The organism is Bradyrhizobium sp. NC92, from assembly GCF_025200865.1.
Classification (GTDB): Bacteria; Pseudomonadota; Alphaproteobacteria; order Rhizobiales; family Xanthobacteraceae; genus Bradyrhizobium.
On sequence record NZ_CP104171.1, the window covers coordinates 169,035 to 225,003 of the forward strand.

Annotated in this window: 54 protein-coding genes and 2 pseudogenes (1 of these 56 running past the window's edge); 24 read left to right on the forward strand and 32 right to left on the reverse strand. The window is 64.5% G+C overall.

All coding sequences use genetic code 11. The annotated features are described in order from the left end of the window. Positions 1-294, forward strand: partial view of a L,D-transpeptidase gene (locus N2602_RS00790; RefSeq protein ID WP_260381459.1) — the 3' portion only. 276 nt of this gene lie to the left of the window's left edge; 294 of the gene's 570 nt are visible here — the last part of the coding sequence; the start codon falls outside the window, past its left edge; it ends in the stop codon at positions 292-294. 139 nt (positions 295-433) lie between these two features. Here the strand turns inward: N2602_RS00790 and N2602_RS00795 are convergent, their stop codons facing one another. Continuing rightward, on the reverse strand, positions 434-1,123 hold the full coding sequence (locus tag N2602_RS00795) for a YggS family pyridoxal phosphate-dependent enzyme (protein WP_212257859.1): 690 nt from the start codon (positions 1,121-1,123) through the stop codon (positions 434-436). Positions 1,124-1,231: 108 nt separating this feature from the next. Between N2602_RS00795 and N2602_RS00800 the strand changes: the two genes are divergently transcribed. After that, entirely contained in the window at positions 1,232-2,935 is a 1,704-nt protein-coding gene (locus N2602_RS00800; protein ID WP_260381460.1) for a diguanylate cyclase domain-containing protein, read from the forward strand. Positions 2,936-3,019: 84 nt separating this feature from the next. Here the strand turns inward: N2602_RS00800 and N2602_RS00805 are convergent, their stop codons facing one another. Further along, positions 3,020-4,066, reverse strand: coding sequence for a GGDEF domain-containing protein (locus tag N2602_RS00805; protein WP_260381461.1), 1,047 nt, complete (start codon positions 4,064-4,066; stop codon positions 3,020-3,022). A 188-nt stretch (positions 4,067-4,254) separates the two neighbouring features. On the opposite strand from N2602_RS00805, the gene leuS reads away from it, so the two are divergent. The 3 genes from leuS (at position 4,255) to holA (ending at position 8,590) form a co-directional block, all read left to right on the forward strand. Beyond that, on the forward strand, positions 4,255-6,894 hold the full coding sequence (gene leuS / locus N2602_RS00810; RefSeq protein WP_172787833.1) for a leucine--tRNA ligase: 2,640 nt from the start codon (positions 4,255-4,257) through the stop codon (positions 6,892-6,894). Continuing rightward, entirely contained in the window at positions 6,881-7,432 is a 552-nt protein-coding gene (gene lptE / locus N2602_RS00815) for an LPS assembly lipoprotein LptE (RefSeq protein ID WP_172787832.1), read from the forward strand. The genes leuS and lptE overlap by 14 nt, the downstream gene beginning before the upstream one ends. A 129-nt stretch (positions 7,433-7,561) precedes the next feature. Then, complete coding sequence (gene holA, locus N2602_RS00820) at positions 7,562-8,590, forward strand: DNA polymerase III subunit delta (protein ID WP_260381462.1); 1,029 nt, start codon at positions 7,562-7,564, stop codon at positions 8,588-8,590. Between the two features lie 132 nt (positions 8,591-8,722). On the opposite strand, the gene N2602_RS00825 is transcribed toward holA, so the two are convergent. The 7 genes from N2602_RS00825 to hemJ all read right to left on the reverse strand — a co-directional run bounded on the left by N2602_RS00825 (position 8,723) and on the right by hemJ (position 17,391). Further along, complete coding sequence (locus N2602_RS00825) at positions 8,723-9,610, reverse strand: ParB/RepB/Spo0J family partition protein (protein WP_260381463.1); 888 nt, start codon at positions 9,608-9,610, stop codon at positions 8,723-8,725. Positions 9,611-9,745: 135 nt separating this feature from the next. Beyond that, positions 9,746-10,612, reverse strand: a complete 867-nt coding sequence (locus N2602_RS00830; RefSeq protein WP_260381464.1) for a ParA family protein — start codon at positions 10,610-10,612, stop codon at positions 9,746-9,748. Between the two features lie 20 nt (positions 10,613-10,632). Continuing rightward, complete coding sequence (gene rsmG / locus N2602_RS00835) at positions 10,633-11,406, reverse strand: 16S rRNA (guanine(527)-N(7))-methyltransferase RsmG (protein ID WP_260381465.1); 774 nt, start codon at positions 11,404-11,406, stop codon at positions 10,633-10,635. Between the two features lie 23 nt (positions 11,407-11,429). Next, the gene (gene mnmG, locus N2602_RS00840; protein ID WP_260381466.1) at positions 11,430-13,310 is read right to left on the reverse strand and encodes a tRNA uridine-5-carboxymethylaminomethyl(34) synthesis enzyme MnmG; all 1,881 of its coding nucleotides are present in this window, start codon (positions 13,308-13,310) and stop codon (positions 11,430-11,432) included. A 459-nt stretch (positions 13,311-13,769) separates the two neighbouring features. Then, positions 13,770-15,122 (reverse strand): tRNA uridine-5-carboxymethylaminomethyl(34) synthesis GTPase MnmE, encoded by a 1,353-nt coding sequence (mnmE, locus tag N2602_RS00845; RefSeq protein ID WP_260381467.1) that lies wholly within the window; start codon positions 15,120-15,122, stop codon positions 13,770-13,772. 310 nt (positions 15,123-15,432) lie between these two features. Continuing rightward, positions 15,433-16,698: a transcription termination factor Rho gene (gene rho / locus N2602_RS00850; RefSeq protein WP_011083462.1), complete on the reverse strand. Its 1,266-nt coding sequence runs from the start codon at positions 16,696-16,698 to the stop codon at positions 15,433-15,435. Positions 16,699-16,956: 258 nt separating this feature from the next. Beyond that, positions 16,957-17,391 carry a protoporphyrinogen oxidase HemJ gene (gene hemJ / locus N2602_RS00855; protein ID WP_172787825.1) on the reverse strand — a complete coding sequence of 145 codons (435 nt, stop codon included), beginning with the start codon at positions 17,389-17,391 and terminating at the stop codon, positions 16,957-16,959. A gap of 460 nt (positions 17,392-17,851) precedes the next feature. Between hemJ and N2602_RS00860 the strand changes: the two genes are divergently transcribed. Genes N2602_RS00860 through dnaQ form a run of 4 tightly spaced genes read left to right on the forward strand, consistent with a single transcriptional unit; the run spans position 17,852 to position 20,684 of the window. After that, positions 17,852-18,691, forward strand: coding sequence for a pyruvate, water dikinase regulatory protein (locus tag N2602_RS00860; RefSeq protein WP_100233242.1), 840 nt, complete (start codon positions 17,852-17,854; stop codon positions 18,689-18,691). Positions 18,692-18,700: 9 nt separating this feature from the next. Then, on the forward strand, positions 18,701-19,309 hold the full coding sequence (locus tag N2602_RS00865; protein WP_260381468.1) for a nucleoside triphosphate pyrophosphatase: 609 nt from the start codon (positions 18,701-18,703) through the stop codon (positions 19,307-19,309). Positions 19,310-19,332: 23 nt separating this feature from the next. Then, on the forward strand, positions 19,333-19,932 hold the full coding sequence (gene coaE / locus N2602_RS00870; RefSeq protein WP_260381469.1) for a dephospho-CoA kinase: 600 nt from the start codon (positions 19,333-19,335) through the stop codon (positions 19,930-19,932). 29 nt (positions 19,933-19,961) lie between these two features. Continuing rightward, positions 19,962-20,684, forward strand: a complete 723-nt coding sequence (gene dnaQ, locus N2602_RS00875; protein ID WP_260381470.1) for a DNA polymerase III subunit epsilon — start codon at positions 19,962-19,964, stop codon at positions 20,682-20,684. Here the strand turns inward: dnaQ and secB are convergent. Next, positions 20,675-21,160, reverse strand: a complete 486-nt coding sequence (secB, locus tag N2602_RS00880) for a protein-export chaperone SecB (protein ID WP_172787821.1) — start codon at positions 21,158-21,160, stop codon at positions 20,675-20,677. The two genes, dnaQ and secB, sit on opposite strands and share 10 nt — an antisense overlap. 396 nt (positions 21,161-21,556) lie before the next feature. Here secB and N2602_RS00885 point away from each other — a divergent pair, with 396 nt between their 5' ends. The 3 genes from N2602_RS00885 to N2602_RS00895 are packed head-to-tail and all read left to right on the forward strand — an operon-like array spanning position 21,557 to position 24,367. After that, positions 21,557-22,264 carry a Tim44/TimA family putative adaptor protein gene (locus tag N2602_RS00885; protein ID WP_172787820.1) on the forward strand — a complete coding sequence of 236 codons (708 nt, stop codon included), beginning with the start codon at positions 21,557-21,559 and terminating at the stop codon, positions 22,262-22,264. Continuing rightward, a complete protein-coding gene (locus N2602_RS00890; protein ID WP_172787819.1) occupies positions 22,242-23,783 on the forward strand; it encodes a murein transglycosylase A in 1,542 nt (513 codons plus the stop codon). Before N2602_RS00885 ends, N2602_RS00890 begins: the two co-directional genes overlap by 23 nt. Next, positions 23,780-24,367, forward strand: a complete 588-nt coding sequence (locus N2602_RS00895) for a Smr/MutS family protein (protein ID WP_260381471.1) — start codon at positions 23,780-23,782, stop codon at positions 24,365-24,367. Before N2602_RS00890 ends, N2602_RS00895 begins: the two co-directional genes overlap by 4 nt. 161 nt (positions 24,368-24,528) lie before the next feature. Here the strand turns inward: N2602_RS00895 and N2602_RS00900 are convergent, their stop codons facing one another. The 5 genes from N2602_RS00900 to hslV are packed head-to-tail and all read right to left on the reverse strand — an operon-like array spanning position 24,529 to position 28,699. After that, entirely contained in the window at positions 24,529-25,653 is a 1,125-nt protein-coding gene (locus N2602_RS00900) for a hypothetical protein (protein ID WP_260381472.1), read from the reverse strand. A 28-nt stretch (positions 25,654-25,681) separates the two neighbouring features. After that, positions 25,682-26,986, reverse strand: a complete 1,305-nt coding sequence (gene hslU, locus N2602_RS00905; protein WP_172787816.1) for an ATP-dependent protease ATPase subunit HslU — start codon at positions 26,984-26,986, stop codon at positions 25,682-25,684. A gap of 49 nt (positions 26,987-27,035) precedes the next feature. Beyond that, positions 27,036-27,647, reverse strand: coding sequence for a DUF2585 domain-containing protein (locus tag N2602_RS00910; protein ID WP_260383816.1), 612 nt, complete (start codon positions 27,645-27,647; stop codon positions 27,036-27,038). Between the two features lie 2 nt (positions 27,648-27,649). Further along, on the reverse strand, positions 27,650-28,135 hold the full coding sequence (locus tag N2602_RS00915; RefSeq protein WP_260381473.1) for a GNAT family N-acetyltransferase: 486 nt from the start codon (positions 28,133-28,135) through the stop codon (positions 27,650-27,652). A gap of 3 nt (positions 28,136-28,138) precedes the next feature. Continuing rightward, complete coding sequence (gene hslV, locus N2602_RS00920) at positions 28,139-28,699, reverse strand: ATP-dependent protease subunit HslV (RefSeq protein WP_018646043.1); 561 nt, start codon at positions 28,697-28,699, stop codon at positions 28,139-28,141. 193 nt (positions 28,700-28,892) lie between these two features. Between hslV and hisB the strand changes: the two genes are divergently transcribed. From hisB to N2602_RS00960, 8 genes are all read left to right on the forward strand, one after another. Continuing rightward, entirely contained in the window at positions 28,893-29,486 is a 594-nt protein-coding gene (gene hisB, locus N2602_RS00925) for an imidazoleglycerol-phosphate dehydratase HisB (RefSeq protein ID WP_212257841.1), read from the forward strand. 63 nt (positions 29,487-29,549) lie between these two features. Beyond that, complete coding sequence (locus tag N2602_RS00930; protein WP_212257840.1) at positions 29,550-30,077, forward strand: DUF2628 domain-containing protein; 528 nt, start codon at positions 29,550-29,552, stop codon at positions 30,075-30,077. After that, positions 30,074-30,724 (forward strand): imidazole glycerol phosphate synthase subunit HisH, encoded by a 651-nt coding sequence (gene hisH, locus N2602_RS00935; RefSeq protein ID WP_212257839.1) that lies wholly within the window; start codon positions 30,074-30,076, stop codon positions 30,722-30,724. The genes N2602_RS00930 and hisH overlap by 4 nt, the downstream gene beginning before the upstream one ends. A gap of 154 nt (positions 30,725-30,878) precedes the next feature. Beyond that, the gene (hisA, locus tag N2602_RS00940) at positions 30,879-31,616 is read left to right on the forward strand and encodes a 1-(5-phosphoribosyl)-5-[(5-phosphoribosylamino)methylideneamino]imidazole-4-carboxamide isomerase (protein ID WP_260381474.1); all 738 of its coding nucleotides are present in this window, start codon (positions 30,879-30,881) and stop codon (positions 31,614-31,616) included. A gap of 3 nt (positions 31,617-31,619) precedes the next feature. After that, entirely contained in the window at positions 31,620-32,393 is a 774-nt protein-coding gene (gene hisF, locus N2602_RS00945; protein WP_018646048.1) for an imidazole glycerol phosphate synthase subunit HisF, read from the forward strand. 89 nt (positions 32,394-32,482) lie between these two features. Beyond that, positions 32,483-32,806: a phosphoribosyl-ATP diphosphatase gene (locus tag N2602_RS00950; RefSeq protein ID WP_036044993.1), complete on the forward strand. Its 324-nt coding sequence runs from the start codon at positions 32,483-32,485 to the stop codon at positions 32,804-32,806. Positions 32,807-32,841: 35 nt separating this feature from the next. After that, on the forward strand, positions 32,842-33,798 hold the full coding sequence (gene coaA / locus N2602_RS00955; RefSeq protein WP_260381475.1) for a type I pantothenate kinase: 957 nt from the start codon (positions 32,842-32,844) through the stop codon (positions 33,796-33,798). A 101-nt stretch (positions 33,799-33,899) separates the two neighbouring features. Beyond that, the gene (locus N2602_RS00960) at positions 33,900-34,139 is read left to right on the forward strand and encodes a hypothetical protein (RefSeq protein ID WP_260381476.1); all 240 of its coding nucleotides are present in this window, start codon (positions 33,900-33,902) and stop codon (positions 34,137-34,139) included. A gap of 45 nt (positions 34,140-34,184) precedes the next feature. On the opposite strand, the gene N2602_RS00965 is transcribed toward N2602_RS00960, so the two are convergent. From N2602_RS00965 to N2602_RS00990, 6 genes and pseudogenes are all read right to left on the reverse strand, one after another. Continuing rightward, the gene (locus N2602_RS00965) at positions 34,185-35,243 is read right to left on the reverse strand and encodes an AI-2E family transporter (RefSeq protein ID WP_260381477.1); all 1,059 of its coding nucleotides are present in this window, start codon (positions 35,241-35,243) and stop codon (positions 34,185-34,187) included. An 88-nt stretch (positions 35,244-35,331) separates the two neighbouring features. After that, positions 35,332-35,961, reverse strand: a complete 630-nt coding sequence (locus N2602_RS00970) for a histidine phosphatase family protein (RefSeq protein WP_172787806.1) — start codon at positions 35,959-35,961, stop codon at positions 35,332-35,334. 84 nt (positions 35,962-36,045) lie between these two features. Continuing rightward, positions 36,046-38,289: a PAS domain-containing hybrid sensor histidine kinase/response regulator gene (locus tag N2602_RS00975; RefSeq protein ID WP_260381478.1), complete on the reverse strand. Its 2,244-nt coding sequence runs from the start codon at positions 38,287-38,289 to the stop codon at positions 36,046-36,048. A 243-nt stretch (positions 38,290-38,532) separates the two neighbouring features. Continuing rightward, a complete protein-coding gene (locus N2602_RS00980) occupies positions 38,533-39,000 on the reverse strand; it encodes a hypothetical protein (protein ID WP_260381479.1) in 468 nt (155 codons plus the stop codon). A gap of 110 nt (positions 39,001-39,110) precedes the next feature. Further along, positions 39,111-40,019 (reverse strand): annotated as a pseudogene (locus tag N2602_RS00985) (YifB family Mg chelatase-like AAA ATPase); the annotation flags it as partial. A gap of 192 nt (positions 40,020-40,211) precedes the next feature. Beyond that, positions 40,212-41,102 carry a hypothetical protein gene (locus tag N2602_RS00990; RefSeq protein ID WP_260381480.1) on the reverse strand — a complete coding sequence of 297 codons (891 nt, stop codon included), beginning with the start codon at positions 41,100-41,102 and terminating at the stop codon, positions 40,212-40,214. Positions 41,103-41,182: 80 nt separating this feature from the next. On the opposite strand from N2602_RS00990, the gene N2602_RS00995 reads away from it, so the two are divergent. Further along, a complete protein-coding gene (locus N2602_RS00995) occupies positions 41,183-42,079 on the forward strand; it encodes a hypothetical protein (protein ID WP_260381481.1) in 897 nt (298 codons plus the stop codon). Positions 42,080-42,416: 337 nt separating this feature from the next. On the opposite strand, the gene N2602_RS01000 is transcribed toward N2602_RS00995, so the two are convergent. From N2602_RS01000 to N2602_RS01015, 4 genes and pseudogenes are all read right to left on the reverse strand, one after another. Further along, the gene (locus tag N2602_RS01000) at positions 42,417-43,358 is read right to left on the reverse strand and encodes a hypothetical protein (RefSeq protein ID WP_260381482.1); all 942 of its coding nucleotides are present in this window, start codon (positions 43,356-43,358) and stop codon (positions 42,417-42,419) included. After that, positions 43,355-44,980, reverse strand: a complete 1,626-nt coding sequence (locus tag N2602_RS01005; protein ID WP_260381483.1) for a recombinase family protein — start codon at positions 44,978-44,980, stop codon at positions 43,355-43,357. Before N2602_RS01005 ends, N2602_RS01000 begins: the two co-directional genes overlap by 4 nt. A 10-nt stretch (positions 44,981-44,990) precedes the next feature. Then, entirely contained in the window at positions 44,991-45,188 is a 198-nt protein-coding gene (locus N2602_RS01010) for a hypothetical protein (protein WP_260381484.1), read from the reverse strand. Between the two features lie 40 nt (positions 45,189-45,228). Further along, a pseudogene (locus tag N2602_RS01015) lies at positions 45,229-45,873 on the reverse strand (magnesium chelatase domain-containing protein); the annotation flags it as partial. Between the two features lie 226 nt (positions 45,874-46,099). On the opposite strand from N2602_RS01015, the gene N2602_RS01020 reads away from it, so the two are divergent. Both N2602_RS01020 and N2602_RS01025 read left to right on the forward strand, forming a co-directional pair. Next, on the forward strand, positions 46,100-46,345 hold the full coding sequence (locus N2602_RS01020; RefSeq protein WP_018644993.1) for a PilZ domain-containing protein: 246 nt from the start codon (positions 46,100-46,102) through the stop codon (positions 46,343-46,345). Between the two features lie 80 nt (positions 46,346-46,425). After that, complete coding sequence (locus N2602_RS01025) at positions 46,426-47,223, forward strand: tetratricopeptide repeat protein (protein ID WP_260381485.1); 798 nt, start codon at positions 46,426-46,428, stop codon at positions 47,221-47,223. Positions 47,224-47,245: 22 nt separating this feature from the next. On the opposite strand, the gene N2602_RS01030 is transcribed toward N2602_RS01025, so the two are convergent. From N2602_RS01030 to rsmI, 7 genes are all read right to left on the reverse strand, one after another. Further along, positions 47,246-48,535: an AAA family ATPase gene (locus N2602_RS01030; RefSeq protein WP_260381486.1), complete on the reverse strand. Its 1,290-nt coding sequence runs from the start codon at positions 48,533-48,535 to the stop codon at positions 47,246-47,248. After that, the gene (locus N2602_RS01035; protein WP_172787800.1) at positions 48,532-49,263 is read right to left on the reverse strand and encodes a CpaD family pilus assembly protein; all 732 of its coding nucleotides are present in this window, start codon (positions 49,261-49,263) and stop codon (positions 48,532-48,534) included. Before N2602_RS01035 ends, N2602_RS01030 begins: the two co-directional genes overlap by 4 nt. Before the next feature lie 51 nt (positions 49,264-49,314). Continuing rightward, the gene (locus N2602_RS01040; protein WP_172787799.1) at positions 49,315-50,832 is read right to left on the reverse strand and encodes a type II and III secretion system protein family protein; all 1,518 of its coding nucleotides are present in this window, start codon (positions 50,830-50,832) and stop codon (positions 49,315-49,317) included. A 10-nt stretch (positions 50,833-50,842) separates the two neighbouring features. Further along, the gene (gene cpaB, locus N2602_RS01045) at positions 50,843-51,664 is read right to left on the reverse strand and encodes a Flp pilus assembly protein CpaB (RefSeq protein WP_172787798.1); all 822 of its coding nucleotides are present in this window, start codon (positions 51,662-51,664) and stop codon (positions 50,843-50,845) included. A gap of 362 nt (positions 51,665-52,026) precedes the next feature. Further along, entirely contained in the window at positions 52,027-52,971 is a 945-nt protein-coding gene (gene gshB / locus N2602_RS01050) for a glutathione synthase (protein ID WP_260381487.1), read from the reverse strand. Positions 52,972-52,981: 10 nt separating this feature from the next. Beyond that, positions 52,982-53,383: a YraN family protein gene (locus N2602_RS01055; protein ID WP_172787796.1), complete on the reverse strand. Its 402-nt coding sequence runs from the start codon at positions 53,381-53,383 to the stop codon at positions 52,982-52,984. Continuing rightward, positions 53,370-54,320 (reverse strand): 16S rRNA (cytidine(1402)-2'-O)-methyltransferase, encoded by a 951-nt coding sequence (gene rsmI, locus N2602_RS01060; RefSeq protein ID WP_260381488.1) that lies wholly within the window; start codon positions 54,318-54,320, stop codon positions 53,370-53,372. Before rsmI ends, N2602_RS01055 begins: the two co-directional genes overlap by 14 nt. Positions 54,321-54,661: 341 nt before the next feature. Between rsmI and N2602_RS01065 the strand changes: the two genes are divergently transcribed. Further along, a complete protein-coding gene (locus N2602_RS01065; protein ID WP_260381489.1) occupies positions 54,662-55,894 on the forward strand; it encodes a penicillin-binding protein activator in 1,233 nt (410 codons plus the stop codon). Positions 55,895-55,969 lie beyond the last annotated feature (75 nt).

Genomic DNA, 55,969 nt, shown 5'->3' on the forward strand with positions numbered 1-55,969 from the left:
ACCGGCGAGGACGCCTGGTGCGAGGATCCGCGGGATCGCCATTACAACCAGAGCATCCGGCTCGGCGAGGGGCAGGGCGGCGACCGCCTCGAGCGCGGCGATCATCTCTACGACTTCATCATCGAGATCGACCACAACACGCGCCCCCGCATCGCCGGCCGCGGCAGCGCGGTGTTCCTGCACCTCGCCCGCGACAATTTCGGCCCGACCGCCGGCTGCGTCTCCATGACGAAATCCGCGATGCTGCAATTGCTGCGGCGCCTGGGCCCGCGAACAAAGATCATCATCGGGTGAGGCACGCCGCCGTCATTGCGAGGAGCCCTTGCGACGAAGCAATCCAGAATCTTTCTGCGGAGGGACTCTGGATTGCTTCGCTTCGCTCGCAATGACGAAATCGAGGACGTGTATGGCTCCCTGACCCGGCTTACGGCTATCACCGATGCCCGAAGATCGCGCTCCCGACGCGCACATGGGTGGCGCCCAACATGATGGCGGTCGCGAAATCGGCGCTCATGCCCATCGAGAGATTCGTCAAGCCATTGCGCGCGGCGATCTTGGCGGTGAGCGCAAAGTGCGCGGCAGGGGGCTCGTCGACCGGCGGGATGCACATCAACCCGGAGATCGTCAGCCCGTAGGTGTCGCGGCAGCTCGCAATGAAGGCATCGGCCTCGCCAGGCGCGACGCCGGCCTTCTGCGGCTCCTCGCCGGTGTTGATCTGGACGAACAGCTGCGGGTGCTTGTTCTGGGATTCGATTTCCTTGGCTAACGCTTGGCAAATGCTCGGACGGTCGACCGAATGGATGGCGTCGAACAGCGCGACTGCCTCTTTCGCCTTGTTGGATTGCAGCGGCCCGATCAGATGCAGCGCGATACCGGGGTAAGCAGACGTTAATGCCGGCCACTTGGCTTTGGCTTCCTGCACCCGATTCTCGCCAAATACGCGCTGTCCGGCGGCGATAACCGGAGTAATTGCGTCCGCCGCGAAAGTCTTGGACACGGCGATCAGCGTGACCGAGGCGCGGTCACGCTGCGCGTCCCTGCAGGCGCGTGCAATTTCGGCTTCGACTGTGGCGAGCGCATTTGGTGAATCGCCGGTTACCGGCGCGGCGTTGGCTTCTGTCATGACGTCTCTTGGCTGTGACCGAACCCGCGTTAGGTCCAATTTTACCGAGTTCAAGAAACAGTTTTTGAACCCTTCGCTTTACCTTAGCCCGCGGGGTGGGTAGCGAAAATGGCAAGCGTCAGTCTCAACCGCAAGCGCGCGAAACTCAAGCAGGTTCTCGGAATCCGGGCGCGGCTTGCGTTGCTCGCGGTGATTCTCGTGACGCCCCTGATGATCGAGCGCATCCGGTCCCTCGAAGACACGCGCGCGCGGCAGATCGCGCAGGCTGCGGCTGAATTCACCATTGTGGCAAGGCACAGCGCCGATGCACAGCGCGAGGTGATCTCGTCGGTCGAGACTATCCTGAAATCGGAGGCCTTCATCCGCGCCTCCGCCGGCGGAATCACCAAGAGCTGCGACGTGCTGCGGGCGAGCCTGCCGTCGAGCCTCCCCTGGATCCGCACGCTTCTGATCGCCGGCCAGGACGGCCGCATCCAATGCGCCACCAACAACATGTATGTCGGCCTCGATCTCAGCGACCGGCCGTACTTCCAGCAGGCCCAGGAAACCGGCCGCTTCGTGCTGAGCGACTTCATCATGTCGCGGCCGGTGCCCTCGCCGACGGTGATGGCGGTTTATCCGGTCTCCGCCTTCAGCGGTGTGGCCGATGCCGTCGTGCTCGCCACCGTCAATCTCGACTGGATGTCGAAGGTCATGAACAATCTGGGCGGTCGCGCCGGCATCACCGCGGTGCTGGTCGACAGCGCGGGCACCGTGCTGGCGGCACCGGCCGATCAGCACAGCGCGGTCGGCCGTCCGCTCGACCACATGCCGCTGATGTCCGCGATCGCCGACAAGGCGCTGCGCTCCGATCAGGATGAGGGTTCGCTGTCCTTCCTCGCCGCCGACGGCTCCCGCCGCGCCGTCAGCTATATCCGCATCGCCGGCACCAATGCCCGTCTGATCGCCAGCATCGACGAGGACAAGGTGTCCGCAGCGGTCAGCCGCGACATCCGCACCGCCTATCTGCAGCTCGCCTTCGTGCTCATGTTCGTCCTGCTCGGCGCGCTGATCGCCGCCGAAAAGCTCGTGATCAAGCCGATCGAGATGCTCGCCGACATGGCCAAGCGTCTCGGCGAGGGCGATCTCTCGGCCCGCGCCGCGCGCAATCGCCTGCCCGCCGAGTTCGTGCCGCTGGCCCGCGCGTTCAACGCGATGGCCGCGCAGCTGAGCCAGCGCGAGCGCGAGCTGATCGCAAGCAACGACCGCCTGACGGTGATGGCTTCGATCGACATGCTGTCCGGCCTCGCCAATCGCCGCGGTTTCCAGAGCCGGCTGGATTTCGAATGGATGCGCGCGCAGCAATATGGCAGCGAGCTCGCGCTTCTGATGATCGACGTCGATCATTTCAAGCTGTTCAACGACACCTATGGCCATCTCGAAGGCGATTCCTGCCTGACGCGGCTCGGCGAATCGCTGTCCGGCATCGCCGCCGACACGATGGGCTTCGCGGCCCGTTACGGCGGCGAGGAGTTCTGCCTGCTGCTGCCGAACACCGACGTGACGCGCGCCGTCGAGATCGGCGAGCAGGTGCGTTCGGCCGTGCTGAAGCTCTGTCTGCCGCACATCACCTCGCACCACATGATCGTCACGGTCTCGATCGGCGTCGCTGCGACCAAGCCGAACGAGACCCTGCGCCCAGGTGACTTGATCGAAGCCGCCGACGCCGCGCTCTACGCCGCCAAGCACCGCGGCCGCAACAACGTCGTCGAGCACGGCGTGCAGGCCATCGAAACCAGCGCGGGCGAGATGATGATGGTGGCGAGCGCCTAAAAAGCGCGGCGAGATTCATCGCGCCTTTTGTTGTCTACGCATGATCCTTCCGGAAAACCGCTTCGCACTTGTCCTGATCGTGCTTTACCCCGCAGCCCCGGCCCGCTCGAGCTCGCTCTCCGTCACCACACGATTACGACCGCCGCCCTTGGCGAGATAGAGCGCGCGGTCGCAACGCTCGATCAGATCCGCGATCGTCTCGCCGACCCGGTATTGCGCCACGCCGATCGACACGCTGATGCCGGGCAGGATCTCGCCGGTCGAACGACGCGTGATGGTGGCTTCAGCGATTGCGCGCCTGATGCGTTCGGCGATCTCGGCGCAGGCGGCCAGATCGGCGTCCGGCAGCACCGCGATCAGCTCCTCGCCGCCATAGCGGGCCGGCAGATCCTGCGCGCGAACCTTCTCGCGCAGCACCTTGGCCATCAGGCGCAGCACCTGGTCGCCGACACCGTGGCCGAAATTGTCGTTGAAGGACTTGAAGTGATCGATGTCGAGCAGCAGCACGCTGAGCGGCTCGCCCCATTCCGCCGTCGTCTGCGCCTTGCGCAGGAATTCATCGAGCGCCCGCCGGTTCGCCAGCCCCGTCAGCGTGTCGGTCCGGGCGCGCTGCTCGGATCGCGACAGCGAATCGCGTATCACGTCGAGCTCGCGGGTCTTTTCCGCAAAGCCTACCTCCAGCCGCGTCGCCCGCGTGGCGGCCCGCGCCAGCTCGTTCATGAGCTGGGCGACCAGCAGCTTTGGATCGACGCCGGCCTTGCCCTGGTCGGCCACCTGGCTGATGACCTGCATCTGCGAATGATTGTCAGCGATCGCTGTCGCCAGAAACTCCTTCGCCGTCCCCATCAGCGCCTGCAGCCGCTCGGACGTGTCGACCACGACGGCACTCACCTGGGGCGCGACGTAGGTCTCGAACAGATCCTGATTGGTTTGGGCATCGAACGGACGATTGTGATCGATCAGGAGATCGATTGCGTTGCGCAGATCGTCGTGGCCGCCTGCGAAATATTGGTACCAGACCGCAAAATTGGCCGGGGTCGGCGCAACCCGCTGTTCGGCCATGCTCCGCGTCGCCCGCCCAGCAATGGACGCGGCATAGTCGTAATCGGGATCGTCGAAGCTGGAATCCATTTGCGGTACGCGGCCTTGTCGAGCCGCAAATTGGCATTGACCCCTTAATCACACCCCAACGCGGGCCCTCGTAGTTATGCGGAGGCGTCGCCAAAGTTCCAAAACGCGGCAACCCATTGACCCCCCGAGGTCTTCTATGGCCTAGTCCGCCGTCTTGACGGCCGAACCCACGAAAACCCAACGATTCCATGACCTCCGAACGCTATAACGCCCGCGATGCCGAACCGCGCTGGCAACGCCTCTGGGACGAGCAGGCGATCTTCGTCTCCAAGAACGACGATCCGCGGCCGAAATACTACGTCCTCGAGATGTTCCCCTACCCATCCGGGCGCATCCATATCGGCCATGTCCGGAATTACACGCTCGGCGACGTGCTGGCCCGCTTCATGCGCGCCAAGGGGTTCAACGTGCTGCACCCGATGGGCTGGGACGCTTTCGGCCTGCCGGCCGAGAACGCCGCGATCGAGCGCAAGGTGGCGCCGAAGGCCTGGACCTACGACAACATCGCCGCGATGAAGAAGCAGCTCCGCTCGATCGGGCTGTCGCTGGACTGGTCCAGGGAGATCGCGACCTGCGATCCCTCCTATTACAAGCACCAGCAGAAGATGTTCCTGGACTTCCTGCGCGCAGGCCTTGCCGAGCGCGAGAAGCGCAAGGTGAACTGGGATCCCGTCGACATGACCGTGCTCGCCAACGAGCAGGTGATCGACGGCCGCGGCTGGCGTTCGGGCGCCGTGGTCGAGCAGCGCGAGATGAACCAGTGGGTCTTCAAGATCACGAAGTACTCGCAGGAGCTGCTGTCGGCGCTCGACGGGCTGGACCGCTGGCCCGACAAGGTGCGGCTGATGCAGCGCAACTGGATCGGCCGCTCCGAGGGCCTCCTGATCCGCTTCGCGCTGGATGCGGCAACGACGCCGGCGGGCGAGAGCGAGCTGAAGATCTTCACGACGCGCCCCGACACGCTGTTCGGCGCCAAGTTCATGGCGATCTCGGCGGATCATCCGCTGGCGCAGGCAGCAGCGGCCAAGAACCCGAAGCTTGCCGAGTTCATCGCCGAGATCAAGAAGATCGGCACCGCACAGGAGATCATCGACACCGCGGAGAAGCAGGGTTTTGATACCGGCATCCGCGCGGTGCACCCATTCGATCCCTCCTGGAAGCTGCCGGTCTATGTCGCCAACTTCGTGCTGATGGAATACGGCACCGGCGCCATCTTCGGCTGCCCCGCACACGACCAGCGCGACCTCGACTTCGTCAACAAGTACAATCTCGGCAACACGCCCGTCGTATGCCCGGAAGGTCAGGACCCGAAGAGCTTCGTCATCACCGACACCGCCTATGACGGTGACGGCCGCATGATCAATTCGCGCTTCCTCGACGGCATGACCATCGACGAGGCCAAGGAAGAGGTGGCGAAACGGCTCGAGACCGAGCTGCGCGGCAACGCGCCGGTCGGCGAGCGTCAGGTCAATTTCCGCCTGCGCGACTGGGGCATTTCACGCCAGCGCTATTGGGGCTGCCCGATTCCGATCATTCACTGTCCGAAGTGCGACGTGGTGCCGGTGCCGGATGCCGACCTGCCCGTGAAGCTGCCCGACGATGCGACCTTCGACAGACCGGGCAACGCGCTCGATCATCATCCGACCTGGAAGCACGTCACCTGCCCGCAATGCGGAGGTAAGGCCCAACGCGAAACCGACACCATGGACACCTTCGTGGATTCGTCCTGGTACTTCGCGCGCTTCACCGATCCCTGGAACGAGGCTTCGCCGACGACGCCTGATGTCGCCAACCGGATGCTGCCGGTCGACCAATATATCGGCGGCGTCGAGCACGCGATCCTGCATCTGCTCTACAGCCGCTTCTTCACCCGCGCGATGAAGGCGACGGGGCACATCGCGCTGGACGAGCCGTTCGCCGGGATGTTCACGCAAGGCATGGTGGTGCACGAGACCTACCAGAAGGCCGACGGCACCTATGTGCAGCCGGCCGAGGTGAAGGTCGAGGTCGGCGGCAACGGACGGCGCGCCACGCTGCTGACGACGGGCGAAGACATCGCGATCGGCCCGATCGAGAAGATGTCCAAGTCGAAGAAGAACACGGTCGACCCCGACGACATCATCGAGACCTATGGCGCCGACGTCGCCCGCTGGTTCATGCTGTCGGACTCCCCGCCCGACCGCGACGTGATCTGGAGCGACGAGCGCGTCCAGGGCGCCTCGCGCTTCGTGCAGCGGCTGTGGCGGCTGGTGAACGATGCCGTCGAACTCGGCAAGGCTGCGCCCGCGGCCCGGCCGGCCAGCTTCGGCCCGGACGCCACCGCTTTGCGCAAGGCCGCCCACGGCGCGCTGGACAAGGTCACCACCGGCATCGAGCGGTTGCATTTCAACGTTTGCCTGGCCCATATCCGCGAATTCACCAATGCATTCTCGGAGGTGCTCCAGCGGCCCGGCCAGCCCGCCCCTGATCTCGCCTGGGCGATCCAGGAGGCCAGCCAGATCCTGGTCCAGCTGTTCTCGCCGATGATGCCGCATCTGGCCGAGGAGTGCTGGCAGGTGCTTTTCAAGAATGGTCTTGGCCGAAAGGGGCTGGTTTCGGAGGCCGATTGGCCCCAAATCGAACGCGATTTGCTGGTTGAAGACAGCGTGACCCTGGTGGTCCAGGTCAACGGCAAGAAGCGGGGTGAGGTCACAGTTGCAACAGCGGCCCAAAATCCGGAAATCGAGGCTGCCGTTTTGGCCCTCGATGCGGTAAAGCTGGCCCTGGACGGCAAGCCCGTCCGCAAGGTGATCATCGTCCCCAAGAGGATCGTGAATGTTGTCGGCTAGGATCCGTATCGCAGCCCGCTTGCTGGCAGTCGCCGCGCTGGCGGCGCTGACGGCCGGCTGCTTCCAGCCGATGTATGCCGAGCGCAGCGACGGCACCCCAGGCCTGCGCGAGAAGCTGATGGGGGTCGAGCTGCCCCCGATCAACAAGTCCAATGCCTCCCGCGAGGCCCGCGTCGGCGTCGAGATCCGCAACGCGCTGGCCTTCAAGCTTTACGGCACCGCGACGGGCATGCCGCCGACCCACCGGCTCGACATCCGCTTCACCACCAGCCGCTCCTCGCTGATCGTCAGCTCCATGACCGGACTGCCGACCAGCGAAAATCTCGGCATCGACGCCCAGTACAATCTGATCGACGTCGCGACCGGCCGGTCGGTGATGAACGGCTCGACGTTCTCGCGCGTGTCCTACGACATGCCCGGCTCCTATCAGCGCTTCTCGCGCACCCGCGCCGTACGCGATGCCGAGGATCGCGCCGCCAACGAGATCGCCGAGAACATCACGACCCGGCTCGCCTCGTTCTTCACTGCGGGCACGTAGTTCGCTCCCGTCGTTCCGGGGCACGCGAAGCGTGAGCCCGGAATCTCGATCCCAAACCTCTGGATTCTCTGGTGCGCAATTGCGCACCGTAGTTCGCGCCACGCGCGCCCGGAACGACGGTTAGCCCCAATGGTCGCACTGCGTGGAAAAGAGATCGACGCCTTCCTCGCCCGCCCTGATGCGGGCCGTCCGATCATCCTGCTCTACGGTCCTGATGCCGGTCTGGTGCGCGAGCGCGCCGATGCGCTGATCGCGTCCAGCGTCGACGATCCCAACGACCCGTTCTCGCTGGTCAAGCTCGACGGCGACGAGCTCTCCGCCGAGCCGTCGCGCCTCGTCGACGAGGCGATGACGGTGCCGCTGTTCGGCGGCCGCCGCGCCATCCGCGTTCGCGCCGGCTCGCGCAGCTTTGCCAGCGGCATCGAGACGCTGGCCGAGATGAACGTGAAGGATTGCCGCATCGTGATCGAGGCCGGCGAGCTCCGCCCGGAATCGCCGCTGCGCAAGACCTGCGAGAAGGCCAAGACGGCGGTCGCGATCGGCTGCTATCCCGACACCGAGCGCGATCTTGCCAAACTGATGGACGACGAGCTGCGCATCGCGAATTTGCGGATCGCGCAGGACGCCCGCGCGGCGCTGATGTCCTTCCTCGGCGGCGACCGCCAGGCCTCGCGTAACGAGCTGCGCAAGCTGACGCTCTACGCCCACGGCAAGGGTGAGGTCACGCTGGATGACGTCATGGCCGTGGTCGCCGATGCCTCCGAGCTGAAGCTCGATCCGATCGTCGACGGCGCCTTCGCCGGGCGGCCCGATATCGTCGAGACCGAGTTTGCAAAGGCGATGATCGCCGGGACCTATCCCGGCGTGATCATCTCCGCCGCACAGCGTCAGGCCGCGTGGCTGCACAAATCCGCGCTCGCCATCGCCGACGGCCAGCCTGCCTCCGCCGTACTCGAGGGCGGCTATCCGCGCCTGCATTTTTCACGAAAGCCTGCAGTCGAATCCGCGCTGCGCAATTTCAGCCCGGCGCGGCTCGCCGCTGTGATCGAGCAGCTCGCAACCGCCGCGCTCGACACCCGCAAGCAGTCCACCCTCGCCGCCGCCATCGCCCAGCGCGCGCTGATGGCGATCGCCGCGAACGCGAAGCGGCGGGGATAGGCCCCCGCTCTCTCGCCACGTCATTGCGAGCGGAGCGAAGCAATCCAGAGTCCCTCGGCGGAAGGATTCTGGATTGCTTCGTCGCTGGCGCTCCTCGCAATGACGTGTGGAGAGAGTGACGTGAAAATGGCGCTACAGCGCGCCCTTGGCCAGCCGCTTCATCACCTCGTCGAGCTGATCGAGGTTGCGGTAGTTGATCTGCACGGAGCCGCCGGGATCGCGGTGGTTGACGGTGACCTTGAGGCCGAGCGCGTCGCTGACGCGCTTCTCCAGATCGATCGTGTCGGGGTCCTTTTCCTTGCCCCCGCTGGCGCGCGCCTTCTGCGGCTTGCGCTCTGGCACGCCCTCTTCGTGCGCGAGCGCCTCGGCCTGGCGGACGTTGAGACCTTCCTCGACGATGCGCTTGGCGGCGGCGAGCGGATCGGGCACGCCGATCAACGCGCGGGCGTGGCCGGCCGTCAGCTCGCCGGTCGCGATGAAGGCCTGCACCTCCGCCGGCAGCTTGGTCAGCCGCATCATGTTGGCGACGTGGCTGCGGCTCTTGCCGACGACCTTGGCAATGTCGTCCTGGCTGCGTTTGAACTCGTTGGCGAGCGCGTGATAGGCCTGCGCCTCCTCCATCGGGTTGAGGTCCTCGCGCTGGACGTTCTCGACGATCGCGAATTCCAGCGCGTCGCTGTCGCTGATGTCGACCGGCACGATCGGCACTTCGTGCAGGCCGGCCATTTGCGAGGCGCGCCAGCGTCGTTCGCCGGCGATGATCTCGTAGCGATCCTGCGCGCCCTTCACGGGCCGCACCACGATCGGCTGGATCACGCCATGCTGCTTGATGGAGTCGGAGAGCTCCTTCAGCTCGGTGTCCGAAAACGTGCGACGCGGGTTGCGCGGATTGGCCTTGATGAATTCGATCGGCACCTTGCGCTGCGCGCGCGGACGATCGACATGCTGGGCCTCGCCGCCGACGTCACCGATCAGACTTGCAAGACCCCGGCCCAGTCGCGAACGCGCTTCATCGGCCATCGCCAGCTCCCTTGGATTCACGGTGCAGCACTCCAGAACTGAATTATCGTAGGGTGGGCAAAGCGAAGCGTGCCCACCGATTGTGTGCGGAAGACGGTGGGCACGGAAAACGCCTTTGCCCACCCTACGGGAGCGTCAATGCGTCGTGCGCAGCTCGCGCTCGCGCTGGATCACTTCGGTGGCAAGCCGCAAATAGGCTTCGCTGCCGACGCATTTGAGATCATAGACCAGCACCGGCTTGCCATAGGACGGCGCTTCCGAGATGCGCACGTTGCGCGGGATCATGGTCTTGTAGACCTTCTCGCCCATGAACTGGCGGACGTCGGCGACGACCTGGTTCGACAGGTTGTTGCGCGAGTCGAACATGGTCAGCACGATGCCGTGGATCGACAGGTTCGGATTGAGCGTCGAGCGCACCTGCTCGACGGTCTGCAAGAGTTGCGACAGACCTTCGAGCGCGAAGAACTCGCACTGCAGCGGCACCAGGATCGCATCCGACGCCGCCATCGCGTTGACCGTGAGCAGGTTGAGCGAGGGGGGGCAGTCGATCAGCACGTAGGTGTAGTCGGCGTCAGGTGAGACGTTGTTGTTGAGCGCGCCGATCGCGTCGCGCAACTTGAAGGCGCGACCGGGCGTGGTGCCGAGTTCGAGCTCGAGGCCGGAGAGGTCCATGGTCGAGGGTGCGATGTGCAGCCGAGGCACCGCGGTCGAGACCACGGCTTCGCGCAGAGGCGCTTCACCGATCAGCACGTCATAGGTCGAGCAGGAGCGGTTGCGGCGATCGATGCCGAGGCCGGTCGAGGCGTTGCCCTGCGGATCGAGATCGACGATCAGGACGCGCTCGCCAATCGCAGCGAGCGCCGTGCCGAGGTTGATCGCTGTGGTTGTTTTTCCCACACCGCCTTTTTGATTCGCCAGCGCGAGAATGCGCGGATGGCCATGGGGGACCTCATCGGTCTTTTGGGCCGTCTGTTCTTGCTGCGGTTCGTCAATCACGCTCATCGCGATTCCCCAATCACCCCTCAGCCGCGCCGTTCGGCGGCATTGAGCTCCACGATCCACCCGTCGCCCGTGCGGCTTTGGTAGAGCTGCGGCCGAATATTCCAATATTTAGCGGCTTCGGTCAATTCAGCCTCTACATCTTGACCCTTGAGAAATAACGCCTTTGCGCCCTGGCGCATCAGCGGCTCCGCAAAGCCGATGAGTTGATGTAGCGGAGCCAGTGCACGCGCGGTGACGCAATCGACGGGGCCGGTGATTCTATCCACATTATCCCCGATCTCAGCGAGATGTACGACTCCCGGAGATGTGGTGACGCGGATCGCTTCGCGCAAAAAGGCGGCCTTCTTGGCAATTCGCTCGACGAGATGGACGCTCGCGCCAGGTGTGCCGGCCATGGCGCAGGCGAGCACGACCCCGGGAAATCCGCCACCGCTGCCGAGATCGGCCCAGCGCTTTGCGGCCGGCGCGAGATCGATCAGCTGAAGCGAGTCGGCGATGTGCCGGGTCCAGAGCTGCGGCAAGGTCGAGGGCGCGACCAGATTGGTCTTGGCCTGCCACTCCCGCAGCAGCGCGATGTAGCGATCAAGTCGCTCCTCGGTTTCACGTGAAACGGGCGCGAGCTTGAGGGCCGCGGTCTTGTCGGCGGCGATGATGGAATCGAGCGCCTTGTCGTTGGCAACGGCCTTGCTGGCCGTTGGGCTGACCGATCCCGCCTCCATTCGGCGCCCAGCGCCCTCGCCCGCTCCGGGTCGTCGCGTTGGCGGTCGATCCCCGCCCGATCCGCGCTGTTTCACGTGAAACGCCTATGCGATTGGCTTTATGCGATTGCTTTGGAAGTCTTTCGTGCCTCGCGGCGCAGATAGGCCGCGAGAATGCCGAGCGCCGCCGGCGTCATACCGTCGATGCGGCCGGCCTGGCCGACGGTGAAGGGTCGTGCCTTCTCCAGCTTGGCACGCACTTCATTGGAGAGACCGGGAACGAGCTGGTAATCGACGTCCGCCAGCACCATGCCCTCGTCGCGGCGGAAGGCTTCGACGTCGGCGCTCTGGCGCTCCAGATAGACGTCGTACTTGGCGTCGATTTCGAGATGGGTGGCGATGACGGGATCGACGGCCGACAGCTCCGGCCAGATCGCGCGGACCTGGCTCCAGCCGATCTCCGGATAGGCCATCAGCTCGAAAGCCGAACGGCGCTGGCCATCCCGGTTCAGCGACAGCCCGTGCTTGATCGCCTCGTTCGGGGTAATGGTCAGGGACTTCGAGAGCGTCCTGGCGGCGTTCAACGCATCCATCTTGGCGCGATGATGCCGGGTTCTGGCGCTGCCGACGCATCCCAGCGCGATGCCCTTCTCCGTCAGGCGCTGATCGGCATTGTCGGCCCGCAGGGTCAGCCGGTACTCGGCGCGCGAGGTGAACATCCGATAGGGCTCGCTGATCCCGCGGGTGACGAGGTCGTCGATCATCACACCGAGATAGCCGTCGGCACGATCGAACACGGTGAGCGCGGCACCGCTGGCGGAAAGCGCCGCATTCAGGCCAGCAACAATGCCCTGCCCGGCGGCTTCCTCATATCCGGTGGTGCCGTTGATCTGCCCGGCCAGGAACAGCCCGCGCAGACGCTTGGTCTGCAGGGTCGGATCGAGCTCGCGCGGATCGATGTGGTCGTATTCGATGGCATAGCCGGGGCGGACCATCTTCACCCGCTCCAAGCCGGGAATGCTGGCAAGGATCGCAAGCTGGACCTCCTCCGGCAGCGAGGTCGAAATGCCGTTGGGATAGACGGTCGTATCGTCGAGCCCTTCCGGCTCCAGGAAGATCTGGTGGCCGTCGCGGTCGCCGAAGCGGACGATCTTGTCCTCGATCGAGGGACAATAACGCGGTCCGGAACTCTTGATCTGGCCGGAGTACATCGGGGAACGATGGACATTGGCCCGGATCACCTCATGGGTCGCCGGCGTGGTCCGGGTGATCCCGCATTGGATCTGCGGCGTCGTGATCCGCTCGGTCATCACCGAAAACGGCTCCGGCGGCTCGTCGCCGGGCTGCATCTCGACCGCCGACCAGTCGATCGTGGTGCCGTCGAGACGCGGCGGAGTGCCGGTCTTGAGACGTCCGAGGGTAAAGCCGGCGCGCTCGAAAGAGCTGGAAAGGCCCAACGCAGGCGCCTCGCCGACCCGGCCGGCGGGCCAGTTCTTCTCACCGAGATGAATCAGCCCACGGAGAAAGGTACCGGTGGTGACGACAACCGCCCCTGCCCGAAGCTCACGGCCATCGGCCAGACGCAGGCCGGTCACCCGGTTATCGACCACGATCAGCTCGTCGGCTTCGTCCTCGATGACGAAGAGGCCTTCGGTCTCTCGGATCGCCGCCTGCATCGCCGCCGCGTAGAGCTTTCGGTCTTCCTGAGCCCGGGGGCCACGCACGGCGGGGCCCTTACGGCGATTGAGAACGCGAAACTGGATGCCGCCGGCATCGCCGACACGGCCCATCAAACCGTCGAGCGCATCGACCTCGCGGACCAGATGGCCCTTGCCGAGCCCACCGATGGCGGGATTGCAGGACATTGCGCCAACCGTGGAGAAACGGTGCGTCACCAGAGCGGTCGTAGCACCCATCCGGGCAGCGGCAGCCGCGGCTTCACAGCCGGCGTGGCCGCCGCCAATGACGATGACGTCGAAACTCTCTCGCTCTGTTCGCATGGACGGACTTCTAGCTCAGAGCTGGGAAAGCCGGAAGTGGAAACTCGGGAGCGGCGTTTCACGTGAAACAGGCGCAAGCCCCAAGTCGGAACCATTTTCGCGAAAACAACCCCGTGCACAGTAGGAGGTGCATTGATCCATCTGGTGTTTCACGTGAAACAAATACGCTCCTGGGCCGAGCGATGCTCGACCAGACATCCTGTCACGTGCCCTCACCGCGCCGCCGTAGCCGCTAGTCGGGGGGGGGGCGCCACGTACCGCGTCATAATCCGTCATTGGAACGCAGCGAAGCAATCCAGGATCTCGTGGAGGGAGGCAGTCTGGATTGCTTCGTCGCAAGGGCTCCTCGCAATGACGGGGAGAGAGCGGCGTTTCACGTAAACAAAGCGAGGAGCGCCCGTGTTTCACGTGAAACAGAAGAAATGGAACAAGCGCTAGTTCTAGAATCAAATACTAGCCCTACTTTCCGATGCAGAATTTCTGGAAGATGGCACCAAGGACGTCCTCAACGTCCACGCGGCCCAAGAGCCGGCCCAAGGCATAGGCCGCCGCTCGCAGCTCTTCGGCCGCGAGCTCCTCGCCGTCTTCTACAAGGTCCAGACTTCGGCGCAAGCTGTCTGAGGCCCGGCTCAACAAGTCCCGCTGGCGGGCCCGGGTCACCATGGCGCCCTCGGTGGTGCCGAAGAACTCGGAAGCGAATCTCACCAGCGCGTCGACCAGTTCAGGGATGCCGTCGCCACGGCTGGCCGAGATCCCGAACTCGCCTGCCGGCTCGGCACCCCCGGCCCCGCCGAGATCGATCTTGTTGCGTACGATCCAGACCGAGCTACTGGATCGATCGTCTTCGGATTTCCTCAACGACCGCATCGCCTCTGGATCGACGGCGTCCCCACCCTCCACCAGCCACAGCACCAGATCGGCGTCCTCCGCTCGCGCGCGGGCCCGGCGCACGCCTTCCTGCTCCACAGGATCGTCGGTCTCGCGGATGCCGGCGGTGTCGATCACCGTGACGGGATAACCGTCTAGATCGAGCTGCACCTCGATCACGTCCCGCGTGGTGCCGGCATGCGGCGAGACGATCGCGACCTCGCGGCGCGCCAGCTGGTTGATCAGCGTCGACTTGCCGACATTCGGCTCGCCCGCGATCGCAACCACCAGGCCATCGCGCAGCCGTTCGGAATGTCCCTGTGCCGCAAGCACTTTTGCGATTTCGTCGTGAAGCGCCTTGATCGCTTTCACTGCCGGCGCCCTCAGCTCCGCGGGCACGTCGCCTTCATCGGAAAAATCGATGCCGGCCTCGATCAGCGCGGAGGCCTGGATGATGCGCTCGCGCCAGTCGCGCGCGCGGTCGCCGAGCAGGCCCTGCAGCTGGCGCAGCGCCTGGCGGCGCTGGCGGTCGGTGTCGGCGTGAATGAGGTCGTCGAGCCCCTCGGCCTCGGTCAGGTCGAGCTTGCCATTCTCGAAGGCGCGCCGGGTGAACTCGCCGGGCTCCGCCGCGCGCGTATTCGGAATATCTGAAAAAGCGGCGAAGAGCGCCGCCAGCACCGCCCGGCCGCCATGGACGTGAAATTCGGCAATGTCCTCGCCCGTCGAGCTGGCCGGTCCCGGAAACCAGAGCACGACCGCATCGTCGATCGGCTGGCCTGCGCCGTCCCGGAGCAGCCGCCGGCTCGCCTGTCGCGGCGCCGGCAACCGGCCCGCAAGCGTCGTCAGCACCAGGCCGGCTTGCGAGCCGGAGACGCGCACCACCGCGATCGGGCTGGGCGCCCGGCCGGATGACAGCGCAAAGATGGTCTGGTCTCGCGGATGCATGGCCTATTTGTGCGGCTGCCGGTGAAAAGGCAAACATCCGTTTTCAGCCTGGCCAGCGGCTGGATTTTGCCGCACCAGATCTCGCAACAACTTATGCTGCATCGCAATCGTCTCGCAGCATTTTTGCTGCAAGAATGCGCCCCCGCGCAGGAGACAGGCCGGCGGAAATTCAAGTATTATTGTAAGATATCAATAGATTAAAAGATGCCCGAGCTCCGGTGGCTGATACCATTCATGCTGCACTATGCTGCAGCAAAGCCGCAACAAAAAGGGCGCCCGAAGGCGCCCTCTGATCTTGCTGCAGTGCAACTCAGGTGTTCATGGAGTCGAAGAACTCCGAATTGCTCTTGGTCGAGCGCAGCTTGTCGAGCAGGAAGTCGATCGCGTCCATCGTACCCATCGGATTGAGGATGCGGCGGAGCACGTACATCTTCTTGAGCACCTGCGGATCGGTGATGAGCTCCTCCTTGCGGGTGCCGGAGCGCGAGATATCGATCGCCGGGAAGGTGCGCTTGTCCGAAACCTTGCGGTCCAGGATCAGCTCGGAGTTACCGGTGCCCTTGAACTCTTCGAAGATGACTTCGTCCATGCGGCTGCCGGTATCGACCAGCGCCGTCGCGATGATGGTCAGCGAGCCGCCCTCCTCGATGTTGCGGGCCGCGCCGAAGAAGCGCTTCGGGCGCTGCAGCGCGTTGGCGTCGACACCGCCGGTCAGCACCTTGCCGGATGACGGCACCACGGTGTTGTAGGCGCGGCCGAGGCGCGTGATCGAATCGAGCAGGATCACGACGTCGCGGCCGTGCTCGACCAGGCGTTTTGCCTTCTCGATCACCATCTCGGCGACCTGAACGTGGCGCACCGCCGGCTCGTCGAAGGTCGAGGACACCACCTCGCCCTTCACCGAGCGCTGCATGTCCGTGACTTCTTCCGGACGCTCGTCGATCAAGAGCACGATCAAATAGCATTCGGGATGGTTGTGGGTGATCGAGTGCGCAATGTTCTGCATCAGCACGGTCTTACCGGTCCGCGGCGGCGCCACGATCAATGCGCGCTGGCCCTTGCCGATGGGCGCAACGATGTCGATCACGCGTGCAGACAGGTCTTTCCGCGTCGGATCGTCGATCTCCATGCGGAAACGCTGATTCGGAAACAGCGGCGTGAGGTTATCGAAATTGACCTTGTGCTTGGCCTTTTCCGGGTCCTCGAAATTGAGCGTGTTGACCTTCAGCAGCGCGAAGTAGCGCTCGCCCTCTTTCGGGCTGCGGATATGACCTTCGATGGTGTCGCCGGTGCGCAGGCCGAAACGGCGGATCTGCGAGGGCGAAACGTAGATATCGTCCGGACCCGGCAGATAATTCGCATCGGGCGAGCGGAGGAAGCCGAAGCCGTCGGAGAGCACCTCGACGACGCCCTCGCCGACGATATCGGTCTCGGCCAGCGAGAGCTGCTTGAGGATGGCGAACAGCAGCTCCTGCTTGCGCATGGTGCTGGCGTTTTCGACCCCGTTCTCTTCCGCGAACGAGACGAGCTCGGCCGGGGTTTTCGACTTGAGGTCCTGGAGTTTGATTTCCCGCATTGGGGTGGTCCTGTGGGGTAACCTGAAAAAGAGGGGGGTGCGAGGTGGCTGTGAAATGCGGACGCGAGCAGGTGCAGGTAAGGTCCGCAGGTCTGGCAAGGTTAAGCGCCGGTGAGGCTTCAAACCTGATGCGGTGTCCGGCCTCTGGAAGGCTCGGACACAACCACATCCGCCTGCGTTGGGTGGGATATCGCTAATATAGAAAATCGCTCAACGCTCCGCAAGCCGAAGCGCTGAGCTAATCGCCGCGCGGTTTGCCTAGAACGGCTTCACGATCACCATGACGACGATGAAAATCATCAGGACGGTCGGCACCTCATTGATAATCCGATAGAATTTCTGGCTTCGTGGACGCTTATCAGCGGCAAAATCCTTGACCCAGCGGGAAAAAAAGCCGTGGACCGCCGATAGCACCAGGACCAGTGCCAGTTTTACGTGCAGCCAGCCGAACGAGAACCAATGTCCGGACCAGGCGAGATAGAGCCCGGCGAGCCAGGTGACCATCATCGCGGGGTTGATGATCGCCTTGAGCAGCCGGCGTTCCATGACCTTGAACGTCTCGGACTGCTTCGAGCCGATTTCGGCCTCGCAGTGATAGACGAACAGCCGCGGCAAATAGAGCATGCCGGCCATCCAGGAGATGACGGCGATCACGTGCAGCGCCTTGATCCAGAGATAGACGTCTTCGAACATTTTCGACGGTCCGGGTTGCTGTCCAGCTCGGGAGCGCTGGGGATAGTAAGAACTCGTTAAGGTCTTACCCCGCACACATATCCGTCCGTAGCGCCTTCCTCAAATCTAGAATCTTAGATTCTTAAGGTTTGAGTCTATGTGACCGTGGATTGGACTCACGCAATTCCGTCCGCGCGTTCGCGCGCGCTTGTTCACATCCATCCACATATTCCGGACAGCCTTTGTCGACTTCCGATAAGTCAGTCGGCTTCAAAGGCTTGCGCGTTTGTATCGGCAGCTTATCAAGGGACTTGTCCGCGCAATCCCGTTTCCCTCTCGGCGGGGCGCCGGACTTGTCCTGATCGGCAGCAGTGTGAAGAAAATCGCCGCTTGTCCCGCCCCTGGTGTCGCGCATCCCTTTCCGAGAGGTTAAGCTCCACAGAAATCCACAAACCACCCCAACGAAATTCAAAGGGTTTTTGTGCCGACCTCGAACAATTATTTCCATCTCCACCTGGTCTCGGACTCCACGGGTGAAACGCTCATCACCGTGGCGCGCGCGGTCGCGGCCCAATACGCCAACGTGACGCCGGTCGAGCACGTCTATCCGCTGGTGCGCAGCCAGAAGCAGCTCGACCGCGTGCTCGACGAGATCGAGGAAGCACCGGGGATCGTGCTGTTCACGCTGCTCGAGAAGGATCTGGTCGCCAGACTCGAGGACAAGTGCAAGCAGATCAATGTTCCGAGCCTCTCGATCATCGGGCCGGTGATGCAGCTGTTCGAAGCCTATCTGGGCGCTGCGACCACCGGCCGTGTCGGCGCCCAGCACGTGCTCAACGCGGAATATTTCAAGCGCATCGACGCACTGAACTACACGATGATCCATGACGACGGTCAGCATGTCGAAGGTCTCGACGAGGCCGATGTGGTCCTGGTCGGCGTGTCCCGGACCTCGAAGACACCGACCTCGATCTATCTCGCCAATCGCGGTATCCGCACCGCCAACGTGCCCCTGGTGCCGGGCATCCCCGTGCCCTCGCAATTGGAGACGCTGACGCGGCCGCTGGTCGTCAGCCTGCACGCGACGCCGGAACGCCTGATTCAGATCCGTCAGAATCGCCTGCTTTCCATGGGCGCCGAGTCCGGCAGTGACACCTACACCGACAAGCAATCGGTCACCGAGGAGGTCGCGTTCGCACGCAAGCTGAGCGCCAAGCACGACTGGCCGCTGCTGGACGTCACGCGCCGCTCCATCGAGGAAACCGCGGCGGCGATCATGAAGCTGTATAGCGACCGCCAGCGCAACCGGCCGTCCGAGTAAGTGTCGCCGATGAGTTTGTGGCGCGGCAAAAGTCCGTTGATCCTGGCCTCGCAAAGCAGCGCGCGCAAAATGCTGCTGGCCAATGCCGGGCTCGAATTCGTAGCTGTCACCGCTGATATCGACGAGCGCGGCATTCAGGCCGCGTCAAAACTTTCGGATCCGCGCGAGATCGGCCTGTTGCTGGCGCGCGAGAAGGCCAAGGCGGTCTCTGCCGGTCATCCCGGACACTTTGTGATCGGCGCCGACCAGACGCTGGCCCTCGGGAACCGTCTCTTCAACAAACCGGCCGGCCGCGCCCAGGCGCTGGCGCAATTGCGCGATCTCGCCGGTCAGACGCACGAGCTGAATTCAGCCGTGGCCGTGGCGCAGGATGGCAGGATCGTCTTCGAGGACGTTTCCGTGGCGCGCATGACCATGCGGCCCATGAGCGAAGCCGAGCTTTCGGCCTATCTCGACGCCGCCGGCGAGGCCGTGACCAGAAGCGTCGGTGCCTATCAGCTCGAGGGCCTCGGCATCCATCTGTTCGAGCGCATCGAGGGCGACCATTTCACCATTCTCGGCCTACCGCTGCTGCCGCTGCTTGCGTATCTGCGGAGCGAGAAGCTAATTGCGGTGTAGATGCGACAGAAGGCTGGGTGCTGATGCGGATTCTCGGACTGACCGGCTCGATCGGGATGGGCAAATCCACTACCGCGAAATTGTTCGCGGAGGCCGGCGTTCCCGTCTACGACGCCGATGCCGCCGTGCATCAGCTCTATGAGGGCGAAGCTGCCCCCGCAATCGAGGCCGCCTTCCCCGGCACCACCGCGAACGGCAAGGTCGACCGGCAAAAGCTGTCGGCGCGCGTCGTGCACGATCCCGCCGCGATCAAGCAGCTCGAGCAGATCGTGCATCCCATGCTCGGCGCTTCCCGGCAGAAATTCTTTGCCGATGCCGAGGCAGCCAGGGCGCCGGTCGTTGTGCTGGACATCCCGCTGCTGTTCGAGACCGGCGGCGAGAAGCGGGTCGATGCCGTGGTCGTGGTCTCGACCTCGCCGGAGCTTCAGCGCCAGCGGGTGCTGGCGCGCGGCACGATGGACGAGGCCAAGCTCGATGCCATCATCGCCAAGCAGATGCCGGATGCCGAGAAGCGCAAGCGGGCCGATTTCGTGGTGGATACCTCACACGGCCTTGACCCGGTGCGCGCCCAAATCGCGCACATCCTGGCCGAGGTCGTTAAGATGCCGCAGCGGCGGATCTGATTCGCCACCTCACACGGCTTCTTAAAGACATGCGCGAAATCGTCCTCGACACTGAAACCACCGGCCTCGATCCGCTGCGCGGCGATCGACTGGTCGAGATCGGCTGCGTCGAGATTTTCAACCGCATGCCGACCGGACAGACGTACCACGTCTATATCAACCCTGAGCGGGACATGCCGGCGGAAGCGTTTGCGGTGCACGGATTGTCGTCCGAATTCCTGACGACGAAGCCGTTGTTCCACGAGGTCGCCGACGACTTTCTCGCGTTCATTGGCGACGCCCCGCTGGTGATCCACAACGCTTCGTTCGATATCGGCTTCATCAACGCCGAGCTCGACCGCATCGAGCGCGCTGCGATCCCGCGCGAGCGCCTGGTCGATACGCTGCTGCTCGCGCGTCGCAAGCATCCCGGCGTGTCCAACCGGCTCGACGATCTCTGCTCGCGCTATTCGATCGACAATTCACACCGCACCAAGCACGGCGCGCTGCTGGACGCCGAGCTGCTCGCCGAGGTCTATGTCGATCTGGTTGGAGCGCGGCAGTCGCAGCTGCTGCTGGCCTCGGACACCGAGGAGATCAGGGTCAACAGCGCCGGCGATGCGCCGCGGCGGCAACGTCTGGTGCCGCTCGCGCCGCGGATTTCTGAAGCCGAGCGCGAGGCCCATCGGGCCTTCATCGCGACCATGGGTGACAAGGCGATCTGGAACGAGTACCTGCCCGCTCCAGCCGTGGCGGTCGCCGCTCAGGCCTGACCGGCTTGACCCTGAGCGGCCATTTGTCGCTCCATGTTCTGGCGATACAGACCGACGAAGTCGACCGGATCCAGCATCAGCGGTGGGAACCCGCCGTCGCGCACCGCGGTGGCGATGATCTCGCGTGCGAACGGGAACAAGAGGCGCGGGCACTCGATCATGACCAGCGGATGCAGGTTCTCCTTGGGCACGTTGACGATCCGGAACACGCCGGCATAGGCGAGCTCGAACGAGAACATCACTTTACCTGCGGTCTCGGCCTTGCCCTCGACCGACAACGTCACCTCGAATTCCTGTTCGCTGAGATTGTTGGCGCTGACGTTGATCTGGATGTTGATCTGCGGCGGCTGGCTCTGCTGCTGGAGCGAGCCGGGCGCGTTGGGATTTTCGAACGAGAGGTCCTTGGTATATTGCGCCAGCACGTTGAGCTGGGGAGCCTGGGCCGCCTCGGGAGGGGTGCCGTTACCGTTGGTCATGAAAGTGTCTCCTTACCCGATTGGGGCTGAATTTCGCGGCGGTTGGCTAACATAGGGCCGGCTCGTTCCACAAGGACGAACGGTCCCGGACGGGAATTCGGCCCGCGCTCGCGCCTTGGACGCTCATCCTGCCTTTTCCGCGAAATTTCGCCTTAAACGATTGAAGATGCGCGATTTCCGGCCAGGATCGGGTTTCCCCTTAAGCATAAAACGCGCTACACTTGGCGCTGTGCCAAAAGGCGCCATTGGCCGGGCAAGATTTCGTGCCTACATCCCACGGACCTGACGCGGACCTAATATGGTGATGTAGACTTGCCGTTTCCGAAAGGAACGGTCTACTGGCCGGATTGATTTTCCCGGCAACGAGCCCTGAAAAGACCAGAAAGCGGATACGACGTGGACATCTACACCATCATATTCCTGGCGCTGGCCGTCTTCATCTTCTTGCGGCTGCGTAGCGTGCTGGGGCAGCGCACGGGCAATGAGCGGCCTCCGTTCGATCGCACCGCCGCCCGCAATGCGCTGGGAGGTGCCCAGGACAACAACGTCGTGACCGTGCCGGGCAAGGTGATCGACCAGGCGCCGCTGGCGCCGACGGCCGAGCCGACCGCACCGGCCGATCGCTGGAAGGGGCTGGCCGAGCCGGGCACTGCGCTGGCGCAGGGTCTCGATTCCATCGTCGAGAAAGACTCCAGCTTCGACCCGCGCCATTTCCTCTCGGGCGCGCGCGGCGCCTACGAGATGATCGTGCTGGCTTTCGCCAATGGCGACCGCCGCGCGCTGCGCGATCTGTTGTCGTCGGACGTCTATGACAGCTTCGACGCCGCGATCAAGGAACGCGAGAGGAACGAGCAGAGGACCGAGACGCGCTTCGTCTCAATCGACAAGGCCGAGCTCGTCGGCGCCGAGCTGCGCGACCGCAACGCGCAGCTGACCGTGCGCTTCGTCTCGCAGATGATCTCGGTCACCCGCGACAAGACCGGCAACATCGTCGATGGCAGCGCCGAGACGGTCGCCGACATCACCGATATCTGGACCTTCGCCCGCGACACCTCCTCTCGCGATCCGAACTGGAAGCTGGTTGGCACCGGAAGCGCGAATTAAGACTTTCCTGAAGAACAGCGCGACGGCGCTTTGCGCAGGCGCCGTCGTGCTGTCGTCGTTTTCGCTCGGTGCCGAGGCGGCGCGGCGTCATCACCGCAGTCACTACCATCATCTGCCACGAACGCCTGCCGCTCCGCCGCGGGCCTTGCCCTATCCACAGCTCTCCCTGCCGTTCGAAATTCCCGGCGCGCAATATCTGCCGCTGGCCTGGGCAGACGTGAAGGGTTGGGGCGACGACAATCATCTCACGGCGTACAAGACCTTCCGCGCCAGCTGCAAGTCGATCAATGCGCAGAGCGGCGCGGCCGAACCCAAGGCCGAATCCAAGGCTTTGGGTGCCTCGTTGGCTGAGCCCTGCCGGGCCGCCAAGACGCTCGATCTCACCGACGACGGCAAAGCGAAGACCTTCTTCGAGGAGAATTTCACGCCGCTGCGGATCTCGCGGCTCGGCGAGCCCGACGGTTTCGTCACCGGCTATTACGAGCCGGTGCTGGAGGGATCGCGGACACAGACCGATGTCTACAACGTGCCGGTCTATCGCCGCCCCTCGAACCTGTTCGTGCGCGGCTACAAGCAGGACTCGGTCAGCCTGCCCAACAAAGGCCCGGTCTATCGCAAGATCGGCCGCCGCAAGCTGGTGCCCTATTACGACCGCGGCGAGATCGAGGACGGCAAGATCGCGGGCCGCGGGCTCGAGATCGCCTGGCTGAAGGATCCGACCGATCTGTTGTTCGCCCAGATCCAAGGCTCGGCGCGGATCAAGTTCGAGGACGGCAGCTCGGTTCGGCTCAATTACGACGCCTATAACGGCTATCCCTACACGGCGGTCGGTCGCATCCTGATCGAGCGCGGCATCATTCCGAGGGAAGAGATGTCGATGCAGAAGATCAGGGAATGGATGACGCAGAATCCTGAAGGCGCCAAGGAGCTGCGCCGCGCGAACCGCGCCTACATCTTCTTCCGCGAGGTCAACCTCTCCGACAAGGAGGAGGCAGTTGGCGCGCAAGGCATTCCCTTGACTGCGGGACGTTCGATCGCGGTCGACAAATCGCTTCATGTCTACGGCACGCCGTTCTTCATCGAGGGCGAGCTGCCGATCGAGTCCGAGCGCGCCAAGACGCCGTTCCACCGGCTGATGATCGCGCAGGACACCGGCTCGGCCATCATCGGTCCCGCACGCGCCGATCTGTTTTTCGGCGCCGGCGCGGATGCCGGCCGCGTCTCCGGCCGGCTGCGCCACCCCATGCATTTCGTGATGCTGGTGCCGAAGAGTCTCGATCCCGCCCCGCGAGCCGCGAAGCTGCCGATCCCGGACCCCAGGCCCTCGGAGAAGATCGCAAAGCTGTTTCCGCAGACCGATCCGGCAAAGACCGGCACGCCTGTCGCCGCGGCGGCGCAAGGCAAGAGCGAAACTGTCGCCGTCGCCGGCCCCGTTCCGCTGCCGGTGCCGCGTCCCGCGATCGAGCCTGCCCCTGAGCCGCGCCGTCCGGCGAAGAATCGTCCTCACCGTCCGCAATGAAGCGACCCTCCCGTCCGCCCGTGCTGGAGCCTCGCCCCTCGCCGCGCCGTCGCGCGCTGAGCGAGGAGGAGCGTGAGCTCTGGGATCTCGTTGCAAAGCATGTCAAGCCGCTGCGGAAGCATCGCGCGGTCAAGGCGCATGCCCCGCGCGCCGAGCCTTCGCCCGGGACCCAGGTGACCAGGACTTCGCTACCGTCAAGGCCGGTTGCCGCTGCACCGGCGCCGCGCGCCGCAAAGCCGTCGATTCCGCCGCTTGCGCCGCTCGGCAAGCGCGAGCGGACAAAGCTGTCGCGCGGCCGCAGCGAGATCGACGCGCGGCTCGATCTGCACGGCATGACCCAGATGCGCGCCCATCGCGCGCTGGCCGGCTTCCTGCACCGCGCCCATCAGGACGGCCTCACCTTCGTGCTCGTCATCACCGGCAAGGGACGCAGCGGCGGCGAAAGCGGCGTGCTCCGCCGCCAGGTGCCGGAATGGCTCAGCCTGCCCGAATTCCGCGCCTTCGTCGTCGGCTTCGAGGAAGCCGCGATCGGCCATGGCGGCGAGGGGGCGCTGTATGTGCGGATCAGGCGAGCGCGAGGGTAGAGAGTTCTGGCGGGCGAGTTCGGTGCAACCTCTCCCGCTTGCGGGAGAGGTCGGCGCGCGAAAGCGCGGCGGGTGAGGGTTCTGTCCTCTTGGGGGCTTTTGGTTGCGGAGAGAGCCCTCTCCCCAACCCTCTCCCGCAAGCGGGAGAGGGAGCGCACCGCCTAAAACGGGCGAATGATTCCAACGCGCGGGATCAGCGTGAGTATCAAGCCGAAGATGTTGGTCTTTCGATCCTCGGCCGGAATCAGCGGCGCTTCCTGCTTGGCCGGCAGCATCGTCACGGCATGCAGGATCAGGAACATGCAGACCGCCCAGTTCGAGATCCAGCGCGAATAGTCGAACACCATCGCGAACATCACGAGATAGGCGACGCTGATGCCGACCAGCGCGGCGATGACGAGCCGCTTGTGCCGCTCGCTCGCGAGCGCACCGATCAGGCTCGCGAAGAAACGCCATAGCGGCGTGTGCAGCCAGATCAGCAGCGCGAACACGGGCACGCCGAGGATGTTGTGCGGCAGACGGCTCCAGGTGTCGGCAACTTCTTTGGCCAGCGGCTGGTACCAGATGTAGGCGAATTGCAAGAGGTCGGTGCGCGCCGGATCGGCCATCCGGCTCTTCAGATAGGCGATGAAGTCCGCTTCGGGGATCGGCATCGTTCCCATAAACTGCGCGGCGAAGAACAGCGCCGAGACGGCGGCAAGGGCGATCACACCGAAGACGACATTGCTGCGATCACAGCCGCAAGCGAGGTAGTGCCGGATCACGACGATGGTGATGATCGTCGGCACATACATCAAGAGATGAATGTGATGGATCAGCACGAGAATGATCGAGAACAAAGCAGCCGTCGCCACGAAGACCAGCGAGCCCGCCGGCATCAGCAAGAGGATGATCGCCAGCGCGCAGCCATAGATGTCGAAATGGCCGAGCGTGTGCATGAAATTCTTCAGGAAGAACGGCGAGCCCGCGGTGAAGACGAACAGCGGCAGTGTTTTCGCGGAGAAGCCGAACGTGTTCTGGAAGAGCCTGGCATAAAGGCCCAGCGTTGCAAGCCACGTCGTCCCGCCGAGCGCGAACACCAGCCACACCGGCACCTTCGCCGTGAACAGCGCGACGATTGCCCCGATCAGCGCGCGCTTGATGAAGCCGAAATGATAATCGACCAGCAGATGGATGTAGGGGACATAAGGCGGCAGCTGGATCTTGTGGACGAAGACGCCAACGATGACCGCCGCGTTGATCGCGAGCAGGAGCCGCCAGGGATTTTGCAGGATGCGTACGGTCACGCCGCATCAATAGCGTGACCGCTCCAAATTACAAAATGAACCGGCTCAGATCCGCGTTCTTGGCGAGGTCGCCGATGTGCTTTTGCACGTAATCCGCATCGAGCCGGACGGTCTCGCCGTTGCGGTCGGGGGCGGTGAAGGAGATCTCGTCCAGCACCCGCTCCATCACGGTCTGCAGCCGCCGGGCGCCGATGTTCTCGACCGTTGAATTGACGGCAACCGCAATGTCGGCCAGCGCATCGATGGCGCTGTCGGCGATGTCGAGCGTCACGCCCTCGGTCTGCATCAGGGCGACATATTGCTTGATCAGCGAGGCCTCGGGCTCGGTCAGGATGCGGCGCATGTCGTCGCGGGTCAGCGCCTGCAATTCGACGCGGATCGGCAAGCGGCCCTGCAATTCCGGCAACAGGTCGGACGGCTTGGCGACGTGGAAGGCGCCGGAGGCGATGAACAGGATGTGGTCGGTCTTGACCGCGCCGTGCTTGGTCGAGACCGTGGTGCCTTCGATCAGCGGCAGCAAGTCGCGCTGCACGCCCTCGCGGGAGACGTCGCCGCCGACGCGGCCATCGCGGGCGCAGATCTTGTCGATCTCGTCGAGGAACACGATGCCGTTGTTCTCGACCGCGCTGATCGCTTCCAGCGTCAGCTGCTCGGTGTCCAGGAGCTTGTCGGATTCCTCGTTGACGAGAATTTCGTGCGAGCCTTCCACCGTGAGCCGCCGCGTCTTGCTGCGGCCGCCCAGCTTGCCGAAGATGTCGCCGATCGAGATCGCGCCCATCTGGGCGCCCGGCATGCCCGGGATCTCGAACATCGGCATGCCGCCGCCGGACGACTGCGTCTCGATCTCGATTTCCTTGTCGTTCAATTCGCCGGCGCGCAGCTTCTTGCGGAAGGATTCCCTCGTCGCCGAGCTCGAATTGGCGCCGACCAGCGCGTCGAGCACGCGCTCCTCGGCGGCGAGCTGGGCCCGCGCCTGCACGTCCTTGCGCTTCCTCTCGCGCACCTGCGCGATCGCGACCTCGACGAGATCGCGGATGATCTGCTCGACGTCGCGGCCGACATAGCCGACCTCGGTGAACTTGGTCGCCTCCACCTTCAGGAACGGCGCATTCGCGAGCTTGGCGAGCCGCCGCGCGATTTCCGTCTTGCCGACGCCGGTGGGGCCGATCATCAAGATGTTCTTCGGCAGCACCTCCTCGCGCAGGGAGCCGGTCAGCTGTTGCCGGCGCCAGCGATTGCGCAGCGCGATCGAGACGGCGCGCTTGGCGTCGCCCTGGCCGACGATGAAACGGTCGAGTTCGGAAACGATTTCGCGGGGGGAGAAGTCTGTCATGTCTGATTAGCTAGGGCGGGAGGCAGCCAAGGACAAGCCGCATTTTGGGTCAGATGATCGGCGGGCCGGATTGCCATTGCTTCACGGCCTCGATCGGATGGATCAGCATCAGGATATTGAGCGTCAGATTGTCGCGAATGTGGAGCGCCAGCACGATCTCGAAGGCCAGCCCCAGCAGCACGGTCGCGGTGACAGGCAGCGCGCGCGCGGCCAGGAACCCGAGGATCATGGCCAGATTGTCCGAGACCGAATTGAGGATGCTGTCGCCGTAATAATCCAGCGAGATGGTGCCGGCGCGGTATCGCTCGATGATGAAGGGCGAGTTCTCGACGATCTCCCAGGCGCCTTCGATCAGTATCGCAATGATCAGCCGTGCCGGCCAGGAGAGACGCAGAAACGGCAATCGTGCGAACAGCAGCCAGGTCAGGCCGTAGAACAGGAAGCCGTGCAGGACGTGTGAGAACGTGTACCAGTCCGCGATCTGCTGGGAATTCTCCGAGCTGTTCACCACGCCGTGCCACAGCTTGATGGTGCCGCAGGTGCAGATCGGCACGCGGCCCATCGCAAGCAGGATCGCGGCCTGCAGCGCCAGCAGCAACAGCGCGATGCCGACCCAGGCGAGCGGCGGGACAGCGACCTTGCTCTCGCGGGCCTGCACCAGCGTCACGGTTCGCGCACCATCAGCAAGGCCGGACCGTCCGGCGTCTCGACCATGCGATCGCGGACGAATCCCGCTTTCTCGTAAGCGCGTATCGCGCGCGCGTTGAGCGGGTCCGGATCGGTGACCATGCGCGGGAGGCCCTGCCGAAACCGTTCGTCGACGAATTGGCGCGTCAACGCCGAACCATGGCCGCGCGCGATCATGTCGGTTTCGCCGATGAACTGGTCGATGCCACGCGTGCCCTCCGGTTGCGGCCCGAAGCCCGTATTCCAGGCGGTCAGGCGGTAGCATTGAAGATAGCCGAAGGGCCTGTCGCCGGCCAATACGATGAACTGGTCCATTGCCGGCTCATCGAGATCGCCGCTGACGAGCGAAAACTGCTCGTCCGGATCGCCCCACCACTCCCTCACATGCGCCTCGCCCAGCCATCGCCGGATCAGGGGCAGGTCGGCCACGGTCATCGGGCGGAAGGCGTAGGTGGACGCCATCGCCTAGCCGCTTGCCAGGCTCTCAATGGTCAGATTCCGGTTGGTGTAGACACAGATGTCCGCGGCGATGTCGAGCGAGCGGCGGACGATGGTCTCGGCGTCCTTGTCGGTGTCGAGCAGGGCCCGGGCGGCCGCCAGCGCGTAATTGCCGCCGGAGCCGATCGCCATCACGCCGGCCTCGGGTTCGAGCACGTCACCGGTGCCTGTCAGCACCAGGGAGACGTCCTTGTCGGCCACGATCATCATGGCTTCCAGCCGCCGCAAATAGCGGTCGGTGCGCCAGTCCTTGGCGAGCTCCACCGCCGCCCGGGTCAGCTGCCCCGGATATTGCTCGAGCTTGGATTCGAGCCGCTCGAACAGGGTGAAGGCGTCGGCCGTGGCGCCGGCAAAGCCGCCGATCACGTCGCCCTTGCCGAGCTTGCGGACCTTCTTGGCGTTGGACTTGATCACGGTCTGGCCGATCGAGACCTGGCCGTCGCCGCCGACCACCACCTTGCCGCCCTTGCGGACCGTTAGAATCGTGGTGCCGTGCCAGCCCGGCGAGCTGTTCTGGGAGTCCTGCATGAAATACCTCGTTGTCCGGCCTGATTTAGGCGGTCCGGGGCTGGGGCACAACGGGCCGTTCCGGCCCTAGATTCTGCTCACCATAGGCGGAAGTGGTGCCATGCTTGAGCGTTCCCGCAGTAGCGAAGGCGTCGTTTGGCTGTTAATAGACTGGCGTTTTCGGCTCCTAAGCTAGAATGGAAACCGCACTTCAATGCGCACCGCGACGATCAAGCGCAAGACCAAGGAAACCGACATCGAGGTCTCCGTGAACCTCGATGGCACCGGCGTGGCCAATATCGCGACCGGCATCGGCTTTTTCGACCATATGCTCGATCTCCTCGCCCGCCATTCCCGCATCGACCTCACGGTCAAGGCGGTGGGCGATCTGCACATTGATTATCACCATACCACCGAAGACACCGGCATCGCGCTTGGCCAGGCGGTCAAGCAGGCGCTCGGCAACATGGCGGGCATCACCCGCTATGCCGGCGTGCACATGCCCATGGACGAGACGCTGACGCGCGTGGTCATCGACATCTCGGGCCGCCCGTTCCTGGTGTTCAAGGCCGACTTCCCCCGCGCCAAGATCGGCGAGTTCGACACCGAGCTGGTGCGCGAGTGGTTCCAGGCTTTTGCCATCAACGCCGGCGTGACTCTCCACGTCGAAACCCTATATGGCGATAACAGCCATCATATCGCCGAGTCCTGCTTCAAGGGTCTGGCGCGGGCGCTGCGCACCGCCGTGGCGATCGATCCGAAGGCGGCGGGCGAAATCCCCTCCACCAAGGGCTCGCTCGGCGGCTGACATCTCCGTCTTGCGGCGAACGCTGCTGGCGGCATCACTGAATTTCGAGAACGGGGCATCACCATGCCTGTCTACACAGTTCACGCTCCCTCACCCGCCGGAGCCGATCTGCGCGCGACCGACAGGTTCGTGTTCGTGCGCGACGGCTTCCATTTCTGGGCGATGATCTTCGGTCCGTTCTGGCTGTTGTGGAATCGGCTGTGGTTGGCGCTGATCGGCTATCTGATCTTCGTGGCCGCGTTCAACGCGGGGCTGTCGAGCCTCGGCGTCGGGCGCTCTTCGATCTTCTTCGCCGATCTCATCGTCGCGGTACTGATGGGCTTTGAGGCCTCGAGCCTGCGCCGCTGGACCTTGTCGCGCGGCAAGTGGCGGCAGCTCGACATCGTGGTCGGCGACGACGGCGATACCGCGGAGCGCCGCTTCTTCGAGCGCTGGAGCGAGAAGAACGGCATCGCTGGCGATCAATGGACCATCGATCGCGGCGGCCCGCCGCCGACCCGGAATGTGCCGGGTCAGCCATTCTCGAACCCGCCGCCGATTCCGGCCGGCGGCATCATTGGGTTGTTTCCAGAACCGGGAGGGTCAAGATGAGCGTCGCCATCATCGATTACGGTTCCGGCAATCTGCATTCCGCCGCGAAAGCCTTCGAGCGCGCCGCGCGCAGCCTGGAGAGCCCGCAAAAGGTCTTCGTCACCAGCGATCCCGACCAGGCTTACGAAGCTGACCGCCTGGTGCTGCCCGGCGTCGGCGCCTTCGCCGATTGCCGGCGTGGGCTCGACGCCGTCAACGGCATGGTCGAGGCGATCACCGAAGCGGTGCGCGTCAAGGCGCGGCCGTTCTTCGGCATCTGCGTCGGCATGCAGCTGATGGCGAGTCGCGGCAAGGAACACGTCATCACCGAAGGCCTGAACTGGATCGGCGGCGACGTCGAGAAGATCACGCCGCGCGATGAAAACCTGAAGATCCCGCACATGGGCTGGAATACGCTCGAGGTGCTCAGGGAGCATCCGGTGCTGGACAAGCTGCCGCTCGGCCCGAAGGGCCAGCACGCTTATTTCGTGCACTCCTACCACCTCAACCCGGCCAGCGAGGCGGACGTGCTCGCGCGCGCCGATTACGGCGGGCCCGTCACCGCGATCGTCGCGAAGGACACCGCCATCGGCACGCAGTTTCACCCCGAGAAGAGCCAGCGTTTTGGCCTGGCTCTGATCTCGAACTTTTTGCGATGGAAACCGTGATGGATTGCACGGCTTTCACCTCGTCATTGCGAGCGCAGCGAAGCAATCCAGCGTCTTTCCGCGGCGGCAGTCTGGATTGCTTCGCTGCGCTCGCAATGACGGAGTGCTTAGCTGGCAGATCCGTTCCCATGATGGGGACGAGAGCAGGTGCGACATGATTCTCTTTCCCGCGATCGACCTCAAGAACGGCCAGTGCGTGCGCCTCGAGCAAGGCGACATGGCGCGCGCGACCGTGTTCAACCTCAATCCCGCCGCGCAGGCGCAGAGCTTTGCTGCGCAGGGCTTTGAATATCTCCACGTGGTCGACCTCGACGGCGCCTTCGCCGGCAAGCCGGTGAATGCTGACGCCGTCGAGGCGATGCTGAAGACGATCAAGATTCCGGTGCAGCTCGGCGGCGGCATTCGCGATCTCAAGACCGTCGAAGCCTGGCTCGACAAGGGCATCACCCGCGTCATCATCGGCACCGCCGCGGTGCGCGATCCTGAGCTGGTGAAGTCTGCGGCGAAGACATTTCCCGGCCGCGTCGCGGTCGGGCTCGATGCGCGCGACGGCAAGGTCGCGGTCGAGGGCTGGGCCGAGACGTCGCAGGTCACGGTGCTTGAGATCGCCAAGCGTTTCGAGGATGCCGGCGTTGCCGCCATCATCTTCACCGACATCGCGCGCGACGGCCTGCTCAAGGGCTTGAACTTAGAGGCGACGATTGCGCTCGCCGATGCCATCTCGATTCCCGTGATCGCCTCCGGCGGCCTCGCCTCGATCGAGGACGTGAAGGCGATGCTGACGCCGCGCGCGAAAAAGCTCGCGGGCGCGATCGCGGGCCGTGCTCTCTACGACGGCCGGCTCGATCCCGCCGCCGCCCTCACCTTGATCCGCGACGCGCGCAGGAGCTGACCCATGTTCAAGGTGCGCGTGATCCCCTGCCTCGACGTCAAAGACGGCCGCGTCGTCAAGGGCGTCAACTTCGTCGATCTGCGCGATGCCGGCGATCCCGTCGAAGCCGCGATCGCCTATGACGCCGCCGGCGCCGACGAGCTCACTTTCCTCGACATCACCGCGACCCACGAGAACCGCGGCATCATGCTGGACGTGGTCCGGCGCACGGCGGAGGCCTGCTTCATGCCTGTCACCGTCGGCGGGGGCGTGCGCGAGGTCAACGACATCAAGACGCTGCTGCGCGCCGGCGCCGACAAGGTCTCGATCAACAGCGCCGCGGTGTCGCGGCGCGAATTCGTCAAGGAAGCTGCCGAGAAATTCGGCGAGCAGTGCGTGGTTGTCGCGATCGACGCCAAGCGCGTCAAGCGTCCGGGCGGCGACCGCTGGGAGATCTTCACCCATGGCGGACGCAACTCGACCGGCATCGACGCCATCGAATATGCCCAGGAAGTGGTTTCGCTCGGCGCCGGTGAAATCCTGCTCACCTCGATGGACCGCGACGGCACAAGGCAGGGATTCGACATTCCGCTGACCCGCGCGATCGCCGACAGCGTTCCCGTTCCCGTGATCGCCTCGGGCGGCGTCGGCAATCTCGACCATCTCGTCGACGGTATCCGCGACGGGCACGCCACGGCCGTGCTGGCCGCCTCGATCTTCCATTTCGGGGAATTCACCATTCGCGAAGCCAAGGAGCACATGGCGCGGCGTGGGCTGCCGATGCGCCTGGATGCCTGACGACTCCGGTTCGTAACGATGCTACATTGGCGGATGGCGATGGCCGCGGTGGCCAGATCTGTTGCCAACCGTGTTTTTGAGTGAGTCCGATGCCGCGTTTCACGATCCATGATCTGGCCGAAACCATCGACGCCCGCGCGGCGTCCGGCGGCGAAGCGTCCTATACCCGCAAGCTGCTCGACAAAGGTCCCGAGCATTGCGCCAAGAAGTTCGGCGAGGAAGCAGTCGAAACCGTAATCGCTGCAGTCGAAAACGATCGCGCGCATCTGATCGCTGAAAGTGCCGACCTGCTCTATCATTTCCTTGTGCTGCTGAAGGCACGCGGCATAAAGCTGGAAGAGGTCGAGGCGGCGCTGGACAAGCGGACCTCGATGTCGGGGCTAGAAGAAAAGGCGTCGCGCAAGGGCGGCTAGGCAAGGCGAATAGATCGCAACGGAAAGGCGGCGTCATGGATATCCGCGCACCCGAACAGCAGTACAATCCCTACCGCGTCTATACGCGCGAGCAATGGGCGCGGCTGCGCGACGATACGCCGATGACGCTGGAGCCGGGCGAGTTCGACCGGCTGCGCTCGCTGCACGACCGCCTCGACCTGCAGGAGGTCGAGGACATTTATCTGCCGCTGTCGCGCCTGTTGTCGATCTACGTCGACGCGATGCAGCGGCTGTATTACGCCGAGCGCCAGTTCCTCAACATCCGGGATCGCAAGGTGCCCTACATCATCGGCGTCGCCGGCTCGGTGGCGGTCGGCAAATCCACCACGGCACGCGTGCTCCAGGCGCTCTTGGCACGCTGGTCGCCGCGGCCGAAGGTCGAGCTGATCACGACGGACGGATTTCTCTATCCCAACGCGGTGCTCGAGCGTCAGGGCATCATGCAGAAGAAGGGTTTCCCGGAGAGCTACGAGCTGCCGCTGCTGCTCAGCTTCCTCTCCGACATCAAGTCCGGCCGCGGCCACGTCCGCGCGCCGGTCTATTCGCATCTGACCTACGACATCGTGCCGAACCAATGGGCCGAGATCGACCAGCCCGACATCCTGATCGTCGAAGGCGTCAACGTGCTGCAGACCGGCAAGCTGCCGCGCGACGGCAAGGCCGTGCCCGTCGTCTCCGACTTCTTCGATTTCTCGGTCTATATCGACGCCGACGAAGCGGCCCTGCGGCAATGGTACATCAAGCGCTTCCTGGCGCTGCGCGACACCGCATTCACCAATCCCAAGTCCTATTTCAACCGCTACGCGCTATTGTCGGACGAGGAAGCCACTGCCACCGCGATCGCGATCTGGGAGCGCACCAACCTCGCCAATCTCGAGGACAACATCCTGCCGACCCGGCCGCGTGCGACGCTGATCCTCAAGAAGGGCGCCGACCACACGGTGGAGAGCGTGGCGCTCAGGCGTCTGTAATCGCCCCCGGTGCGCTGCCATGCCCGTTCGAGCATGGTGTCTTTTGTTGCAGACCAATAATGGGTATTCCGCTATTCCTTGGAAAACGGCGGGGGCACACCATGGTTGATCGTCTCAGGAGCGCTGCGGAGCAGCTGGAAGCTCCGATCTGCCCGGATTGCCATGTGGAGATGAAGTGGTTCCGCTCGGAACTGCTCGCCGACGAGCCGACCCCGGTTATCGCGCATCTCTTCGTATGCCCGCACTGCAAGCGCGCGGCGCAGGCAAATACCGTCTTCCGCGGAGGCCAGACGACACCCGACAAGCTCTCTGCGCCGCGCTTCATTGCCTCGGCTGCTTGACATTCCGCGTCGGCCGGATCGCCCGCGCCAGGCCCGATATGACGGTCATTTCCGGGCTCCCTGTTGCACCTTCGCGACGACGAAGATGTGCCACGTCGTCAGAAACATCGCAGCGACGAGCGGGCCGATGACGAAGCCGTTCGCACCGAACGAGGCGAGCCCGCCCAGGGTGGCAAGCAGCACGACATAGCTTGGCATCTGGATCGACTGGCCGACCAGGATCGGGCGGAGAAAATTGTCCGCAAGCCCGATCACGAAGGTGCCGAAAGCGAGCAGGATGAGCCCCTTCGTGACTGCGCCTGCCACGAGCAGGTAGAGTGCAGCCGGAACCCAGACCAGGGCGGAGCCGAGCACGGGCAGAAGCGAGACCAGCGCCATGAGCGCGCCGGCGAGCAGCGGCGCCGTCAGGCCGAGTAGCCAGAAGATCAGCCCGCCAAGTGCTCCCTGGATCAGAGCGACGAGAACGATTCCTTTGATGGTTCCACGAACCGCCAGCGTGAAGGCATCGAGGATTTCGGCGGTATGGCTCGGGCGCAGCGGCAGCGCGTCGCGAATGCGGGCATTGAGCTCGTCACCGTCGCGCAGCAGGAAGAACAGCAAATACAGCATCACGAGCAGGCTTGCGACGAACTCCAGCGTCACCTGACCGATGTTGATCGCATGTCCGGCCAGTTGTTGCCCGGCAGGGACGACCAGACCCGACAGGCGTTCCCTCAGGGATGAAAAATCGATGCCGGTCAGGCGATCCAACAGGGACGCAGCCCAGTCGGGAAGCGCGGATTTCAGCTGCTGCAGGGGATGAGCGAGGCTGATCTCCCCGCTCTGAATGCGCTGATACAGCTCTCCGCCCTGGTCGATGAGCGAAGCGATGACGATCGCTACGGGGATGAGGACCATGACGACCACCACGACGACGGTGATGAGTGCGGCAAGGCTGTGCTTCCCGGGCAAGGACTTCAGGACCCGTCGATAGAACGGGGCGAAGATGATGGCCAGCAGCGTGGCCCACAACACGGCACCGGAGAACGGCCAGAGCACCCAGGCGAACGCAACGGAGATCGCGCCGAGCAGGATGAGGAATGAACGGTCTTCCGATGTTCTCACGTGTTCGCCAGCTCTTCACTCGTTCGCCACACGACGTCCGTAGCACGACATCGTGGTGGAGCGGCAGTCCTGGCCGCTTCCCGGTCCCTCACCTGCCCGCTTTCGCGATCCAATCCGCAAGCTTGATGCGCCCGGCTAAGGTGGCGGGGCCCGAGCTGCCGGCCTTGTAGACGAAGGCCTCGCCTTCCTGGACGTCGCCGGCCTCCTTGCCGAAGGCGTCGGCGATGTTGGTCTTGTGGGTGATTAGGACCGTGTTGGTGCCCGCCTTCGGCGGCGCGTCGACGAGCTGACGCACGGCCTGCCCGGCCTTGGCATTGGCGCCGGTCGGGTTTGCCATTCCCGATGCGCTGGCGTTGCTGCTGTCGGTCAGGGCATCGACCGGCTTGACCTCGCGGCCGGAGATCAGCTTGCCGGCCTCGACCGCGCGGTTCAGCCGGCTGGTGTAGATATCGCCGATCGGGATCGCGAGGTCCCTGATCGCCATCCCGATCTGGCGCGCCGCCTCCCTGCCCTTCTCGCTGAGCTGACGCTGGGCGCTCATGTCATCGAACTTGAAGGGATAGACGTCCTTCTGGCTGTCGTCGGTCGCGGTGTGCCGGAAGATCAGGACGTAACCGCCCTGCTTGAGCGACGAGATGAGATCAGGTGTATCGGCGGCAGCGTGCCGAACGCTTCCGGCGAGGAGGACAATGAGGGCGAGGCGGCAAAGCACGTTCATGCGCAAAATCCTCAGTTGCAAATGCCCCCCTTGAGGATCGTGACGCGCAACGCGCGCGATTTCAATTACGATCGCCGGACGAGATCAGGTTCCCGTGAGATCCGGAACTGTCAGGTGCCGGGACGCGGCGAGGCTCGCGAGCGCCTCCTCGAGCTTCTCGCGGTCGAGCGGCTTGATCAGAAATCCGTTCATGCCCGCCTCGAAGCAGGCATAACGATCCTCCACCAGCGTGTTGGCGGTGAGCGCCAGGATCGGCGTGTGCTGAGCGCCAAGAGCGGCCTCATGCGCGCGGATGCGCTTTGTCGCCTCGATGCCGTCGAGCTGCGGCATCTGGATGTCCATCAGCACGAGATCGTAGGGCGTGCCGGCGGATGAGGCCGCGAGCCAGGATTCCAGCGCGGCCTCGCCATGGACGGCGATGACGACGCGGTGGCCGAGCTTGGCCAGCAGCGAGCGCATCAGCAAGGCGTTGATCTCGTTGTCCTCCGCGACGAGGATCGACAGGCCTTTCGCCGGCGCGGGGCCGGCGGTTGCCGCCGGCGGCTCCGGCGCGAGATCCGGCGAGGCGACCTCCGGGGTCAGAGCTAGACGCGCGGCGAGCGAGGCCGCTCGCAGCGGCTTCACCAGAAAGCCGGTGAAGGCCGGCGACAGCTTCTCGTGCCGCGAACTGGACGTCAGCAGCACGAGGCGCTGCAAGGCATGCGCGCGGGCGGCTTCACCGAGGTGGTCGGCCACGGCAGGGCCGATCGCACGATCGATCAGCACCGCGTGCCAGAAACGTTCCGGCAGCAGTGCTTCGGCGACCGCCGCATCCGCAACCAGGCAGGTCTGGCCGCCCCAGCGCTCGAGGCGCCGCGCGATGAGCGAAGCTTCGATGCCGTCGGCGACGAGCAGCATCGACTTGCCGGTGAGGTCGGGGCTCGGAAATGCGGTCTGTCCCGCGCCGCCTTGCGAGGGCGGAAGCGGCACTGCGACCTCGAAGGTCGAGCCTTTGCCCGGCTCGCTCGTGAGCGTGATCCGGCCGCCCATGCGCTTGACGATGCGCTCGCTGATGGCAAGGCCGAGCCCGGTGCCGCCATAGGTGCGGGCGACGCGCTCGTCGGCCTGCTCGAATTCGCGGAAGATGCGCTGCTGGGCTTCGGCTGCGATGCCGATGCCGGTGTCGCGGACCAGGAAGCTGATCTCGTTCGGCCAGATGCCGGGCTCGACGATCAGCGCCACACCGCCGCTGCTCGTGAACTTGATGGCGTTGCCGGCGAGGTTCAGCAGCACCTGGCGCAGCCGCGCGGCGTCGCCGACCACTTCCAGCGGCAGGCGCTCGTCGACATAGGCGGCGATCTCGAGCGACTTCGCCTGCGCGCGGGGCGCGAGCAGCTCGGTGATCTCCTCGACCAGGGTCGAGAGCGCGAAGGGACGTTGATCGAGGTCGAGCTTGCCGGCCTCGATCTTGGAATAGTCGAGCAGCTCCTCGATCAGCGCCATCAAGGCTTCGCCCGAGGTCTTCACCGCCCTGGCATAAGTCACCTGCTCCGGCGTCAGATTTGTGTCGAGCAACAGGCCGCCCATGCCGATGATGCCGTTCAGGGGCGTGCGGATTTCGTGCGAGGCCATCGCCAGGAAGCGCGACTTGGCGCGGTTGGCGGCGTCGGCCTGGTCGCGCGCATCGGACAATCCACGCTCGGTCTCGGTGCGGTCGGTGACGTCACGTCCCACGCTCTGCAATTCGGCGGGCTGGCCGGCATCGAGGCGGACATAGCCCTCGCGCCAGGCGATCCAGCGCGCACCGAGGGGCGTTGCGATCTTCTGGTCGTGGATGCGCGTGCCGTTGCTCTCGCGGGCGCTGTCGCCCTGCTCCAGCACGTCGAAATCGAAGCGCGTGCCGACCAGCGCGCTGCGCGCCTGTCCTGCGAGCGCGCAATAGGCCTCGTTGGCGAAGGTGATGCGGCCATCGGTAGCGCGCAGCACGATGAGGTCGCCCTGCTGCTCGAACAGGCTGCGGGCGCGCTCTTCCGCCTCCTTCAGCTCCCAATTGCGGTCGATCAACGCTTCGTTGTGGGCGGCGAGCGTCCGCAGCCGCTTATTGACGAAGCGCAGGCGCATGCTCAGCGTTGCAAGGCCGAGACAGGCGAGCGCGAACAGGAAGCTGGCGCCGATCGCAAAGGTGTGGGGATCGTAGCCGGAATTCTCGGACCGGCTGCCGGACACGAAGCCATAGGCGCCGCCGAACGTCGTCGAGAAGATCATGAAGGAGCGGATCGCGAAGGCGAGCCTCGGATGATGCCGCCTGAAGCGACGCATGCGCACCTTGATCCGGAACGTCCGACCCATCACAACCGACCCTTGGCAACCGACCCTTGCCTGAAACCCCGCCGCCGCGTGCGACGATGGCCCGCCGACCTTGCGAACAGCTTGCGGCTGTGGCGCCGCCTCCGAACAGGGTTGACGAGGTGTTAACGGGTCAGAGCATGATCCGGACCCGAAGGGCCGCGTTAGCGAAAAGTGTGTAGCGGTTTTCCCTCGCGACAAACGCGGAACGCGTTTGCGCGGAGATCATGCTCAAACAATAAAGCTCTAAAGCGAAGCCGCCTGGAAGCGGCCATGGCCGCCGTGCGCGCCGACGATCAGCGCTGCCGCCTCACGCGGCGAGAACGTCTTCGAGCGCACAAAGATGCGGTAATCCGCCGGTCCTTCGCTGGAGAGATAGACCACCTGGCCGCCGTCGACCGGCTGCGCGGCGATCGAGACGAGACGCGTCGAGGGACTAGCCTGGCAGGAGGCCGGCTCGGAGCCGAGGCCGTCGTCGACCACGGCAAAATCCGCAGCGTCGGCATCCTCGGTGATCTGCACCCGTACCGTGGCCCGCGCGGGATCGTCGGTGAAGGCGACATGCACGCCGGCGGTCCAGAACAGCGAGGTGAGCTCGACCGATGTGTCGCCCAGCGCGATGCAGGGATGCGACACCGAACCGATCTCGGCGCGGGCGAACACCGCAGCCGCGAGCAGGGGAACAGCCGAGGCCAGGAACTTGAAACGCAACATGACGCTCTACTCGCCGGGCCCGTGGGGAAACTTACAATCGCAACGCGTCGGGCCTTATGGTTTGCAGAGCGTAAAGGAAAGTCGTTACCGCCGGGTTGATGCGAGGGCGCTTACGCCAGCTGGCGCACATCCTCCGCGAGTGCGCGGTAGGACAGCGCTTCGGCAAGGTGCAGCCGGCCGATCTTGTCGGCATGATCGAGGTCGGCCAGCGTGCGCGCCACGCGCAGCACGCGGTGATAGCCGCGCGCCGACAGCCGCATCGTCTCGGCGGCGTCGCGCAGCAGTTTCTGACCCTGCGCGTCCGGCTTTGCGATCTCCTCCAGCACGGAAGCGGGGGCCTCGGCATTGGTGCGGACATGGGGCAGGCCTGCGTTCGCATAGCGCGCCAGCTGGATGTCGCGCGCCGCCGCCACGCGGGCAGCGACCTCGGCCGATCCTTCCGCCGGCGGCGGCAGGATCAGGTCGGCGGCGGTCACCGCCGGCACTTCGATGCGCAGATCGATGCGGTCCATCAGGGGACCGGAGATGCGCGCCTGGTAATCGGCGGAGCAGCGGTCGATGCGGCCGCGCTTGCAGGCATAGCCGGGCTCGAACGCATTGCCGCAGCGGCAGGGATTCATCGCCGCGACCAGCATGAAGCGGGCAGGGTAGGTGACGCGGTGATTGGCCCGCGACACCGCGACCTCGCCGTTCTCCAGCGGCTGGCGCAGCGAATCCAGCACGCGCGGATCGAACTCCGGCAATTCGTCGAGGAACAGCACGCCTTGATGCGCCAGCGAGATCTCGCCGGGCTTGGCGCGCGCGCCGCCGCCGGTGAGGGCGGCCATGCTGGCGGAATGATGCGGCGAGCGGAACGGGCGCCGTGCCGTCAGCGCGCCGCCTTCGATCTCGCCGGCAACGGAGGCAATCATCGAGACCTCGAGCAGCTCGCTTGGCGACAGCGGCGGCAGGATCGAGGGCAGGCGCGCCGCCAGCATCGATTTGCCCGCGCCCGGCGCGCCGATCATGAGCAGGTGATTTCGTCAATGCCAAAATATGACTGCTTCTGCTGTTCCCCCTCTGGATCTTTACGGGTCCCCTATCCAACACCGGACCCTATTTTGCTCAATCCCCCGCGCCACGTTTCGAAATACGCGACTTCAAAGGGCAGGGGCCTCCCGAGCGGCGGCCGCAGTGCTTGCTTGTCGCGAACGGCAGGTGCGGGTTGCGTCTTAACCTACGGGCTTGCCGGCGTCCTGAGCAGCACTCCGAAGTTTCGAGCTGATTTCCGCCTGACGCTCGTTTGCAATGGCTTTCAAAAACTCAGTACGTTCGCTGTCCGTCTTGAGTTGGTGGAACGCTAGGGACTGTTCTTCGGTCAGCTCGAGTGAGCAGGTGAAGCTTGGACCACCCGCGGATGGCGTCGCGGTGATTTGGAACACGTAGGACGGTTTGTAGATTTTGAACGAGATGTCGGCCCCTGTCAGGTCAACAGGGCTGGATCGGCCCTCCAACACATCAAACCTCCTGAACTGCATGTGTGATGCGAAACGAAGGCCCTGCAAAATTTCGAAGTCGAGAGGTCGTGCATCAGCGCGGGCGACGAACCGTGATCCTGGTTCTTCTGCAGGACTGCGAGGTACATAAGGAGCTACACCCGCAGCGCGAAGAATGCCGCCCCAGTAGTTCAGGACTGTCACAATCGCGCTGTCGAGATTTCTCGTTGTCCCGTCTTCGCAGTCGACAACCACCTGCGCGCGTACATCCGAGTACTCCCCGCTTTCATCTTCATAACGCGTAATCACAATCAGTTCGTGAACCGCGTCTGCCGAACGGACCAACGGTGCGCCTTCTGACGTGCTCCTCGTAAGCTCCTTGTGCTTCGTGACGTTCGTAACGTCTGCAATCAACCGATAGTCCGCACACTCAAGAACCGCCTGAGAGCGCGTGCGCGCAAGGTGCCCCGGAAGGTGTTCTCTGAAATGGAAAAGTGCTGTCGTCACTTCAACCGCCGCACGCAGCAGCTTGTTTCGCCCCGCTTTGCCGCTTTCGCGGACTTCTGCGTAGCTCCGGTAGGCAGGTTCTACGTTTTCGTAGAAGAGGCCGGAAAGATCATCAAACACGCATCGCTCCTCTGTCCATCTACAAGGCTGTTGACGAAGGCGAGCCATGAACAGGTGGTGTCGTCAACGGGAACATCGTGATGGCGTTCCGGCTTTGTTCGGTGTTATACCGAGCTATGGATCAGCCTGTGCGACCGCAACCGTTCATTGTCCAAAAGCGCTCCAATCATGGGACCAGCAACCCCATCGTGGCGCGCCTCTCCGTTCAAACGTTGGAGCTGCTCAACTGCGCCAACCTTCCCAAGGACGGTCAAGATCAGGTTTTTCGGCTCTACCACGATTGCCTTCAACGAAGCCTGCTGCGGTGCTTCGACGCCTATACACGCCTGTGCCAAGCTCGGGACGCATCGCTTCAAGAAGTCGCTGCTGCAGTAGACCAAGGTGCGCGCAGCTTTCCTTTCGTGATCGGCTTAGAGGACGAGGTCAACACGTTCTTGTACGAAGCAAAGCTTTACCTGCGCGACGCGCTCCGAGTGCTGAACTTGTTCTTTGGGGCCAAGTTCGCGGACGCGAGCCGCCTTACTAGCTGGATCGACAAAGGGAAGCTCAAGGAAGGCGCTGTGATCACATGGGCCGCCGACACGTTCGGCCCAGATGCCGACTTCACGCACATGCTACGTTCCGAAGAGCCGTGGGTTTCCGACATCATCAAGTTTAGAAACGCGGTCGAGCATCCCGACGCTGGCACGTCACTTGTGCTGGAGAACTACCGCGCTACATCGGGCGGCCGCCTTGATCCTGCTTGGCGCCGAGAGGGCAAGGACGCTCGTAGAGAGACGCCTCTGTTTCCAGACCTTGAAGTCCTCATCGAAAACCTGCTGACCTTTGGTGAGGACTTGCTCGTATGTTCGATCCAAGCGCGGCCTATCTCTCCACACGTTGGATTTGCGATTATTCCACCTGAGGAACGTCAGCCTGAGTGTCCAGTTCGGGTCCGCACAGTCTTGATTGGGTTGCCTCCGCTACCCCAAGCATGATTTGGGACCCATCTGGCTGGCAGGGTCCCATTTTGAGCGGCCTCGGCACCCCGGCTTCAAAATGCGCGGACTAAAGCGGACGAATACTGCCAAGCCTTGCCGCGAAGTAGCTCGCCCCGCCATCTAGTCATAAACTGTAACGGTGCCAAAATACCAGAGGCAGCAATCGTCACCCCCGAAGCTTGCTTTTTCCTATCGTATTGATTTCTCTTCTAAATCTCTCGTGGTTGGCTCATTAGCGCCTATGCAGTTGCACACTCACAGGGTCCTAAATGCATACCTAAGAGGTGCGGGGGCTCCCTGTGGTGGCTTCCGGGACTGTCCGGCCAGACAACCATCATTCATCAACGTCCTGTGCCTCGTAGGCTGCTTCGTCTTCCTCGGCTTCCTGCTGGCTCCTCACGTGCCTCTGCAGGGCCTCGATGAGCTGGGGGCACAGGTCGCGGTCGTAGAGCCACAGGGCACGCGCGGTCACCTCGGGGTCCTCAGAGAGCTTCGTGGTCATCCGTGTGACGAGCGCGCGGGAGAGCTTTGCCGCAGCATCATTCACGTCCCATTCCTTGGGCGTCAGGTCCAAGAGCACCCCGTTGACCTTGTTCCAAGTGTGGGCGCGCAGGTCCGTGCCGAACTCTCTATTCAGTTTCTCGCCCCACAGGCGGTCAGCAGCGGATTGCTCGGTCTTATTGAACCCTTGGTGGCACCTTATGGCCCGGCGCATCTTGGCTACCGTACCCTCGCCAGCACCCGTGAGCTTGACCACCTCTCGCTTGCTGCCCCAGCCCAGTAATGTTCGTTTCCAAGCCTCCTCGTGCTTATCGCCTTGCTGGACTAACAAGTGCGTCTTCTCGTTGCGCCGTAGGCTCTCGTCTGTGGCCTCACGCACCGTGCCTGCGAACCATTCACACCTGATCGGTGCGGTGTGCTTCAGTTTCCGGTAGGCGGCAAGGCGGTGATGTCCATCAACCACCACCCACTCATGTCCGTCCACGGCCTCTGTGTAGGGGTTGGTGGTCCTCAGCTTCACAACCAGCGGCGGGTCCATGTCCTTCCGCTGTATCCGCGTGGCGAGGCTGTTGACGTGCCTCGTATCAACCTTGCTCAGGCCATAACCGGGCCGCCGCGGCTGGAACAACTCCAAGCGCTCTCGGATGTCCTGCGGTGGCACCTGGACAAACACCGGTTGCCCGCTGGTCACGTTGGGCCTTTCAATCAGCTTCTCGGCTTCCTGAAGGGACTTCGCCGCGTCTAATGGTCTGATCTTGCTGAGTTGGTGCTTCATTCCGCGTCTTCTTGTTCTTGGTCTGCAATCTGCTGTCCGTCCCAGTCGAAACGCTTCGTCATGAACAGCGTCTCCTGCGGCTGGTCCGCGTGGTGCCATAGGATGTCTAAGCGGCCGTCCTGTGGCCTCATGATCATCTTGCTCACCGCGCCACGTAGGGCCTTGTTGGCCGCCTCAGTGTCCAAAGGTTCCGCAGTGAGCGCCTTCTCCACGGCCGCTAAGCGCTTCTCCACGTTGGTGCCCATGAGCACACCACGGCGCTCAAGAGCGGTCCTCAAGTCGTTCCTGCGGTCTTCCAGTTCCTGCTCGTATCGCCGCAGTCGCTCCCTCGCTGCGCTGCTCTTGTCAGCGATAGCCAGCTCCAGCAACTCGTTAACGGCGTCTTCACCAGCATCAATCTCCACCCGCAGTTGCTCTATCTGGGCGTCAATGTCGGTCGTGTCATTTCCCCGGGGTGCGCTGTCGAGGGTGCGGTGAAGGCTGGTCCTGAACGCTCTCACCGACTGATCGTAGGGAACGCTCTCGTACTTGCAGGTTCCAGCCTTTGCGTGAGCAGCGGCGCAAACGAGATACGTGTGCGCGCCCTTGTTCACTCTGGTAACGGTGCCTCCGCAGTGCTGGCACTTCACCAAGCCTGCGAAGATGGAGCGCACAGGCGCCTTGGCATTCTTGCCGCGTGCCTCGGTGGTACTGAGGCGGGCAGTCACTCGCTCGAATAGCTCGCGGTCAACTGCAGCAGGGAAGCGGTGCAGGATAGGCTCCTGCGGTTTGCGTTCTTTGGTGCGCTTGCCTTCAACCTTCCTCACCGTGTGCGGCACAAAGACGCCGATGGCCGCCTTGTTGGTCAGCAGCTTGCGGACATAGCTGCGATGCCAGTATTTCGCCTTCCACCCACCGGCGCCCCATGTGTCTTCCTTGGCGTCATTGAGCTGTGCAGCGATGCTGTGTGCACCCACGCCCTCATCAGCCATTTCGAACATCCAGCGCAGGCGCTCCGCCCGCTCCTCGATTAGCTCATAGGCGGCTGTTTCATCGCTCCAACGTAACCACCCGGGGAGCCTCTTGGTGTACGGCTTGGTGATCTTCTGCTCGCTGGCGAAGACGGCACGCTTGTTCGCATAGGCTTCCCCGACGCGCCTTCCTTTCTGCACGCTCTCTTGGTTGCCGCGTGCAAATGACAGCAGCATCGCCATCATGTGCATCAGCCCTTCTTGGCTGTTGAGCGTGGTCTTGTTGTATTCCCGGCCCAGTCCACCGTTGTCCGAAAGGTCCACCACGGTGACACCTGCTCGGATGATACTCTGCATGGTGAACGATGCTTCGAACACCGGCTCACGGCTCAACCTGTCGAGGTTTTCAACCAGCAGCCACGATCCCTTCGGCACGGTGCCGTCCTCGACGGCTCTCAGGAATGCACCAAGGTTTCCCACGTCCCTGTTGGCGCCGTGCAGAGCCGACACGCCACGGTCGATCAGGTTCAGCTGGGTATCGAGAGGGACGCCCATACGATCCGCCCATGCCTGTGCCATGGCAGTCTGCCGACGCAAACTGTCTCCCTGCTCCTGAGCCGGGGTTGAGAAGCGCTTGTAGCTGTAGGCCTTGGGTTGCCGCTGGGCGTCCATCGTGTGCTCCTCAGCGTCCCAAGGCTTCTGCGGTGATGGTTGCCAAGACGTCATCGACACAGCGCCAGCGGACGGCTAGGCGGTGCGCCCAAGCCTCCATACGCTCTCCAAGGGCTTGCTTGCGTTCCCCTGCGGTCTGTACGGCCCAGCTGGTCTTGATGACGGCAGCAACGATGCGGTGGCTGGCGGCGGTGGTGATGCGGTTCATGGTTGTCTCCAGTAGCCCCTCGTGGGCACTGAAGCAATCACATGAGCAGATGATGTCCGCCGGCGGCCGCGATCTCGAGCGCGCGCTTGGCGCTTTCCTGGCCCTTGATGTCGCGCAGGTCGAGCGTCGAGGCGGCGGCCTCGTGCACTTTCGGCGTCGGCCGCGACAGCACCTGCGTGCCCTTGAAATGGTTGGCGATCTGGATCAGCGAGCTCGCCGCAACGATCTGGATGTCCGGGCTCGCCCACGCCGCTTCGGAGCCGCAGGAGGCCGGGCAGATCAGCCCCTCCTCGCGCATATTGGCGCCGAACGCGGCGGGAAGGACGCCGGCCACGGGCGCGATCGAGCCGTCGAGGCCGAGCTCGCCGAGCACGGTGAATCCGGTCAGCGCATCCGGCGGGATCGCACCGATCGCCGCCATCAGCCCGAGCGCGATCGGGAGGTCGTAATGGCTGCCCTCCTTGGGCAGGTCGGCCGGGGCCAGATTGACGATGATCCGCCGTGCCGGCAGCGCCAGCCCCGAGGCGATCAGCGCCGAGCGCACCCGCTCGCGCGCCTCCGACACCGCCTTGTCCGGCAGGCCGACGATGGCGAAGGCCGGCAGGCCAGGCGCGACCTGCACCTGCACGTCGACCGCGCGGGCCTCGATCCCCTCAAAGGCGACGGTGGAAACCCGCTGAACCATGCCGAACCAGCCTGCCCTGTCCTGCAATTAGGGGTAGCAGAGCGCGGCCGCTTCCGCAAGAACAATACGGGAACAATCCGCTGGCGCCCGGTCAAGTCCTAACCGGGCGTAAACGCGACGCGGAGACTACGTCTCGAATGCAAGTCGCTCTCCTCAGCACATTCCAACGAATGTCCGCTACTGCTAGGCCTGCGGGATGGGCCGTGGTCTAACGGGTGAAAAGTAAATGCTTGCAAATCGCCGGAGAAGCGAACGTCGGGTGTGCAGCCGTCTCGCAAAGATCCATTTTGGCGCGGGCTCGCTGCCGCGGGATTGCACGATCACGGACATTTCGGATGGCGGCGTGAAGGTGGTGGCGGAATTTTTGGAAGTGCCGCCGCAATTCACCATCATCTTCGCGCCCGATTATTCCCGCCAATGCCGCCTGCGCTGGCGCATCGGCTGCGAATTCGGTGCCGAATTCGTCGACTGAACCTCGACAGGCCTGCCTCCTTAACGGGACTTTAGCGTTAATCGGTAAGCATCTCTGATCAGTTGCCGAGTGATCAGAGTATGTCCAAGCGTTCGTCCCTCGCTTTTCCCCCGGCGAGATATCTGTGTTCTGCCGTCCTGATCCTTGCCCTCGGCGGCTGTCAGACCACCGGCATCGAGGACGTCACCGGCGCGCTCGGCGGCAAGAAGGAGTCCGCCGCCAAGGACGGCGCCAAGTCTGACACCAGGGCCGACGCCAGGCCGGAGATGGACGCACTTCGCGAGCGCTATCGCGCCAAGCCCGGCGATCCCGCAATGGCCATCGAATACGGCAAGGCGCTGCGCGACAGCGGCCAGCGCGCGCAGGCGGTCGCGGTGCTCGAGCAGGCCGTGCTCGCCCATCCCGGCAACAAAGCGCTGCTCGCCGGCTATGGCTGCGCGCTCGCCGACAACGGCAATTTCCAGCAGGCCTTCGACGTCCTCGGCCGGGCGCATAGCCCTGAGGATCCCGATTGGCGCATCCTGTCGGCGCAGGGCGCTGTGCTCGATCAGCTCGGCCGCAACGAGGAAGCGCAGCAATATTACGCCGCGGCGTTGAAGATCGTGCCGAACGAGCCGACCGTGCTGTCCAATCTCGGCCTGTCCTATATGCTGCAAAACAATCTGTCGAAGGCCGAACAGGTGCTCGGCCGCGCCTATCAGCGCAATCAGAACGATGCGCGGGTCCGCGCCAATCTGGCGCTCGTGCTGGGATTGCAGGGTCGCGAGGCCGAGGCCGAAATCCTCGTGAAGGCAGATTTGCCGCCGGACCAGGCCGCGGCCAAGGTCGCGGCGCTGAAGCAGCTGCTGGCGAAGAAGCAGCAGCGGGCGGACAGGTAATCCGCCCCTTCTGCTGTGACGCCTACGACGCCTTGCGATGCGGGGCCGAGCTCCGTCCCGACTTGCCCTTCAGCTTCTTCAGCAGCGGCTCGAGCAGCGAGCGCTTCGGTTTCTTCACCTCGCCGCGGCCGGCGAGGCGGTTCGCCATGTTCTGGAACAGAACGGTGGTGCGGTGGCTCCTGGAGACCTCCGCGATCATCTGGCCATTATTGGCCGCGGTCGAGAACAGTTTCGAATCGAATGGGATCACCGCGATCGGCTGGCTCTCCATGGTCTTGGCGAAGGCCTTGACTTCGATCTCCGCGCGCTTGGGCATGCCGACCTGATTGATGCAATACAGCGGCGGCCGGTCGTTCGGCCGCGCCGCCTTCAGCACGCTCAGCATGTTCTTGGTGTTGCGCAGGTTGGCGAGATCGGGCTCGGCCACGATCACGATGTCGTCGGCGTTCACCAGCGCGCGGCGGGTCCAGCCGGACCATTGATGGGGAACGTCGAGCACGATGCAGGGCGTCGTCATGCGCAGCGTGTCGAACACCGCGTCAAAAGCTTCGGCACCGAAATCGTAGACGCGGTCGAGCGTGGCGGGCGCCGCCAACAGGCTGAGGCGATCGGTGCATTTGGCGAGCAGGCGTTCCATCAGCGCCGTGTCCGGCCGGTCCTGCGACAGCACCGCATTGGCGATGCCCTGCACCGGATCCTGGTTGTAGTCGAGGCCCGCGGTGCCGAAGGCGAGGTCGAGATCGATCACGACGGAATCGAGCGAGAGGTCGCGGGCGATGGTCCAGGCCAGATTATGCGCAACCGTGGACGCGCCGACGCCGCCCTTGGCGCCGACCACCGCGATGACGCGGCCGGTGATGATGGCCTCGGAGGCCGAGAACAGGCTGCAGATCGAGCGGACCACGTCGAGCGTCTCGACCGGTCCGACCACGTAGTCGTTGACGCCGCGGCGCACCAGCTCGCGATAGGGCGCGGTGTCGCTGGGGCTGCCGATCACGACCACGCGGGTGCCGGGATCGCAGACGCCGGCGAGATCGTCCAGTCCCTCGAGGATGTCGCGCGTGCCGTCGGACTCGATGACGATCACGTTCGGCGTCGGCATCGATTCATAGGCTTCGATCGCCGCGGCGAGGCCGCCGTCCTTGGCGCTGAGGTGGGCCTTGGCGAGCCGGCGATCCTGGCCAGCCGCCGTCACCGCGTTGAGCGTCTGCTCGGTCTCGCAAAAGGCTTGCACCGAAATGCGAGGAACCGGCGCGATATGTTCCTCGGGATGCTGCGGATCGTCCGCGTCTTCGTCGTGGATGGCTGTCATCTGCCGGTGTCGCTGAGTTTGGCCTTGTCGGATTCGGGATAGGTGGTGGTCGTCGTCGTGCCCTTGCGATAGCGCTCGAACGCGATGTCGCGCCGTGCGGTATAGGCGGGCGTCTCGGCGCGCGGTTGCTCGAGGTCGGCCGGGTTGTCGATCATCGCGGCGAGATTGCGCTGGCTGGCGCAGCCCAGATTGAAATAGGGCCGGTTCTCGTTGTAGCCGGGATCGAGGATGTTGGGGCCGACGTCTTCCGGCCACAGCCCGCAGGGGCCGGCGACCGCGGTGATCTTCGAATAGCTGAGGCGGATGGTCGGCAGCAGCCCGGGATCGTCAGGGCGATAGGGCCGCTGGACGATGGCGCGCGACGGCACGCCGCCGGACGTGAGCACCGAACGGATCTCCTGATAGCTCGCGGCAGCCGCGCGCGAATTGGCGGTGTCGACGGGCACGTCGACGACGACGGAGCCGCTGCCTTCGCGCACCCAGTCCCGCGCGATGCCCGCGACGTCCGCATGCTGCGCAGCCGAGAGGCCGCCTCGGCTCTTGCCGACGAAGATCACGATCGACTTCTTGCCTTCCTGCACCGCGATCGGGTGGCGCTGGCGATAATCGGTCGGCACCGTCTGGGTGACGATCTCGGTGGTGTTGCAGGCGCCCAGCATGACGGACAACCCCGCCAGTGCCAGCGCGATGCTTACGCTGCGACGTCGATCGGCTCTCGTCTTCGTCATCGCCTGATCCCCTCTTGCCCCGTGTCTTGCCCGGTCCCCAAACCGTTCGTCTCAGTCGATGATGAAGCCGAAATCACCAGGCGTGCCGGCGACCGGATCGACGCGGCTCGCGACGCCGTAGAGGCGGTTGACCCGGCCGAGCAGCGCCCTCTGCGCGTCCGAGGCCGGCGCGAAGCCGTCGTCGGGCCGCGACAATTCCTTCTGGGCCACCGCGCGCACCACATAGGGCGTCACGATCACCATCAGCTCGGTCTCGTTGTTGACGAAGTCCTGGCTGCGGAACAGCGCGCCGATGATCGGCACCTGGTCGACACCAGGCAGCCCGTTGATCGCCTGCTTGGTCTGCTGCTGGATCAGGCCGGCCATCGCCATCGAGCCGCCCGACGGAATTTCCAGCGTCGTTTCGGCGCGGCGGGTTTGCACCGAAGGGATGGTGATCGAGTTGGTCGAGTTCCCGGACACGGCCTGCGTCAACGTGATCGAGTTGGTGTTCGACAGCTCCGAGACCTCGGTCATCACGCGCAGGCTGATGCGGCCTTCGCTGAGCACGACCGGGGTGAAGTTCAGGGAGATGCCGAACTTCTTGTAGGTGACCTGGGTGGTGCAGACGTGTGTGACCGGATCGCAGGCATAGCCTCCGGGAATCGGAAATTCACCGCCGGCGACGAAAGTGGCGGATTCGCCCGAGATCGCGGTCAGGCTCGGCTCGGCCAGCGTGCGCATGACACCGGCGCTCTCCATCGCCCGCATCGTCGCGTTGACGGTGGCGACGCCCTTGGCGAGCCCGGTGACGCCGAGCCCATTGCTGCCGACGATCGGCCCGCCGGAGACCGAGAACGGGTTGGAATTGTTGAAATTCACCACGGCGGTGCCGGCGTTCAGGCTGGCGCTGAGATCGACACCGAGCTGCTTGACGATGTCGCGGCGGACTTCGCCGACCACGACCTTGAGCATGACCTGATCGCGGCCGCGTACGACGATGTTGTTGACGACCTTGTCCGAACCGCCGACAAGCTTTGCGGCGACATCGCCGGCCTGCTGGGCCTCGACCGGGCTCGACACCGAGCCGGTCAGCATCACGCTGTCGCCGACGCCTTCGATCTGGACGCCGGGCAGGGACTGCCGCAGCGCCGCACGCATGCCGTTGAGGTCGCGCTTCACCGCGATGTCATAGGAGGCGACCTGCTGGCCGTCGGCGGCGAAGAACACGACGTTGGTCTGGCCGACCTGGCCACCGATGATATAGGCGCGCTGCGCCGAGCGGATCACCGCATTGGCGATCTTGGGATCGGCGACCAGCACGTCCTTGACCTCGCGCGGCAGGTCGATGACGACGGACTTGCCGATGCCGAGCGACAGAAAGCGCGACCGCGCCGGTGCGACCGTCCCGACCGACGATACGCTGAGATCCGACGCCTGCATCGGCGCCTGGTCGCCGACCGGCGCCTCCGCGGCACTGACGACGCCGTGAGCCGCGAGCAGCCCCAGCATCAAGATCGTCCCCGTCAGGACCGAGCCCGCGCGCTTCCCCCGAATGCGCAGGCCCGTCCGATCACCCCCGTAGTTCATGCTGTCCCCATCACTTCTGCGACGTCAGTTGCCGTGCCTGGACGCCGTAACGGATCACGTTCACGCCGCCCGGGCGCTTGATCGCCTGGTCCTCGGGCGTGCCGTCGACTGCGTTGGCATCGACGATGCTGCGCAGTGCGAGTGTCAGAGTGCCGCCCTGCCGTGCGGCTGAAAGCGTGGCGATCTGGTCGGGCCGGAGCTCGAGCGTGACCGTCTTGCCGACGACCGCGTTCTGGCCCTCCTTTTCCTTCGGGGCCTGGTCGATCGCGAGCACGCGGATGTTGGTGAGAATGACCTCCGACAGGATGAGGTCGTTGCCGCCGGTCGGACCGTTGCTGTTGCCGCCGTCCGGATTCTTCAGCCGGCGGGTCAGGACGATGTCGACGCGGTCGTTCGGCAGGATGAAGCCGCCGGCGCCGGTTTCGGCTGAAATCTCGGTGGAGACGGCGCGCATCCCGGACGGCAGGATCGCGGCCATGAAGCCGGAGCCTTCGGCCTTGACCAGCTTCTGCTCGCGGATCGGCTCGCCCTGCATCAGCGGCACGCGCGCGATCGAGCCTGCGATCTGGGTCCGGGCCTCCGGCCTGCTGTCGCGGCGGATGAAGGCGCTGCTGGCGGTCGCCGCGGGCCAGGCCTGCCATTGCAGGTCCTCGGGCTTCACGGCCTGGCCGAGCTGGATGTCGTTCTTGGCGATGAGGACCTCGACCGTCGGCAGCTTCTCGGCGACGGGCAGGGTGGCCGCGGGCGGATTCTGATAGCCGCTCGCCAGATATGCAGCGACGCCGCCGGCGCCGAGAGCGATGACGAGAACGACAATGCGTGCGGTATTCATACGCTTCTACTCTTACGCGGGGCACTCGAACCGCACCTGGCGTGTTCCCCCGCGTCGATGAGTAGGCAGCAAAAGTATAAGGGGTGTTGCGAGGCCGAACGCGATTGCCGGCCGCGATGCTGGTTTTCGGCAGATGGTGAACGCGGCGTTATTGAGCCGGCCAACGGCCCCGTAGTTTCACGCATGTCGGAGCACGCGTTTACGCGAGGCGCGGGGGCGTCATGGTGAATACGTCGTTAGCGCGCGAGGTGGCCGCGAGCATCGTCCGTAGCCTGGATGGAGCGCAAGCGTAATCCGGGGCCGGTGCGAGTGGTGGGCGTCCCGGATTTCGCTAACGCTCTATCCGGGCTACGCGCAGAGCTCTACTTCTTCCGCTTCGCTTCGATCGCGTCCCAGATCTTCGCCGCGACATCAGGGCCGCCGAGCCGTGCGATGGCGCGGATGCCGGTCGGTGAGGTCACGTTGATCTCGGTGAGATTGCCGTTGATGACGTCGATGCCGACGAACAACAGGCCGCGCTCGCGCAGCGCCGGGCCGACGGTGGCGCAGATCTCGCGCTCGCGCGGCGTGAGCTCGGTCTCCTGCGCCGCGCCGCCGCGCACCATGTTGGAGCGGAGGTCGTCGGCCGCCGGCACACGGTTCACCGCGCCGGCGAACTCGCCGTCGACCAGGATGATGCGCTTGTCGCCGTGCTTCACCTCGGGGATGAATTGCTGGATCACCCAGGGCTCCCTGAACGTCACCGAGAACATGTCGAACAGCGAGCCGAAATTCATGTCCTGCGGCATCACGCGGAACACCGCCGCGCCGCCATGGCCGTGCAGCGGCTTCATGACGACGGCGCCGTGCTTGTCGCGGAACGCGTTGATCTCATCGAGGTCGCGCGAGATCAACGTCGGCGGCATCAGCTGCGGAAAATTCATCACGAACAGTTTTTCCGGCGCGTTGCGCACCGAGGCGGGATCGTTGACCACCAGCGTCTTCGGATGGATGCGCTCGAGGAAATGAGTCGAGGTGATGTAGGCGAGGTCGAACGGCGGGTCCTGGCGGAGCAGCACCACGTCGAAGCCGTTCAGAGCCTCGCGCTTGGGCTCGCCGAGGGTGAAATGGTCGCCGGGCTCGTCGCGCACGGTCAGGAGCTGAACCGGTGCGACCAGCTCCTCGCCGACCATCGAGAGCTTGTCGGGCGTGTAATAGGACAGGCCATGGCCGCGCTTCTGCGCCTCCAAGAGCAGCGCGAAGGTGGAATCGCCCTTGATGTTGATGCGGGCGATGGGGTCCATCTGGACGGCGACGTTCAGTTTCATGGGCTGCCTTTCAGGTCGAGGCGTCGAATGCCGCCAACACATGGCGCGGAAGCGAGCGCGGCGCAATCAGCATGGCGTCGAATCGCAATTCAAATTCGGCATGCTCGGGATGCGCTGCGAGCCAGCCTTGGGCGGCGTCGATGATGCGCTGCTGCTGGCGCGGCGTCACGGCAAAGGCGGCATCGTCCAGCGTGGCGCGTGCCTTGACCTCGACGAAGGCGATCAGGTTGCGGCGCCGCGCCACGATGTCGATCTCGCCATGCGGCGTGCGGTAACGTTTGGCGAGAATGCGGTAGCCCTTGGCCATCAGGTAGGCGGCGGCGCGGCTCTCCGCGGAAATCCCCGTCTGGAACGCCGCCACGCGCTCCGGCGAGGCGACCTTTGGCTCCGCAGGAGTCTCAGTCTTCGCCATCGCCGCCCCGCGAATCCTTTGCGAGCTCGAGCGCGCGGGCATAGACCTCGCGGCGCGGCCGGCCCGAGAGCGCGACCGCATGCGCCACGGCATCTTTAACGCTGTGCGCGGCAAGCTGCTCGCGCAACAGACCGTCGAGTGCGTCCAATGTCAGAACCTCGGCGTCGGCCGCGGGCGGCGCGATCACCAGCACGAATTCGCCGCGCGTCTCCAGCGTATCGGCCTCGCGCGCCAGTTCGCTCAATGGTGCGCGCGAAATCTCCTCATGCAGCTTGGTCAGCTCGCGGCAGATCGCGGCCTCGCGCGCCCCCATGATCTCGGCGAGATCGGCGAGCGTGTCCTGCACGCGGTTGCCGGATTCGAACATCACCAGCGTCGCGTCGATGCGGGCGAGCTCGGCGAGGCGCGACTTTCGCGCCGCGGATTTCGCCGGCAAAAAGCCTTCGAAGAAGAAGCGGTCGGTCGGCAGGGCTGCGACCGACAACGCCGCTAGTACCGAGGACGGGCCGGGCAGCGCATACACCGCATGGCCGGCGGCGCAGACCTCGCGCACCAGCTTGAAGCCGGGATCGGAGATCAGCGGCGTGCCGGCGTCCGACACCAGGGCGACCGAGCCGCCCTGTCCGAGGGCTTCGAGGATTTTTGGACGCGCGGCCTCCGCATTGTGCTCGTGATAGGGCTTGAGCTGTGCCGTGATCGCATAGCGCTCGGTCAGGCGGCGCGTGATGCGGGTGTCCTCGCAGGCGATGACGTCGACGCCGGCGAGCGTCTGGAGCGCCCGCACGGTGATGTCGCCGAGATTGCCGATCGGGGTCGCGACCAGATGGAGGCCTGGCGCCGCCTTCGGCGCCGCAAGCCGATGGGCATCGATGGAGAAACCGCGCGAGGCGGCGTCTTGAGCTTCAGGCATATTTATCGGGGCCGGCTTTGCGCGCATAATGAAGTCAACTTAGGCACGATCTGTGGGGCTGGGAACCGGCTCGCCGAAAAAGATCGTGCCGAGGTGAGGGCGAGGAACGGACGGGAATGTGATCGGTCGAAGATCACGTCGGGAGGGAGTGAGGGCCCTCGCGCCATATTCGCGACGGAAACGCCGCCTTGATGAGTGAATGAGTGACGGCGAAGAGCTGCCGGGACGGGATTGCGGCCGCGTTAAGCGGTTGTTATCCTTTTGTTTTGGTTAACTATTTGCCGACACACTGCCTGAATCCGCGGCCTGTGTCGCGGAAAGCAATGTCGTGATCGGCTGGCGCACGGCCGGTCAGAAGAGAAGCTGCCATGGTCGGCCCGCGTCATCCAAAGTCTCCCGTTCCGGGGTCCCGATCGCCAGGGGCGACCCGGCGGACTGCGCTCGGCCTGTTGCTCGGCGCGCCCGTGCTGTCGGCCTGCGCCGGCGTGCAGCAGAGTCTCAGCCAGTTCTCCAACCCGTTCTCGAGCTCCGCACCGCCGGCCCAGCCGGCAGGCCCGCAGCAGCAGGCGACGACCGCCGGCACCGGCGGCGTGAAGGTCGGTCTGATCCTGCCGCTCTCCGCTGCCGGTAACGCCGGGCTCGCCGCGCAATCGATGCGCAATGCCTCCGAGATGGCGCTGGCCGAGTTCCAGAACCCGAACATCCAGCTCCTGATCAAGGACGACAATGGCAGCCCGCAAGGCGCGCAAGCCGGCGCGCAGCAGGCGGTCGACGAGGGCGCCGAGATCATCCTCGGGCCGCTGTTTGCGCAATCGGTGCCGGCGGTGGCGCAGGTCGCGCGCACGCGCGGCATCCCGGTGATCGCGTTCTCGACGGATTCCAGCATCGCCGGCCGCGGCGTCTATCTGTTGTCGTTCCTGCCGGAGTCCGACGTCAACCGCATCGTCGAATATTCCGCCGGCATCGGAAAGCGCTCCTTCGCCGTGCTGGTACCCGACAACGCCTATGGCAATGTCGTCGAGGCTGCGGTGAAGGCGGCGGTGCCGCGGCGGGGCGGGCGCATCGTCACGTTCGAGAAATATGGCGCCGATCGTGCCACCCCCGCGCGCACGGTGGCGCAGCAGCTCGGCAGCGCGGACGCGCTGTTCATTGCCGATGACGGCGATGCGGTCGTGTCAGTGGCGGATGCGATGACCGCCGCGGGCGCGAACCTGCGCAACATCCAGCTGCTCGGTACCGGCCTGTGGGACAATCCGCGCGTCTATGCCAGCGCCGCGCTGCAGGGCGGCCTTTACGCCGCGCCCGACCCGGCCGGCTTCCGCGCCTTCTCCGGCCGCTACCGCACCAAACACGGCGCGGAGCCGATCCGCACCGCAACGCTCGCCTATGATGCGGTCGCGCTCGTCGCCGCGCTGGCCCGCACCCAAGGCGGCCAGCGCTTCTCCTCCGACGTGCTCACCAACCCCTCCGGCTTTGCCGGCATCGACGGCCTGTTCCGCTTCCGCGCGGATGGCACCAATGAACGTGGCCTTGCCGTGATGAAAGTGACGCAAGGCGGCGGTGCTGCGGTGGCGGGATCGCCGAAGAGCTTTGGGGCGTAGTAGGACGACGGGTAGGGCGGGTTAGCGAAGCGTAACCCACCAACTTCGTCCGGCGAATGGGAGCATGGTGGGTTA

Bases quoted from the DNA above. Each gene is read 5' to 3' on its own strand.
- N2602_RS00795 (WP_212257859.1), bottom strand. From the start codon at position 1,123: ATGACAGAAGCCAACGCCGCGCCGGTAACCGGCGATTCACCAAATGCG.
- N2602_RS00800 (WP_260381460.1), top strand. From the start codon at position 1,232: ATGGCAAGCGTCAGTCTCAACCGCAAGCGCGCGAAACTCAAGCAGGTT.
- N2602_RS00805 (WP_260381461.1), bottom strand. From the start codon at position 4,066: ATGGATTCCAGCTTCGACGATCCCGATTACGACTATGCCGCGTCCATT.
- leuS (WP_172787833.1), top strand. From the start codon at position 4,255: ATGACCTCCGAACGCTATAACGCCCGCGATGCCGAACCGCGCTGGCAA.
- lptE (WP_172787832.1), top strand. From the start codon at position 6,881: ATGTTGTCGGCTAGGATCCGTATCGCAGCCCGCTTGCTGGCAGTCGCC.
- holA (WP_260381462.1), top strand. From the start codon at position 7,562: ATGGTCGCACTGCGTGGAAAAGAGATCGACGCCTTCCTCGCCCGCCCT.
- N2602_RS00825 (WP_260381463.1), bottom strand. From the start codon at position 9,610: ATGGCCGATGAAGCGCGTTCGCGACTGGGCCGGGGTCTTGCAAGTCTG.
- N2602_RS00830 (WP_260381464.1), bottom strand. From the start codon at position 10,612: ATGAGCGTGATTGACGAACCGCAGCAAGAACAGACGGCCCAAAAGACC.
- mnmG (WP_260381466.1), bottom strand. From the start codon at position 13,310: ATGCGAACAGAGCGAGAGAGTTTCGACGTCATCGTCATTGGCGGCGGC.
- mnmE (WP_260381467.1), bottom strand. From the start codon at position 15,122: ATGCATCCGCGAGACCAGACCATCTTTGCGCTGTCATCCGGCCGGGCG.
- rho (WP_011083462.1), bottom strand. From the start codon at position 16,698: ATGCGGGAAATCAAACTCCAGGACCTCAAGTCGAAAACCCCGGCCGAG.
- hemJ (WP_172787825.1), bottom strand. From the start codon at position 17,391: ATGTTCGAAGACGTCTATCTCTGGATCAAGGCGCTGCACGTGATCGCC.
- N2602_RS00865 (WP_260381468.1), top strand. From the start codon at position 18,701: ATGAGTTTGTGGCGCGGCAAAAGTCCGTTGATCCTGGCCTCGCAAAGC.
- coaE (WP_260381469.1), top strand. From the start codon at position 19,333: ATGCGGATTCTCGGACTGACCGGCTCGATCGGGATGGGCAAATCCACT.
- dnaQ (WP_260381470.1), top strand. From the start codon at position 19,962: ATGCGCGAAATCGTCCTCGACACTGAAACCACCGGCCTCGATCCGCTG.
- secB (WP_172787821.1), bottom strand. From the start codon at position 21,160: ATGACCAACGGTAACGGCACCCCTCCCGAGGCGGCCCAGGCTCCCCAG.
- N2602_RS00895 (WP_260381471.1), top strand. From the start codon at position 23,780: ATGAAGCGACCCTCCCGTCCGCCCGTGCTGGAGCCTCGCCCCTCGCCG.
- hslU (WP_172787816.1), bottom strand. From the start codon at position 26,986: ATGACAGACTTCTCCCCCCGCGAAATCGTTTCCGAACTCGACCGTTTC.
- N2602_RS00915 (WP_260381473.1), bottom strand. From the start codon at position 28,135: ATGGCGTCCACCTACGCCTTCCGCCCGATGACCGTGGCCGACCTGCCC.
- hslV (WP_018646043.1), bottom strand. From the start codon at position 28,699: ATGCAGGACTCCCAGAACAGCTCGCCGGGCTGGCACGGCACCACGATT.
- hisB (WP_212257841.1), top strand. From the start codon at position 28,893: ATGCGCACCGCGACGATCAAGCGCAAGACCAAGGAAACCGACATCGAG.
- N2602_RS00930 (WP_212257840.1), top strand. From the start codon at position 29,550: ATGCCTGTCTACACAGTTCACGCTCCCTCACCCGCCGGAGCCGATCTG.
- hisH (WP_212257839.1), top strand. From the start codon at position 30,074: ATGAGCGTCGCCATCATCGATTACGGTTCCGGCAATCTGCATTCCGCC.
- hisA (WP_260381474.1), top strand. From the start codon at position 30,879: ATGATTCTCTTTCCCGCGATCGACCTCAAGAACGGCCAGTGCGTGCGC.
- hisF (WP_018646048.1), top strand. From the start codon at position 31,620: ATGTTCAAGGTGCGCGTGATCCCCTGCCTCGACGTCAAAGACGGCCGC.
- N2602_RS00950 (WP_036044993.1), top strand. From the start codon at position 32,483: ATGCCGCGTTTCACGATCCATGATCTGGCCGAAACCATCGACGCCCGC.
- coaA (WP_260381475.1), top strand. From the start codon at position 32,842: ATGGATATCCGCGCACCCGAACAGCAGTACAATCCCTACCGCGTCTAT.
- N2602_RS00960 (WP_260381476.1), top strand. From the start codon at position 33,900: ATGGTTGATCGTCTCAGGAGCGCTGCGGAGCAGCTGGAAGCTCCGATC.
- N2602_RS00970 (WP_172787806.1), bottom strand. From the start codon at position 35,961: ATGAACGTGCTTTGCCGCCTCGCCCTCATTGTCCTCCTCGCCGGAAGC.
- N2602_RS00975 (WP_260381478.1), bottom strand. From the start codon at position 38,289: ATGGGTCGGACGTTCCGGATCAAGGTGCGCATGCGTCGCTTCAGGCGG.
- N2602_RS00980 (WP_260381479.1), bottom strand. From the start codon at position 39,000: ATGTTGCGTTTCAAGTTCCTGGCCTCGGCTGTTCCCCTGCTCGCGGCT.
- N2602_RS00995 (WP_260381481.1), top strand. From the start codon at position 41,183: ATGGCGTTCCGGCTTTGTTCGGTGTTATACCGAGCTATGGATCAGCCT.
- N2602_RS01000 (WP_260381482.1), bottom strand. From the start codon at position 43,358: ATGAAGCACCAACTCAGCAAGATCAGACCATTAGACGCGGCGAAGTCC.
- N2602_RS01005 (WP_260381483.1), bottom strand. From the start codon at position 44,980: ATGGACGCCCAGCGGCAACCCAAGGCCTACAGCTACAAGCGCTTCTCA.
- N2602_RS01010 (WP_260381484.1), bottom strand. From the start codon at position 45,188: ATGAACCGCATCACCACCGCCGCCAGCCACCGCATCGTTGCTGCCGTC.
- N2602_RS01020 (WP_018644993.1), top strand. From the start codon at position 46,100: ATGCTTGCAAATCGCCGGAGAAGCGAACGTCGGGTGTGCAGCCGTCTC.
- N2602_RS01025 (WP_260381485.1), top strand. From the start codon at position 46,426: ATGTCCAAGCGTTCGTCCCTCGCTTTTCCCCCGGCGAGATATCTGTGT.
- N2602_RS01030 (WP_260381486.1), bottom strand. From the start codon at position 48,535: ATGACAGCCATCCACGACGAAGACGCGGACGATCCGCAGCATCCCGAG.
- N2602_RS01035 (WP_172787800.1), bottom strand. From the start codon at position 49,263: ATGACGAAGACGAGAGCCGATCGACGTCGCAGCGTAAGCATCGCGCTG.
- N2602_RS01040 (WP_172787799.1), bottom strand. From the start codon at position 50,832: ATGAACTACGGGGGTGATCGGACGGGCCTGCGCATTCGGGGGAAGCGC.
- cpaB (WP_172787798.1), bottom strand. From the start codon at position 51,664: ATGAATACCGCACGCATTGTCGTTCTCGTCATCGCTCTCGGCGCCGGC.
- gshB (WP_260381487.1), bottom strand. From the start codon at position 52,971: ATGAAACTGAACGTCGCCGTCCAGATGGACCCCATCGCCCGCATCAAC.
- N2602_RS01055 (WP_172787796.1), bottom strand. From the start codon at position 53,383: ATGGCGAAGACTGAGACTCCTGCGGAGCCAAAGGTCGCCTCGCCGGAG.
- rsmI (WP_260381488.1), bottom strand. From the start codon at position 54,320: ATGCGCGCAAAGCCGGCCCCGATAAATATGCCTGAAGCTCAAGACGCC.
- N2602_RS01065 (WP_260381489.1), top strand. From the start codon at position 54,662: ATGGTCGGCCCGCGTCATCCAAAGTCTCCCGTTCCGGGGTCCCGATCG.